General features: G+C 61.5%; 34 protein-coding genes. 21 read left to right on the forward strand and 13 right to left on the reverse strand.

Annotated elements, in window-relative coordinates; genetic code table 11:
• Positions 1-3,138: beta strand repeat-containing protein (locus JQ633_RS34210; RefSeq protein ID WP_249159869.1), on the forward strand; the 3,138-nt coding region annotated here is incomplete at its 5' end.
• A gap of 25 nt (positions 3,139-3,163) precedes the next feature.
• Here JQ633_RS34210 and JQ633_RS34215 read toward each other — a convergent pair.
• The 6 genes from JQ633_RS34215 to JQ633_RS34240 all read right to left on the reverse strand — a co-directional run bounded on the left by JQ633_RS34215 (position 3,164) and on the right by JQ633_RS34240 (position 11,216).
• Positions 3,164-4,174 (reverse strand): transglutaminase-like cysteine peptidase, encoded by a 1,011-nt coding sequence (locus JQ633_RS34215; protein ID WP_211990236.1) that lies wholly within the window; start codon positions 4,172-4,174, stop codon positions 3,164-3,166.
• Positions 4,175-4,392: 218 nt separating this feature from the next.
• Positions 4,393-5,643 (reverse strand): HlyD family type I secretion periplasmic adaptor subunit, encoded by a 1,251-nt coding sequence (locus JQ633_RS34220; protein ID WP_211990237.1) that lies wholly within the window; start codon positions 5,641-5,643, stop codon positions 4,393-4,395.
• Between the two features lie 12 nt (positions 5,644-5,655).
• Positions 5,656-7,785 carry a type I secretion system permease/ATPase gene (locus tag JQ633_RS34225; RefSeq protein ID WP_433995720.1) on the reverse strand — a complete coding sequence of 710 codons (2,130 nt, stop codon included), beginning with the start codon at positions 7,783-7,785 and terminating at the stop codon, positions 5,656-5,658.
• A 308-nt stretch (positions 7,786-8,093) separates the two neighbouring features.
• Positions 8,094-9,791 (reverse strand): TolC family outer membrane protein, encoded by a 1,698-nt coding sequence (locus tag JQ633_RS34230; protein ID WP_211990238.1) that lies wholly within the window; start codon positions 9,789-9,791, stop codon positions 8,094-8,096.
• Between the two features lie 282 nt (positions 9,792-10,073).
• Positions 10,074-10,493 carry a hypothetical protein gene (locus JQ633_RS34235; protein WP_211990239.1) on the reverse strand — a complete coding sequence of 140 codons (420 nt, stop codon included), beginning with the start codon at positions 10,491-10,493 and terminating at the stop codon, positions 10,074-10,076.
• Between the two features lie 186 nt (positions 10,494-10,679).
• Positions 10,680-11,216: an NYN domain-containing protein gene (locus JQ633_RS34240; RefSeq protein ID WP_211990240.1), complete on the reverse strand. Its 537-nt coding sequence runs from the start codon at positions 11,214-11,216 to the stop codon at positions 10,680-10,682.
• A gap of 683 nt (positions 11,217-11,899) precedes the next feature.
• On the opposite strand from JQ633_RS34240, the gene JQ633_RS34245 reads away from it, so the two are divergent.
• From JQ633_RS34245 to JQ633_RS34255, 3 genes are all read left to right on the forward strand, one after another.
• A complete protein-coding gene (locus JQ633_RS34245) occupies positions 11,900-14,917 on the forward strand; it encodes a DUF7507 domain-containing protein (RefSeq protein ID WP_211990241.1) in 3,018 nt (1,005 codons plus the stop codon).
• Between the two features lie 170 nt (positions 14,918-15,087).
• Entirely contained in the window at positions 15,088-15,549 is a 462-nt protein-coding gene (locus tag JQ633_RS34250) for a hypothetical protein (protein ID WP_211990242.1), read from the forward strand.
• Between the two features lie 199 nt (positions 15,550-15,748).
• Positions 15,749-16,198 (forward strand): pilus assembly protein N-terminal domain-containing protein, encoded by a 450-nt coding sequence (locus JQ633_RS34255; protein ID WP_211990243.1) that lies wholly within the window; start codon positions 15,749-15,751, stop codon positions 16,196-16,198.
• A 60-nt stretch (positions 16,199-16,258) separates the two neighbouring features.
• Here JQ633_RS34255 and JQ633_RS34260 read toward each other — a convergent pair whose 3' ends face one another.
• On the reverse strand, positions 16,259-17,482 hold the full coding sequence (locus JQ633_RS34260) for a glycosyltransferase family 87 protein (RefSeq protein ID WP_211990244.1): 1,224 nt from the start codon (positions 17,480-17,482) through the stop codon (positions 16,259-16,261).
• Positions 17,483-17,857: 375 nt separating this feature from the next.
• On the opposite strand from JQ633_RS34260, the gene JQ633_RS34265 reads away from it, so the two are divergent.
• The 9 genes from JQ633_RS34265 to JQ633_RS34305 all read left to right on the forward strand — a co-directional run bounded on the left by JQ633_RS34265 (position 17,858) and on the right by JQ633_RS34305 (position 26,481).
• The gene (locus JQ633_RS34265; protein ID WP_211990245.1) at positions 17,858-19,342 is read left to right on the forward strand and encodes a hypothetical protein; all 1,485 of its coding nucleotides are present in this window, start codon (positions 17,858-17,860) and stop codon (positions 19,340-19,342) included.
• A 437-nt stretch (positions 19,343-19,779) separates the two neighbouring features.
• Positions 19,780-19,992 (forward strand): hypothetical protein, encoded by a 213-nt coding sequence (locus tag JQ633_RS34270; RefSeq protein WP_211990246.1) that lies wholly within the window; start codon positions 19,780-19,782, stop codon positions 19,990-19,992.
• 91 nt (positions 19,993-20,083) lie between these two features.
• Positions 20,084-20,296 carry a hypothetical protein gene (locus tag JQ633_RS34275; RefSeq protein WP_211990247.1) on the forward strand — a complete coding sequence of 71 codons (213 nt, stop codon included), beginning with the start codon at positions 20,084-20,086 and terminating at the stop codon, positions 20,294-20,296.
• Positions 20,297-20,520: 224 nt separating this feature from the next.
• A complete protein-coding gene (locus JQ633_RS34280; protein ID WP_211990248.1) occupies positions 20,521-21,027 on the forward strand; it encodes an A24 family peptidase in 507 nt (168 codons plus the stop codon).
• Position 21,028: 1 nt separating this feature from the next.
• Positions 21,029-21,994 (forward strand): Flp pilus assembly protein CpaB, encoded by a 966-nt coding sequence (cpaB, locus tag JQ633_RS34285; protein WP_211990249.1) that lies wholly within the window; start codon positions 21,029-21,031, stop codon positions 21,992-21,994.
• Positions 21,994-23,187 (forward strand): AAA family ATPase, encoded by a 1,194-nt coding sequence (locus tag JQ633_RS34290; RefSeq protein ID WP_211990250.1) that lies wholly within the window; start codon positions 21,994-21,996, stop codon positions 23,185-23,187. The genes cpaB and JQ633_RS34290 overlap by 1 nt, the downstream gene beginning before the upstream one ends.
• On the forward strand, positions 23,184-24,653 hold the full coding sequence (locus JQ633_RS34295) for a CpaF family protein (RefSeq protein ID WP_433995721.1): 1,470 nt from the start codon (positions 23,184-23,186) through the stop codon (positions 24,651-24,653). The genes JQ633_RS34290 and JQ633_RS34295 overlap by 4 nt, the downstream gene beginning before the upstream one ends.
• Positions 24,650-25,579, forward strand: coding sequence for a type II secretion system F family protein (locus JQ633_RS34300; protein ID WP_211990251.1), 930 nt, complete (start codon positions 24,650-24,652; stop codon positions 25,577-25,579). Before JQ633_RS34295 ends, JQ633_RS34300 begins: the two co-directional genes overlap by 4 nt.
• Positions 25,576-26,481, forward strand: a complete 906-nt coding sequence (locus tag JQ633_RS34305; protein WP_211990252.1) for a type II secretion system F family protein — start codon at positions 25,576-25,578, stop codon at positions 26,479-26,481. Before JQ633_RS34300 ends, JQ633_RS34305 begins: the two co-directional genes overlap by 4 nt.
• A gap of 78 nt (positions 26,482-26,559) precedes the next feature.
• On the opposite strand, the gene JQ633_RS34310 is transcribed toward JQ633_RS34305, so the two are convergent.
• Positions 26,560-26,850, reverse strand: a complete 291-nt coding sequence (locus tag JQ633_RS34310) for a hypothetical protein (RefSeq protein ID WP_211990253.1) — start codon at positions 26,848-26,850, stop codon at positions 26,560-26,562.
• 144 nt (positions 26,851-26,994) lie between these two features.
• On the opposite strand from JQ633_RS34310, the gene JQ633_RS34315 reads away from it, so the two are divergent.
• Both JQ633_RS34315 and JQ633_RS34320 read left to right on the forward strand, forming a co-directional pair.
• Entirely contained in the window at positions 26,995-28,305 is a 1,311-nt protein-coding gene (locus JQ633_RS34315) for a pilus assembly protein TadG-related protein (RefSeq protein WP_211990254.1), read from the forward strand.
• Positions 28,302-28,721 (forward strand): TadE/TadG family type IV pilus assembly protein, encoded by a 420-nt coding sequence (locus tag JQ633_RS34320; protein WP_211990255.1) that lies wholly within the window; start codon positions 28,302-28,304, stop codon positions 28,719-28,721. Before JQ633_RS34315 ends, JQ633_RS34320 begins: the two co-directional genes overlap by 4 nt.
• A 65-nt stretch (positions 28,722-28,786) precedes the next feature.
• Here JQ633_RS34320 and JQ633_RS34325 read toward each other — a convergent pair whose 3' ends face one another.
• Together JQ633_RS34325 and JQ633_RS34330 are read right to left on the reverse strand one after the other, a co-directional pair.
• Positions 28,787-29,956, reverse strand: coding sequence for a glycosyltransferase family 87 protein (locus JQ633_RS34325; protein WP_211990256.1), 1,170 nt, complete (start codon positions 29,954-29,956; stop codon positions 28,787-28,789).
• 410 nt (positions 29,957-30,366) lie between these two features.
• Positions 30,367-30,654, reverse strand: coding sequence for a DUF5658 family protein (locus JQ633_RS34330; RefSeq protein WP_211990257.1), 288 nt, complete (start codon positions 30,652-30,654; stop codon positions 30,367-30,369).
• A gap of 177 nt (positions 30,655-30,831) precedes the next feature.
• Between JQ633_RS34330 and JQ633_RS34335 the strand changes: the two genes are divergently transcribed.
• The 5 genes from JQ633_RS34335 (at position 30,832) to JQ633_RS34355 (ending at position 36,926) form a co-directional block, all read left to right on the forward strand.
• The gene (locus JQ633_RS34335) at positions 30,832-31,872 is read left to right on the forward strand and encodes a hypothetical protein (RefSeq protein ID WP_211990258.1); all 1,041 of its coding nucleotides are present in this window, start codon (positions 30,832-30,834) and stop codon (positions 31,870-31,872) included.
• A 557-nt stretch (positions 31,873-32,429) separates the two neighbouring features.
• Positions 32,430-34,055 carry a type II and III secretion system protein family protein gene (locus JQ633_RS34340; RefSeq protein WP_211990259.1) on the forward strand — a complete coding sequence of 542 codons (1,626 nt, stop codon included), beginning with the start codon at positions 32,430-32,432 and terminating at the stop codon, positions 34,053-34,055.
• Positions 34,056-34,066: 11 nt separating this feature from the next.
• On the forward strand, positions 34,067-34,465 hold the full coding sequence (locus JQ633_RS34345) for a hypothetical protein (protein WP_211990260.1): 399 nt from the start codon (positions 34,067-34,069) through the stop codon (positions 34,463-34,465).
• A gap of 83 nt (positions 34,466-34,548) precedes the next feature.
• Positions 34,549-35,085, forward strand: a complete 537-nt coding sequence (locus JQ633_RS34350) for a tetratricopeptide repeat protein (protein ID WP_211990261.1) — start codon at positions 34,549-34,551, stop codon at positions 35,083-35,085.
• Positions 35,086-35,414: 329 nt separating this feature from the next.
• Positions 35,415-36,926, forward strand: coding sequence for a hypothetical protein (locus JQ633_RS34355; RefSeq protein ID WP_211990262.1), 1,512 nt, complete (start codon positions 35,415-35,417; stop codon positions 36,924-36,926).
• Between the two features lie 95 nt (positions 36,927-37,021).
• Here JQ633_RS34355 and JQ633_RS34360 read toward each other — a convergent pair whose 3' ends face one another.
• The 3 genes from JQ633_RS34360 to JQ633_RS34375 all read right to left on the reverse strand — a co-directional run bounded on the left by JQ633_RS34360 (position 37,022) and on the right by JQ633_RS34375 (position 42,511).
• The gene (locus JQ633_RS34360) at positions 37,022-38,053 is read right to left on the reverse strand and encodes a hypothetical protein (protein WP_211990263.1); all 1,032 of its coding nucleotides are present in this window, start codon (positions 38,051-38,053) and stop codon (positions 37,022-37,024) included.
• Positions 38,054-38,361: 308 nt separating this feature from the next.
• The gene (locus JQ633_RS34365; RefSeq protein ID WP_211990264.1) at positions 38,362-38,799 is read right to left on the reverse strand and encodes a DUF5658 family protein; all 438 of its coding nucleotides are present in this window, start codon (positions 38,797-38,799) and stop codon (positions 38,362-38,364) included.
• A gap of 559 nt (positions 38,800-39,358) precedes the next feature.
• Positions 39,359-42,511 carry a S8 family serine peptidase gene (locus JQ633_RS34375; protein ID WP_211990265.1) on the reverse strand — a complete coding sequence of 1,051 codons (3,153 nt, stop codon included), beginning with the start codon at positions 42,509-42,511 and terminating at the stop codon, positions 39,359-39,361.
• A 962-nt stretch (positions 42,512-43,473) separates the two neighbouring features.
• Here JQ633_RS34375 and JQ633_RS34380 point away from each other — a divergent pair.
• Positions 43,474-49,733 (forward strand): calcium-binding protein (locus tag JQ633_RS34380; RefSeq protein ID WP_211990266.1); only part of this gene is annotated, 6,260 nt, incomplete at its 3' end.

The following is a 49,733-nucleotide window of genomic DNA, read 5'->3' on the forward strand; positions in this document are numbered from 1 at the left end:
TTCGATGGCGGCACGGCCAACGGCAATTTCGTCGGCACCGACCTGCCGGCCGACACCAATGGATCGCCGACGGTGGCCTCGGTGAGCTTCGCCGGTGCATTCACGTTCGGCAACCTGAACGACTACGGCGCCGACGGCGCCGGTGCGTCCACGATCAGCTATGCACTGCAGTTCCATGCCGGGTTCACGGAAGGAAACATCTCCGGCCTGAGCTCCGGTGGCCTCGCGATCCGCCTGTACGAGAGCGGCGGCGTGATCACCGGCTCGACGGCATTGACGGAAGGCACGATCAGCGCCGGCAACACGGTGTTCACGTTGAGCGTCGACAACGCCGGCGTCGTGACGCTGACCCAGACCCATGCGGTCGACCATGCGCAGGCCGACGTCTACAACAACGCCTACATCTCCGATCTGCAGTCGCTCGCCAACAACCTCGTCGACCTGAAGGCCAGCGTCGTCACCACCGACAGCGAGGGTGACTCCTCGCAGACAGCGACGGCGCTGCTGGATCTCGGCGGCAACGTCCAGTTCGGCGACGACGGTCCGGGCAATCCGACCGTGACCACCTCCGGCGTCGAGCCGGTGGCGCTGACCTTCGACGGCGGCACTGCCAACGGCAACTTCGTCGGCACCGACCTGCCTGGCGATACCAACTTGTCCTCGACGGTGGCCTCGGTGAGCTTCGCCGGCGCGTTCACCTTCGGCAACCTGAACGACTACGGCGCCGATGGTGCCGGAGCGAGCACGATCAGCTATGCGCTGCAATTCCACGCGGGGTTCACCGAGGGCAACACCTCCGGTTTGACCTCGGGCGGTGCGGCGATCCGCCTGTACGAGAGCGGCGGCGTGATCACCGGCTCGACGGCGCTGACGGAAGGCACGATCAGTGCGGCCAACACGGTGTTCACGCTGAGCGTGAGCAACACCGGCGTGGTCACGTTGACCCAGACCCATTCGGTCGATCATGCGCAACCCAATGTTTACAACAACGCCTACATCTCTGACTTGCGGGCGCTCGCCGACAGTTTGATCGACCTGAAGGCCAGCGTCGTCACCACTGACCGCGAGGGCGACAGCTCGGCCACTGCGACTGCGCTGCTGGATCTCGGCGGCAATGTGAAGTTCGGCGACGATGGTCCGGGCAACCCGACCGTGACGACCTCCGGCGTCGAGCCGGTAGCCTTGACCTACGACGGCGGGCTGGCGAACGGCAACTTCGTCGGTGCCGAGGGCGCAGGCGACACCAATGCATCATCGACGGTTGCGACGGTAAGCTTCGCCAGTGCGTTCACGTTCGGCAATCTGAACGACTACGGCGCCGACGGCGCCGGAGCGAGCACGATCAGTTATGCGCTGCAGTTCCACACGGGCTTTACGGAAGGCAGCGCGTCTGGCCTGACGTCGGGGGGGACGGCAATCCGCCTGTACGAGAGCGGCGGTGTCATCACCGGCTCGACGGCGCTGACGGAAGGCACGATCAGTGCGGCCAACACCGTGTTCACGCTCAGCGTGAGCAACACCGGCTCGGTGACGCTGACGCAGACCCATGCGGTCGATCACACCCTGCATAGCGCCTACAACAATGCGTACATCACCGACCTGCAGCAACTCGCCAGCGGTCTGGTCGACCTGAAGGCCAGCGCGGTTACCACCGACAGTGATGGCGACTCATCGACGACGGCGACCGCGCTGCTCGACCTTGGCGGCAACGTCAAGTTCGGCGACGATGGCCCGCACTTCACCCTCGTCAATGATGGCAACGGCGACGGCATTGTCAGCCTGTCGGCACTCAACCCGGCAGCGACCACCACCTACACCGGCCAGTTTGCGGACTGGCAGTATGGGGCGGATGGATTTGGGGATCTGACGGCCACGGGAGCGAATGTTCAAGTCGCTTCCCACACGTCGTCCCAGATCGTGCTCAACCTGCTGGATGCAGGCAATGTCGTTGCCACGATGACGCTGAATGCCGATGGCACCGACTCGCTGGAAGTGCACAACCGGCCGGGTACGATCGAGTTTACCACAGTGGCAACGGCGGCGGCGCAGCCCGGAGGGCCGGTGGGTTCCGTGCTCGTGGACTTGCTCGCCGCTACCGACTTTAACGTCCTTATTACGGCGGATGACGGCTCGGCCCCTGCCGGAACGGCTGGCGACGCAGTCAATACCAGCTCGAATGGCTGGGGCGTCAAGGGGCACTCCGGTCAGACGGTCGATGCCAGCGAGTCACTCCTGTTCGGCTTCGTCAATGATAACAACAATACGACCCCCCACGGTATCGACGACTTCAAGTTCACGCCCCAGGGCTTTACAGGCGGTATGGGTTCGGCCGGAATTACGGTCAGAGTCTTCCTCGATGCCGCCATGGCGACGTATGACGACGTGCACCTCAATGTGACGGACGGCCAAGTAGTTCAGATCACCCAACTGAACTGGTCGGCCCCTGCTGGTACAGGTAATTATGTTGTCGGTGATCACATCTACGGTGTGGATGTCATCGCCGACAGCGGCAACAAGGGCGGTTTCCGTATCGATGGAGTTTCGGTGGGCGCCGCATCGAATAATCCGCCGCCGGATCTCGACTTCAACAACATCCAGGTCACGGCCACCGATGGCGACGGCGATACGACGACACAAACCTTCAATGTCCATATCGATGGAACATCGGGCAATGCGTTGACGGTTGAAGCTGTCGCCGGAACTTCGGGGGCCGACAATCTGCTTGGCACCGCCGGCAACGATACTTTGATCGGCGGTCCTGGCAACGATACCCTGACCGGCAACGGTGGAAACGATCTGCTGGTGCTTCAGCCCAATGGCGGCGGGATGGACACGATCACGGACCTAAATACTGCAGGTCTCGACAAGATCATCGTCGACGTTTCCGACCAGAATCTCACCTTTGCAAACGCAGCTCTCATCAATGCTGCGACGCAGTTCAACAGCGGCAACGGAGCGCCGACGAGCGGTGGAGCGGCGTGGTCGGAGAGCGCGAGCGGAGACAAGTTCTATTACGACACGACCAACCAGAACATCTGGTTCTCCGCAAACGGGACTGGATCCGATCAGATCCAGCTCGCGCATCTCTCGACGGGTCTTCCGCCCGCGACCGTCGCTGCCGCCTTACACACGGCGTAAGGGGCAGAACAGAGCAGGTTAGGACTCAGAGCAGCAGCGGCAGTACATTCAACTGGATGCCGCCGCTGTCGCTCAAGGCCTCGGAACCGGTCCATTCGGCGTCGTCGGCGCTTGCCGCGGCGGGAGTCGGATCAAGCTCTCGGCCAAGCGGCAACCTTGCATAGGGCGCAGCGAACAGCTGCACGCCGCGCTGGTCGAGCGCGAACATCGGCGTGAAGTTTGCGACGCCGGAGGCATCCACGATCTCCGAGAGCCGGCTGTCCAAAATCAGCCAGCGTCCTTCGAAGCGGGCTGCCAGCACGGCGTGATCCTGGCGGATCGCGCGGTCGCGGCCCAGCACCAGGCGGAGGTCGTCGCGCGGGAAGCCGGCCTCGCTGAGCGCGATATACTTCGCGATCGCGTAATCCTCGCAATCGCCCTTGCCGGTCGCGAAGGTGGCGAGCGGGGCGGTCCAGCGGTCGGACACGCCGTGCTGCGCATAGTCGTTCATGTAACGGATCGCCTGGTTGACGGCACGGTTGGCCTCATCCAGCCGCTCGCGTCCCGACTTGTGCTTGACCGCGTTGATCAGGCGGAGGAACTGCGCGGCATGGGAAGGGCAGCCGGAAGCGTCCTCGCGGCACTGCGCAAGAACGGCTTGTTCCTTGACGAGATCGGACTCGAGGCCGCGCCATTTGCTCCAGAGGTTGCTCTCGGGCGCGCGGAAGGTGAACAGGCCGAACGGCTCGGGACCGACCGGCGGCTGCGGCTTCGCCGCGGGCAGGGCGTCGGTCGCGGTATTCGACGGCGTGAGGGAGGCCGTGCGCATCGCGTTGGGGCCGCGGCCACGCTGCCGGTCCAGCTTGGCCAGAACGTCGTTGATGGTGAAGAAGGTCGCGGGCGGACGGTTCGCGGCATCCGAGGCGGGCGCGAATTCGCTGCCGGTCTCGCCGAGAACGATCTTGTCCGCGGCGAACGCCGGCGGTGCCGCGCACAATGCAATTGACAGCGCGGCCGCGGCCGCGACCGCCGACGAAGCAAACTTCAGCGACACCATATGACGTCCCCACTGGCGGGGACCGTCAACGTCTGTGCGTCGATCTGCGCCCCCGGTCTGTTATCGGGACGCAGACTGCTGCCTGGGCGACTTAAGTGGAGTTAAGTGGGGCGGAGGCGCGTCGGATTGTCGGAAAGGCGGTCAATCCGGGGTTTGCCCGTTCGTTCAAGTTTGAACGAACCGAGGTCACCATTGGTTAACCAGAGGCGGCACGTCGATCAGCGTTCGCGCAGCGCCTCGTCGCGGAGCAGGCGAGCGGGCTTCACGATGTAGTCGAGCACCGATTTTTCGCCGGTCAGGACCTCGACCGTGGTCACCATTCCCGGAATGATCGGAAGCGGATGCTGCTCGGTACCGAGATGGTTCTTTTCGGTTCGCACCATGACCCGATAGAAGGTCTCCTGCCGCTCGGACTTTTCCGCCTTTTCGTCCACGATCGTGTCGGCACTGATGCGCTCGACCTTGCCCTTCAGCGATCCGTAGACCGAGGAGTCGTAGGCGGTGATCTTCACCACGGCATCCTGGTTGGGGCGAATGAAGGCGATGTCCTGGGGACGAATCCGGCCTTCCACCAGCAGCGTGTCGTCCAGTGGCACGATATCCATGAGGTTGGCGCCGGGCTGCACGACGGCGCCGATGGTGCTGACGTTCAATTTGTTGACGATTCCGTGGACCGGCGACTTCAGGTCGGTGCGGCGCACCCGATCCTGCGCGGACTTGATGTTCTCGTCGAGCACGGCGAGATCGCCGCGCGACTTGGCCAGATCCTCGTCCGCCTGCGAGCGGAACGAAGCGGTGATATTGGCGATCTTCGACTGCGCTTCGGCGAGCTGCCCCTTCATATCGGTCGCCTGCCGGTCGAGCCGCAGCATCTCGATCTCGGGGACGACCTTCTGCTCGAAGAGCCTGCGCGTCAGCGTCTGCTCGCGCTCCAGCAGCTTGAGGGAGCCGGTGAGGCGAGTGACCTGTTGATTGAGGACGTCGATGTCCTGCGCAACCTTCTGGGCGCGCATCTTGAAGACGCTGGTTTCGGTCGCAACTGCGGCAGGAACCACATTGTCGAGATTATCGGGAAACGTGATCTCGCCTCGTCCACGCGCTTCGGCATCGAGGCGGGCGACCCGCGCCGCCATCGCCGCGCGGCGCTCGCGGATTTCGCCGAACTCGGCGGCGAATTTCGTATCGTCGATGCGCATCAGGGACTGGCCCTGCTGAACGATGGCGCCTTCCTGGATCAGGATATCGCCGACGATGCCGCCCTCGAGCGATTGAACCACCTGGATCTGCCGCGACGGCACCACGCGGCCGCTGCCGCGCTTGACTTCATCCAGCACGGCAAAGTGCGCCCAGACCACGAAGGTCGCAAATAGCGCGCACGAGGTCCACAGCAGCATGCGCGAGGTGCGCGGCGTGCGCAGCTTGGCCGCGGCCCGGATGTCGTTTGCAAAGGCAAAATCGGAAGACGCCATAATATTCGCTCGTTATGCAGACTTCGTCTGAATCGTATTCTCGGGGGAGGGCGGCATCGCCGCAGGCTTGCCCTGCAGGATCGCCAGCACCTTGTCGCGCGGGCCGTCGGCAACCAGACGGCCGTTGTCGAACAGCAGCAGCCGGTCGACCATGTTCAGCAATGACAGACGGTGAGTGGAAATGATGATGGTCATGCGATCGTCGCGCAGCCCCTTGAGCCGCTCGAGGAACTCCTGCTCGCTGCGGACGTCGAAGTGCGCCGTCGGCTCGTCGAGGAACAGCACGCGCGGCTTGCGGATCAGGACGCGGGCGAGCCCGATGGCCTGCTTCTGACCGCCGGAGAGGCTGCGGCCGCCTTCCGAGATCGGCATGTCGTAGCCCATCGGATGGCCGGCGATGAAGCTCTCGACGCCGGAGAGACGCGCGGCGAGCAGAATTTCCTCGTCGGTGGCCTCGGGTTTGCCGAGGGCGATGTTGTCCCGCAGCTTGCCGAAGAACAGGTCGGTATCCTGCATCGAGAAGCCGATGCCGGCGCGGAGGTCGGACGGGTCGTATTGGCGCGAGTCGACGCCGTCGACCAGGATGCGGCCTTGCTCCGGCTCGTAGAAGCCGAGCAGCAACCTGCCGACAGTGGTCTTGCCCGACCCGACGCGGCCGATAATGCCGACCCGTTCTCCGCCCTCGATCTTGAAGCTGACCTTTTCGAGCGCCTTGCCGGGCGCGTTCGGATAGGCGAACGAGACGTCCTCGAAGGCAATCCGGCCCTCTTCGATCCGCCTTGCGACATAGGACCGGGTCGGCGACCGCTCGCGATCGAGCGACATGATGCGGTCGATCGCCTTGAGGGACGTGATGGTCTGCGTTCCCTTGGTGATCACGGAGGCGATGCCGGCGATCGGCGCGAGGACGCGGCCCGCGAGCATGTTGGCGGCGACCAGTGCACCGACGCTCAGCTTGCCGTCGAGGATCAGGAAGATGCCGACGATAACGAGCAACAGGCTGGTGACCTGCTGCGCCGTGCTCGCGCTCGTCAGCGACATCGACGACCAGAAGTGTACGTCCTCGCCCGATCGGGCGGTTGCCGCAACCGACCGCTCATACAAGGTCTGCATGCGGGACTCAGCACCGGTCGCCCGGACGGTCTCGAGGCCGGACAGGGATTCGACCAGCACGCCATGCCGGGCGGCGGATTCGGCCTGCAGGCGCTTCATGGCGCGGTCCAGCGGGCGCTGCAGCAGGAAGCCGACCGCCATCACGATCGGCAGCATGATCAGCGGAATCCAGGCCAGCGGTCCGGCGATGACGAACAGCACGCCGACGAACAGGATGGCGAACAGCAGGTCGGTCGCGGAGACCACGCTGCCGGACGTGAAGAATTCACGCACCGAGTCGAAGTCGCGGAGTTGGTTGGCGATGATGCCCACCGAGGTCGGCCGCTGCGCCATCCGCACCGCCATGACGTGCTCGAAGATGTTGGCGGCGAGCACGACGTCGATGGTCTTGCCGGTCACGTCGATCATGCGGCTGCGGACCATGCGGAAGACGAAGTCGAATACGATGGCCAGCCCCATGCCGATCGCGAGCGCGATCAGGGAGGGGATCGCGCCGTTGGGGATGACGCGGTCATAGACGCTCATCGTGAACAGCGGCGTCGCCAGCGCGAGAATGTTGGTGAGAAACGCGGCGAGGGCGATGTGTCCGTAGCTGCGCCAGTGCTCCTTCACGACCGACCAGAACCAGTGGCTCTTCGGCAGGTCTCCGGCGGCAACGGCGCGTGCATCGGCCTGGGGCGCGACCTTCACCAGGAATGCGTAGCCGGTATAGTCGGCGGCCAGCGTGTCGATGTCGACGACACGCGGAATGCCCGGGGTCACGGTCGGATCGACGACCTTGATCGTCTTCCTCGCCGCGTCCACCCCCTGCAGGATCAGTGCCGAGCCATTCTTCAGGATGAGAACGGCGGGCAGCACCAGCGCGGGAATGTCCGTGATGTCGCGCTTGACCGCTTCGGTCTCGAGACCTGCGCGCCTGGCGGCGCGATCATACAGCGAAACGGACAGCCGTCCGTCCGTGATCGGAAGTCCGCCGAGCAGCGCTTCGCGGCTTACGGCGCGGCCGTGATGCGCAGCGAGATAGGTCAACGAAGCGGTGAGGGGATCATCGCCCAGCACGCTCGGCCGAGCTTGCGCGGCAGGCTTGGTGTTCGGCTCATCCGACGACGGTTTGCCGGCATCTACGGCCGGACTTGCTGTTCGAAACAACAACTGGAAACCCTTGGTGGCAAAAGGGACGCTGAAAAAAAATACGTACGATCAGCTCGGCAGATTACGACGAACGGCGAACGAAATCATCGGAACTTGCGTTGACAGTTAATTAAAGAATGGAAAGGGGCCCCGTAACCGTAGCGTTACGGGGCCCCTTGGGAAACTTTAGCCTTAAGTTGCGGCCGCTACTGAGCGGAGGGCGGGAAGGCCGAGAGCAGCCAATGCGGCTTGGTCGAGGCGTAGGAGTTCGCGCCGGCCTGATCCGCATAGATCACGCGCGGACCCTCGTCGGTCTTTTGCTGCATCACCCATTCGGAAGCGCCGGGTACGGCTGCGGTCGCCGTCGAACCCTGCCAGCGATCGGCAAAGCCGGCGCCCTTCGGCTCCGCCGCCGCGTAGGCCGCGGTGGCCCGGCGAGACGCAGCCACCGGCGCCGGAACGGCGACGCGCAGCGGCTCGGAACCGGTCTGCGGCAGGTTCACCCGGAGGGTCGGGAACGAGTACTTGGGCAGGCCGATGTTGAGCATATCCGCCGGGGCGGCATCGACCGGAGGCGGCGCCTTCAAATACTCGATCAGGGTGCCCATTGCCGCCAGCAGTTGATAGTCGGCGAACACGACGACGCCACGCGCGGAGGTGAGCGAGACGGACGCGTTGAAGAACTGGTTCTGCGCATTCAGCAGGTCGATCAGCGAACGCTGGCCGAGCTCGTATTCCTTCTGGAAGGCCGCGATGGTCTTCCGGTCGGCGTCGAGCTGGCGCTGGAGCGCAGCGATGCGGGTTGCCGTGATCGTGCGGGCATTCCACGCCTTGTCGATCGATTCATAGGCGTCGCGCTGCAGCCGGGCGTGGCGCATGGTTGCTTCGGTGAAGCGTTCGCCCTTCTCCGAGCGATTCCAGGCATCCTGGCCGCCGCGGAAGATGTCCCACGACATCACCACCTTGCCGCTGTAGTCCTCATGCGTCACGCTCGGATTGCCGGGAGCCGTGACGTAGGGGAACGAGTTGTCGTAGTGCGTTGCCCGACCTTCGAGATAGAACTTCGGTCCGAACAAGCCGTCGGTCGCCTTGTACGCGTGCTTGGCAGCGTCGGCGTCGGACTGCGCGGCTGCAATCGTCGAGTTGAACCGCAGCGTGGTCGCCAAGGCTTCGTCGCGGCTGTGCGGCAGTCCCGCGAGGGGAGCGGGGAAACGGACATTGATCGGCTCCAGGCCGACGGTCTTGCGGTACTTTGCCCTGGCGTCCTCGAGGCTGCGCTGGAATTCCGCGAGTGCTGCGCGGGCGTTCTCGACACGCTCGCGTGATTGCTCCAGATCGCCTTCGCCGGCCCGGCCACCCGAGAAGCGGGAGTTCACGTTGGCGAAGATCTTCTCGTGGTTGGCGACGTTCTGCTGGGCGAGGCTGACCAGCCGCATGTAGCGCACGACGTCGACATAGGCTTCGGCCGCGTCCAGTGCCAGCAGTTCGGTTCTTTCCTTGACGCGGGAGGCGGCAGCGTTGACGCGCGCCGTCTGGCGCCAGACCTCATTGATCGACGTGAAGCCGTCCCAGAGCAGCTGCCGGACGACCACCGATTCCTGGCTGCCGTTCCGCCACGGTCCAGCACCCACTGTTGGGGTCGTCAGGTTCGGGCTGACCACGCCGGGCGACTGGTCGAATTTCTCTGGCCCGTAGCTCGCATCGATGCGCACCTGGGGCAGCAGCGTGCTTTGGGTCTGCCGCAGCTCGCTTTCAGTGGCTCGCCGGTTGGCCGACGCTTCACCGACGCCCGGGTGGGTCTGCATGGCCTGACGCAGGGCGTCGTTGATTGAGAAGACTTCGGCATGGGACGGGCTAGCCGCCAGGCAGAGGCCTGCTACCACCACGATGTGTGCCGTCTTCATGAATCCCGCCCCTACTCGAAAAAATAAATTTCTGGAATCTGCCCTAAAGGCTAACAAAAGAGGGGTTCCGAACCTATGACATTTCGGTCACACCGCCGCGCTAAGTGAGGCTCGGCGGATCACACTCGCGGTACCGATCGCCGTTTGTATTGCTAATAAATTCAAAGATTTGCGGAGGGTGTTGCAGGTAGCTCGGATGCCGCCCCGATCCGCGGGATGACATCGAAAACGGGAAGGTAGGTTAACTCAGCGCTAACGACGCTGGTCCCGCTGCGTCCGCCGTCACTGCTCGCGGCAGCTTGCAATGTAGGTTGCAACGAATGGAGACGGCAACTTCCCGTCAGGCCCGCTGGTTGCCGCGCGGGTCGTCAGTTTGTAGAGCACCTTGCTGCCAAAATAGAACCGGAAGATCTCGGCAGTCGTCTCGTCCACGCGGGTCGCGACGATCGACGTGGCGTCGCGCCGGGCGGCCGCGAAAACGTAGGTGGTGAGCTTTGCTCCCTTGCTCTCGGGCGTGGCTCCCCAGGTCACCGAGAGGGTCTGGCCATCGATCGCGACCGCGGGGTGGATGGTGTCCAGATCGTCGTCGATCCATTGGGCGTCGGCGGACTTGGCGGAAGGGCCGAGTTCGATGCGCTTGCCGCGCGGCGGATCGCAGGTGAACCGTGTCTCGGCCATCACCGCAGACGTCGTCGCCAGCAACAGCAGCAGACAACCAGCCAGTCTACGCACGGGCCTTCCCCCCTGTCGTCCCATTCGTCGAGGTCATACTGGAGATTCCGTTAGTCCCGCGCAATGCGGCAACTGCGAGATCTGGGCAAATAACCCTTGCGCTGCGAGGCGGGCGAAAAGGGGCTTGCGACCGACGCCGTACGGCGGCCTACGGCGTCACTCCGGCGCGATCGGATGCGGCGGACGTTCGATCGATGTCCTGAGCGTGTCGAGTTCGAGGAAGATGTCGGCCTGCCGCCGGAGCTCGTCGGCGACCATCGGCGGTTTGGTGCGAATGCTGGAAACGACGGTGACGCGAACTCCGAGCCGCCTGACGGCTTCGACGACCGCGCGCAAATCGCCATCGCCCGAGAACAGGAATGCGTGGTCGATGCGTCGCGCGATCTCCAGTGCGTCGACGGCGATCTCGACACCGACGTTGCGCTTTATCCTGCGCCGGCCTTCGCCGTCATTATGCTCCTTCGCCGGCTTCGTCCTGACTGCATATCCATTGTAATCGAGCCAATCGACGAGCGGCCGGATGCTGCTGAACTCGTCGTCGTCGCGCACGATGGTGTAGAAATAAGCACGGACGATCTGTCCGTGCTTGCCGAACTCCACGAGCAGTCGGCGGAAATCGACTTCGAAGCCGAGACTCTTGACGGTGGCGTGCAGATTCGCGCCGTCGATGAACAGTGCAATGCGATCCGTCATCTGAAATCCCCTTGACGCCGGTTCGTTCGCCGCGCGTTCGATTCTCGACACTGCCTGGGCGTATCGTGGGGCGAGCGTTCCGACTGAAAATGGTTGATCCTAGATCAAGGACTTGGGCAGGAAAAAGTGGAAATTTCTAATTACCCCCGGTGGATCGTCGCATAACCCGGTCCGGTAGCCGCTGATGCGACACCGGTCCGCAGCCGGGCGATCCCTAGGCGTGCCCCGGCAAGCCCTTGGCGCACCGCGAAATGATCGTCGCTCCGGGCAGCCCCATCGAAAGAGGGAATGTTTGGCAAGAGCCGGTTTTGGGGCGGGCGCCTATACAGTATTCGGCCCAGCAAGACCTGGCTTGATCTTGTGGGCTCTTCCGCCGCCGCCAAGGTTTCTATTGCGTTAACGACGGCAGAACATCTAAAGTTGATTCAAAGGGTTTCGGCGGTGTTTGCGCCGAAATCCCCGTATTTTCCCGGATGCTGTTTTTGCCGATTTCAGTTTTTCATCAGGAAGGAAGGCAGTTGCGCCTCTGATTGCATAGACAAGGTTTGGCTGCCGGCAGGTGCGACGCCAGCGGTACGTCTATCGCATCAATCCAATAGATCTCCTCACTTCCACTGATAACGAAGCGGTCGTAGCCGGCCGCTGCGGAATATTCTCGTGTTTATACTGGAAGGACTTCTTGCATGTCAGTTTACAGGTACGACGCAAGCTTCAACACTTTCGTCCTCGTCGATGATGCTCTGCTCTTCACCAATCCTTCGTTAGCCGATTTCTCCGTTGCCACCGATCTTGCCGACTACGCGCCGGGTTCGACCGCGAGCATCACGGCAACCGTCGGCGTCGGCGACACCGTGACATTCAACGTCAGCGACGTCGCGGGGACGGCCGTGTCCGGCACCGACCAGCCATGGACAGTCACCGACGGCGGCGCCGGTGATCTCGACGGCATCGCCAACGGCGTGATCCGGACCTCCTGGGCGGTCGGCATGGATGCCGCCGGCGAGGCGTTCTCGTTGAGCGCGATCGATCAAACCGCCGGCGTCATGATGACAACCGGCTTCACCGACAGCCCCCCGCATACGCCAGTGGCGGCCGTCGTTCCGGCAAACCTGACCAATGGCATCGTGTTTCTGACCGGCGATACCAACACCGCGACGGGCACCGGCATCTTCCCGTCATTCGTGACGATCCAGAACAAGGGTGTCGAGCAGGGTTTCAACACCGACGCTCCGCCCGTGCTGAATACTGGTAGCTCGCCGGAGCATAATCACAGCCTGCTGCTCGGCGCGGTGCCGGTCGTTGTGGTGAACGGCGTGGAGTATCGGGAATTCCGCCTCGATCTGAACGAGCAGGACGATCCGATCAGCCTCGACAAGCTGCAGATCTACAAGGCGTCGTCGGGCAATCTGACCTCGCTGGCCGGGCTGACCCAGATCTACGACATGGACGGCGGCGCGGACGGGAAAACCGGTGGTGCGGCCGACGTCGACGTCTCCGTCGGCCTGACGGCGTGGTCGTCGGGCAGCGGACACAGCGACTACAAGGTCCTGATCCCGAACTCCTACTTCGCCGGCACCGATCCGGGGGCCTATATCTACTTTTATTCGCAGTTCTCGAATGCCGACGCGGGATTTGAAGAGTGGTCCGTCGGGCCGGTTACCCCGTCCGGCACCACGCCGAACGCGGCGGTGGGCGTCGACAAGCAAATCTCGGTCGACGGCACCAACTGGCTGGACGTCGGCGCGTACGACATCGCGCCCGGCAGCGACGCCGCACCGACGCTGCTGGCCGGCTCGACGGTCTACTACAAGGTGATCGTCACCAATTTGACGATCCCCAACGCATCCAATGTCGACCCGAAGCTGCTGTTGACGTCGTTGACCGACGATCCGGCGCTCACCTTCCACTACCAGGACGGCGATGCGAACAACAACGGTCTGGTCGACCTCGGCGAGTCCTGGACCTACACCGCATCGGCCAGCGCGGTCGATGGCTTGCAGCCGGGCGGCAACGGCCAGCTGCGGCAGATCGACACGGTAACGGCGGTCGGCACCGTGTCGGATGCGAACGGAACGACCACCGGCACGAGCAGCGACAAGGCCAACTATATCGGCGTGACGCCCAAGATCGCGATCGACAAGGTGACCGTCGACGGCACGCTCGATGCGAACGGCAATCTCGTCCTGGTTGGCGGCAAGGGCGCTGCCGGCGACAACCTGACCATCATCGCCGGCGAGAACATCATCTGGGAGTACAAGGTCTCCAATGCCGGCGATGTCGCGCTGTCCAACGTGACCGTGACCGACGATCATGCAGGTGTGACGCCAGCGAGCCTGCTGAACGGCGACGGTTACAATGTCGGCGATGCCAACGAGGACGGCAAGCTCGATACCAACGAGACCTGGATCTACACGGCGACCGGCACCGCGATCGACGGTGCCTACACCAACAAAGGCACGGCATCCGGCAGTTTCACCGACAGCGCCGGACATACGGCGGCGCCGTCGGCGAGCGACACCTCAGGCTATACCGGCGTCACTCCCGCCATCCATATCGAGAAGGTGACCACGGGCGTCGATTCCGTGAGCATCGTGAACAACGTCGTGACCCCGCATATGGCGACCGGCGACGGCCTCAGCTTCCTGGCCGGCTATGGCGTCAGCTGGACCTATACGGTGACCAACACCGGTGACGTCGCGCTGTCGAGCGTCGCGGTGACGGACAATCAGCCCGGCGTCTCGCCTGCCGCCGTGCTGCAGGCCGACCACGTCCACAATGTCGGCGATGCCAACGGCAACGGCCTGCTCGATGTCGGCGAGAGCTGGAGCTTCACGGCCTCCGGCACGACGATCCTCGGCAACTACAGCAACACGGGAACCGCGAGCGGGTCGTTCACCGATACGGCCCATCACACAGTGATGCCAACCGATGACGATGTTTCGGGCTATACCGGCACCTTCACCGAGCAGGGCGGCACGCTCACCCAGGGATACTGGGGAAGCCATACCGATGCGTGGGACGGCGTGCTGGGCAAGGAAAGCAATCCGACCAAGAGCGGATTCAAGAACGGCGATCTTTCGGCCCTGGACATCAATCCGCGGCACGACGGCAACCTGCTGCTCGGCGATTCCAACGGCGACGGCATCGCCAACGACGCGCACAATCTGCTGATCTCGAATGCGCTGGCGTCATCGCTTCTGTCGTCCAGTACGGGTGGCGATGCCCGCATCATCATGCTGCAGCAGACCATCGCGGCACAGCTGAACATCGACAACGGCAAGGCGCAGCCGAACGATCTGATCGACGAAGCCGTGATGTGGCTGACCGGCAAGGGCGCATGGAGCGGCAACGGCTTCACCCTCGATGCCAACAATGACGGCGTGATCGACACCTCCGGCGGCAAGCTCGCCGGTTCGTCAGTCGCCACCAGCGGCAACGCCTGGCAGAAATATGTCGACGTGACCAACCCGGCATCGATCGCCGATTGGAGCAATGGCAAGGAGGCCGACGGCGAGGGTCTCAAGAACGCGCTGATGTGGTGGAACGACGGTCACCTGGTGACGAGCACGTCGGGGCAGGTCGCCTATGACGTCAACGGCACGTCGGCGGGCGGCATCAATCCGGCAACCGTCCACCTGAACACGATGGACGAGTTCTGGGTGACGCTGCACCAGCAGACATCCCTGACCGGGATCGCCTGATCGCCCGGGCCCGACGAGCGGGAACAGCAGGAGCGGCCTCGCGCGCGCCGCAAGTGTCTGGTCGGCCGATCGGGGAGGGAGCAGGGCGGGCTCGCCAAGGCGAGCCTTCCGCAGGCGGCGAACCTTCGAGGGCGCCGATCCAGGGTCTGGTGCGGTGCCTGGCCGTTCTGTTGCTTTGCGTCCTGCTGGCGGCCTGCGGAGCCGCCCGGCAGGCGATCGAGGAGCAGGCCGAGGTCGAGGCCGAGCAGCCGGCATCGGCCAACTTGAACAATGCGCTGGCGGAGTGCCGCAATGCCTTTCCGGACCAGATCGCCCAGGCCGTGGCGCGCACCGCATGCGTGATCAAGGCGACCGAGCTGGTGCGGCCGCTGTTGCCGTTCCCCGACCTGCTCGACCGGGAGAACGCGCTGCGCAAATCATTGGCCGAGCAGGTGCAGGCCGGGACGATGTCGCTGCTGGAGCGCAACATCCAGATCCAGAAGCTCCATGCGCAGCTGCTCGAGGAGGAGCGAAGCCGGCCGCCGCCCACCCCGGCGGCTTCCGGCAAGCCGCCTTTGGCCGTCATGCAGTGGCGGCAGTCCAACCCGGAGGGCTGCGGCCGGCTCGGAGGCGACTCGGCAAGCTGTTATTGAGGGGGCGGTCTGAGAGATCTCCACCTGCGCTCGCAGGTGGATCATCGTGGGGTGGGCCGTCATGAGCGGCCACGTCGGTGCGAGGTCCCGTCGTGGATAAATGATTGGGGCGGTGCCGCGAGGTGGCAATTTGCGAAATGCAGGATATCATCACGTGATTACGGTTCACGGTGGTCCCTTCTCTCGGGAGGAAATCTTCATGAAGCGAATAGTCCTTATTGCAGCGGCCTTATTGATGTCGGGTGGCGTGTTTGCTCAACCTCGAGAGGTCATTCCAACTGATCAGATTTCGCTGGCCAGAGGTCAGATCAAGGTGCTGATTTTCGATGAGCAGATCGGCCGCATCAATGTCGTCGGCAAAGGCATCATTGAGGCTGAACCACAGACCGACAAACAGCTGTCGATCGAGGGGATCGGGTCCGGTTCGAGTCAGATTTTCGTATTTTCCAACGACGGCAAGCAAATCTACAGCGCGGCAGTCGTCGTGACCGCGGAGTTGGGACGCCTCGTCAAAATCTACGGCAACAGCAAGAATGACGATCCGAGCGCGGGTCACACGCTGGTCTGGTGCAATGAATTTGGCTGCGGACGCCCTGATGGAGACCTGTCGAAGGCGACGGCGCCTGCCGAGCGAGTTAGGATAAGATAGCCGTTCTGCGGTCGCAATTGCGATCCCATCGTGCCTCGCCAGCACGATGGCATGGTCTCGTCACTGAGGCTGGGAGCTCATCTGTATCGGCGCCGGCTCGCGTCGCCACCACGAAGCGGCGCGGGCGAGGATGAGGGTTGACACGATGAGCGTGACGCCAAGCCCCGTTGGTTTGCCTGCGAAGTAGCCGGCGACGAGAACGAGCGCGCAAGCCAGCGCCGGAAGTTCGTAGCCGAGAAATCCGTCCTTCAATCCGATGCGGACCAGGAAGCCGACGGCAACAGCGAGCACCACCATGTCGTAGATGGCGACATAGGGCGTGGCCAGAAGCGTTCCTGCGGCAAGAGCCGCAGCCTTCAGGCTATAGCGCAGGCGGCTTCGCCACATCAGCGCCAGGCCCACCGCAACGAACGCGGCGAGAACGAACTGGAGTGCCCATGCCAATTGCTCGGTGCCCCCGAAATAGCGCACCATCGAGTAGAGGCTCTGCAACTTCCACCATGTCGCCTTGCCCTCGCTCATGATCGCCTGCGACGATATCGGCATCCAGCGAAAGAACGCCAGCCAGCTCTCGGTGCCGAAGGCGAGCCAGGAGACGGCGACTACTGCGATCGTCGTGATGGCGGCGCTGACGAACACACGCCAATGCCCGGCCGCGCCCAGCACGATCGGAAACAGCAATCCATACTGCGGCTTGTAAGCCAGCAATCCAAGGCAGATGCCGGCAAGCACCGGGCGGATGGGGATGAGATACAGGGTGCCGCCGATCAGCGCCGCGGTGAGGAAGCCGTTCTGGCCGACCAGCGCATTGATGAAAACAAATGGAGCTGCGAGCGCGAGCAGGATGCCGAAATTGTGCCCTACGATTGCGCGCATGACGGCGAGATACGGCACGAGACTCGCGAGAATCCAGCCGAGGTAAGCCACCGAGTACGGCAACAGTGCAAGCGCGCATGCGACGAAGAAGAACGGTGGAGGGTAATGCCAGGGAAAATCGCCTTCAAAATCCTGACCGAGCTTGGCGACCTCGACCCGCTTCAGGACGTCCCATTCGAACGCTTGCGCCGGAACACCCTCGAGCGCGAGATGCCCGCCAGCCCAGAAACTGACAAAGTCAGTCGGAATTCCCAAACCGTTTGCATCGTAGATCCAAGCGCGCAAAAGAAACGCCATCACGCAAACCGTCACGTTGATCGCGCAAAGGGCAAAACAAACTTTTCGCAGCCGTGCGGGAATTTCGATCTGGTTCCAGCCAATTCTTGGCGGAGGGCGGGAGACAGCCATGCAATATCCCTGCTCGAAATTACTTCCTGTCGGAAAGCTTCAAGCAATACGGCGCGGAGAGACACGTGTCCAGAATTAGGGTACTTACAAACCAGAACGCGGTTAAAAGCTATCGATTCCGGCTCCACGCGGTTTTATCCCGTTCGGCATCGCCACCTTCTCGAATAGCTCATTCGGGTCAGGCATTGTCGCGACCTGTCCGAGGCTGATCTCGTGGTGAATGCTGCGACCTCGACACGGCTCGGCACCACGATCTATTCAGGGGGGCCGGTGCAGCTGTGGTTGTCAATTCCGGTGTGAAAATTAAGCACCGTGAGAGCTTTTCGTTGCTTCCCGAGCTCGAAGTAGGGGATGGTCGTTTCCGGGACGGAGGCCATGCTTTCAAACGCTGATCCAGTTCAGGCGGACACGGAGACGAGCCCGAAGGTAGCGCCCGCGCGCAACGATCACCTTCGGCCGTGGCTGCCATTGCTGTGCGCGGCGATGGTCTGGCTGACGCTCATCACGAGGATCCCCAGCCTGTTACGGGATGCGGATGTTCACTGGCATATCGTGGTCGGCCAATGGATAGTGGATCACCATGCCGTACCTCACGTTGATCTGTTCTCATTCACGAAGCTGGGGGCGCCCTGGATAACCAGTGCGTGGTTGTCGGAGGTTCTTTACTTCGCTGCGTTCAGATTGGCGGGGTGGGCAGGGCCTGCACTGCTGTGCGCGCTATCCGCATCCCTGGCGTTCTTCCTGCTGGCGTCCCTGCTGCTGAAAAGACTGCCGAACGTACCCGTGATGATTCTGGTGAGCGGCGGGATCGCGATCACCGCGTTCCATACGCTGGCTCGGCCGCATGTCCTTGTCTTTCCGTTGATGGTGCTGTGGGCCAACGCCCTGGTGGAGGCGAGCGAACAACGTCGAGCGCCTTCGCTGATCTATCTTCCGCTCATGACGCTGTGGGCCAACCTCCACGGAAGTTTCACGCTGGGACTGGCGCTGATTGCGCCCTTCGCCCTGGAGGCGCTTTGGACGGCGGACAAATCCGCTCGTGTGACGGTCGCGCTGCAATGGTTTCGATTTGGGGCGCTGGCGCTTGTGGCCGCCTGCATCACCCCGTATGGGCCGGAATCCATTCTGGTTACGTTTCGTCTCTTGAGCTTTGGGACGACCATTGCAACCCTCGGCGAGTGGAAGCCGGCGCTCGACTTCGGCGCACTGAACCCGATTTTGATCTGCTTCATCGCCGGCATCGGCTACGTTCTATACAGCGGATTCAGGCTGCCTCCGATCAGGCTTGCCGTGCTGCTCGCGATCATTTGGCAGACGCTCGCGCACGTGCGTTATGTCGACGTTTGCGCACTGGTGGCGCCGTTTGTCATCGCCGGTCCTTTAAGCCAGCACCTCTCATGGCCGCAGTTGCAGCACCGCAGAAAGGTCGTTGCTCCGACGAGGAGGGCGTTTGTCGCAACCATGGTCGCTCTCATGCTCGCGAGCGGCTTGATCGTGGTGACGAAGGATCGCTTGCCACCACTCGTTCCGCGCGTCCCGGTCGATAAGCTCAAGGAGCTGCAGGCCAATCGCGTATTGAACGACTACTATTTCGGCGGATATCTGATTTCCCAGGGCGTCCCGACATTTATCGATTCACGTGCCGAACTGTATGGGCCGGTTTTCCTCGACCGCTATCTGCGAGCGATCTCGCTCGACGATCTGCCGGACTTCGTGAAGTTGCTCGATGAATACAAAATCGACGCAACGCTGCTGTTCCCGACGACGCAGGCGGTGGGCCTGCTCGATCGAATGCCGGAATGGGAGCGGGCTTATGCCGATAACGTGGCCGTGGTCCACGTTCGGCGTCGAAGCCGGTAAGGATCCTCCGACCCTGCGTACGATGGCTGTTGGCGACCACGCAGCGACGGCACTTCGCCCAGAGCGCCGGCAGCCGGACGGCTCCACAAATGCCTCACAAACTCGGTGATCTTACGGGGAGGGCATGCCGCCGGCTCTTCCCGCAAAGGGTGTCGGACCTCCGCAAGACTCGGTCCGTATTCGCACGGAGATCGTGCCGATGTGCCGAGAACAGCGAAAATTCGACAGCTATCTCAATGGATTCCGCCCGAATCTGATGTGCATCGGACACGTGGGCGATAAGCCGCAGATGGCGCGGTAGGGTTAACAAAGGATTACCCCGTGACAGATTTCGCGCAAGCTATTATAAAATTGAGCTTAGTTGGCACCGTATTTGCCCGCCAACTTTAAGCGCCCATTAAGGCGTCAGTTCATCTTAAACAAAGGGATTTTGTCCTATGCTGAAGTATTACATCAAGACCACCGAAGCTTTGAAGCGTCTCCGCGACAATGAGGACGGCGTTGTGTCGTTCGAATACGTGATCGTCGCTGCCTGCATCGTGGCCGCCGTGGCTGCTGCGTTCGGCGCCGGTGGTACTGGTCCCATCGTCGACGCTCTCAGCAGCGCGATCTCGAGCGTCGCTAGCAAGGTCTCTTCTGCCGTTTCCTAACACGGCCGTCAGGCAAGGGCAGGGGGCTCGAACTGTGCCCCCGCCCCATTTTGCGGAACAAGATAGTTTTAGCGCGAAAAGGATTCGTCCGATGTTGAAGTATTACATCCGGGCCACGGACGCCATGAAGCGTCTGCTTGCCAACGAGAGCGGCGTTGTGTCGTTCGAGTACGTCATTGTCGCCGCTTGTATCGTTGCCGCAGTGGCCGCTGCATTCGGTGCTGGTGGTACTGGTCCTATCGTCGACGCTCTCAGCAGTGCGATTTCGAGCATCTCCAGCAAGGTCCAGGCTGCCGTAACCTAACACGACTGCCTTCACCCGGAGTGGGACACTGAGCGGTGCCCCCTCCGGCGTGCTGACTAGGCCTTGTGGCCAGGCGAGAGTGTATTGGTGCCGCGTTCAATTTCGGGCCCACCGTGTACGCTCGAATGCTGATGATGATCGTTACGTACGAGACGACGAAAGGCGCTGCGCACCGATCAAGGGGACATTGAATTGCTGCCGTCATTTTTTTAGGCATTCATTTTATGAGTTGGATTGTTCCCATAACCTCGCTTCTGACAATCCTGTTGTTGTTGTACGTCGCAACGACCGATATCGCGACACGATTGATTCAGAATGAGATCTGTTTCGCGGTGGCACTCCTCGGGATCGCCGGCCAATTGGCGGATCCAATGCAAGTTGCCCAATCGCTGATCGTTGCCGCGATCCTGCTGCTGCTGCTGTTCGTAATCTACCAGTTTGGAAAGATCGGCGGCGGCGACGTCAAGCTGCTGGTTGCTCTTGCGGTCGGTCTCCCGCTGGCCGGGGTGGTGCAGTTATTGACGGTGACCGCGCTTGCCGGCGGCGTTCTCGCCCTGGTGCATCTGATGATGCGCGCCCTGCCGTATCCCAGGCTTGCGCCTGCCGGATCGTCGGTCGTGCGTCGCGTCTATGCAGTCGAGCGCTGGCGGCACTTACGACAGGCACCGCTACCGTACGGGGTTGCGATTGCGAGTGGTGGTATTTGGACGATTTTGAGCAAAGGATTTTAAGATGTCATCCGCCTTGCGCCTTTCGATCATTGCGGTTCTGCTCCTGGCAACCACCGCGCTCGGGCTTATCGCCTATAACATGAACCAGCCGAAAGAGGCGCCGGTGCAGATTGCGGACAAGCCGGTCGCGCCGACGCCTGTCACGGTCGGGTACTTTGTCGCCGCGCGTCCGCTCACCCGGGGAGCCTTGGCTCGCGAAGAGGACTTCACGGTACGCACGGTGGCGCCGGGAAGCGTTCCGGCAGGTGCGATCCTTGAGACGCCCGACTCCAAGGCCGGACTTCCGGGCTCCCTGGTTCGCAAGTTTGTCGACGCCGGTTCTCCCATCACGTTGCAGGACATCCTGCGTCCGAAGGACCGCGGTTTCCTCGCGAGCGTCCTGGCGCCGGACAGCCGCGCCATCAGCATCAAGGTTGACGAGGAGTCCGGCGTCTCCGGCCTGATCCGCCCAGGAGATCATGTCGACGTCGTATTGACCCAGGTGTTCGAGAAGGCGGATCCGGCGCGTCGCGCCCTGGCCGAGACCGTGCTGCGCAACGTTCGCATCATTGCGATCGACCAGGAAATTGCGCAAGGCGGGCGACCTGTCGCCACTGCGGTCGGCAAGGTGGCGCAGACCGTCTCACTGGAGCTTACGCCGGAGCAGGTCAAGAAAGTCACGGTCGCAAAGCAGCTCGGAACGCTCTCTCTCGCCGTGCGGTCGGCAGTCGATCAGTGGGAGAAGGCGGACAATGGCGCGATGTCCAGCTGCGACGTGTCGCCCGAACTTGCCCGCCAGAATGCAATTGCCGGCCAGACGGCTGCCGTGGTGGTTCATACGGGAGGCGAGATCAAGCAGTACTCCGTCAGGAAGCAGGACGCCGACGACAGCGTTGCGATCACCAGCTGTGACGGGGCGGCGCTCGACCCTGGTCGCCAGACCGCCGCGGCGACGACGATCACGAGTAAGGCTTCGGAGAAACGTTGATGAACATCGCCATGATCAACCCGCCTGAAGCTGCACCGATCATCACTCGCGACAAGGTCGTCTGCATTGTCAACGACGAGCTCAGCGCTGCAGCACTTCGCAAGGGACTGGATGGCAGCAACCTGTCGATCAAGCGTGGCACCATCCACAATGCCATCAAGATGCTGGAGACCGACACCGATTTGTCTGCGCTGGTGACGGATATCAGCGGAATCGACGACCCGTTTACCGAATTGGAAAGATTGGCCAGCGTCTGCCCGCCCGACGTGCGGGTGGCCCTCATCGGCGATAACAGGGAGATCACCTTCTATCGAGAGCTGATGGACATCGGCCTGACCGAGTATCTGCCGAGGCCGATTACGCGGGACGTGGTGCTGGACCAGTTGCGTCCCAAACTGATCGGCGAGGCGGCGCCGAGCCAGCCCGATCGCGGCGGCCACGTGATCTCGATCTGCGGTGCGCAAGGCGGGGCCGGGGCAACAAGCATTGCCATCAATCTCGCGCTGCAACTGGCCGAGACCACGAAGGCCAAGGTCGCGCTGCTCGATCTCCATCTGCAAAACGGCGAAACCGCCGTGATGCTGGGTGTCCAACCTGGGCCCGGTCTGCGCATCGCTCTGGAAAATCCGATGCGGGCGGATACTCTGTTCATCGAACGCGCGGCAATTGCAGTCAACGAGCGCGTATGCCTGGTTTCCGCCGACGAGGAGCTCGATGCGCAGCTCGACATCACGGAAGCGGGCGTTCGGCACGTTCTGGGTCTGCTTCGGCAACGCTTCAATTACATCGTGGTCGATGTGCCAGTCCCGTTCCCGCCATCCATCCATCCGGTACTCACCGTTTCCCGTCACGTGCTGGTGCTGTTGGAGGCCGAGGTTACCGGACTTCGCAACGCCCATGCGCTCCGCAACGCGGTCACCAACATTGCCGGCAAGGACCGGGTCTTTACGTTGCTCAACCGTGCCAATCGGCCCGGGGGCCTTCCCAGAGCCACGATCGTGAAGGCGCTGGGCGGAGAGCCCGACATGGTCATCCCGGATCTCGGGAAGGGGATGACCCAGGCGGTCAATCTCGGAGTTCCGGCTCTGAAGCATGTTTCCGGACTGCGGCGCCACCTCGCTCCCATTGTGCGGGAGATCAGCGGTGTCGGTGCCCAGCAGAAGGGACGATGGAAGAGGCTGCTCGGGCTATGAAAAAATTCGGTCGGCGCGAAGACGACGCAACTCATTTGCCTGCATTGTTGGCAGCCCTGCCTGCGTCTCCCCCTGGTTCGCCTAAAGCGCCACCAAGCTTGCCCGCTGCGCCAAGCCTGGTCTCCGTCGTGCCATCCGTTGCCCCGGCCGCGCCAGCCCCGGCCGCGCCCCCGCCCGCGGCGCCGAAGCGGGCCGAGCCCTCGCATCCGCATTCCGTGATAACGGCTTCCTTGCGCGAGAAGGTTATCGAGAAAATTGACCCGGCTGCCGCTTTGTCGGTCTCGCGCGATGTTCTTCGGCGGCAGATCGAGGAAATCATCCATGGAATCGCCAACCAGGAACGGCTCGAATTGTCGGGACGCGAGCAGCTTCAGCTGGCGGAGGAAATTGCGGACGACATGACCGGTTACGGGCCGCTCCGTCCGCTTTTGCTCGATGAAACGATCAACGACATCATGGTCAACGGACCGAACAACATTTACGTCGAGCGGCGCGGCAAGCTGGAGCGCATCGCGGTTCGTTTCCGCGACAATGAGCACATTGCGTCCGTGGCGCAGAAGATTGCCGCGCAGGTCGGCCGGCGCGTCGACGAATCCAGCCCGATGGTGGATTGCCGCTTGCCCGACGGCAGCCGCGTCAACATCATCTTCCCGCCTCTCGCGATTCACAGCCCCTGCATCTCCATCCGCAAATTCCCTAGTCACCGTCTGAACATCGCCGGAATGGTCGCAAACGGCTCGATGACCGCGGCGATGGGACAGTTGCTGGAAATTGCAGCTCGGTCCCGGCTCAATATTCTGGTCTCGGGCGGTACCGGCTCGGGCAAGACGACGATGCTCAATGCGATGAGCCAATTCATCGATCACAGCGAGCGCATCGTTACAATCGAGGATGCGGCCGAACTGCAGCTTCAGCAGCCGCACGTGATCAGCCTGGAGACGCGGCCTCCCAGCATCGAGGGGACCGGGCAGGTGACGCAACGCGATCTGCTGTGGAACGCCCTGCGCATGCGTCCTGACCGGATCATCGTGGGCGAGGTGCGCAGCGTCGAGGCGTTTGACATGCTGCAGGCGATGAACACCGGCCATGACGGCTCGATCTCCACGGTGCACGCCAACAGCACCCGAGATGCCCTGACCCGCGTCGAAAACATGGTGCAGATGGGACAGGTCAACCTTCCGCCGCGGGCGATCCGAGCCCAGATCGTCGCTGCGCTTGACATCATCGTGCAGGTTGAGCGCATGCGGGATGGACAGCGTCGCATCGTTCAGATCAGCGAGGTGATCGGTCTGGAAGGCGATGTGATCACCACCAATGACATCGCCTCGTTCCAGTATCAGGAGGAGGATGTTCACGGCCGCATCGTGGGCACCTACAGATCCACCCATGCAATCCCGAAATTCAAGAGCCGCCTTGTCTATTATGGGCTTGATAGTGCCTGGGCCGAGGCCATGAGGCAGATATGACGTATCTCATCGTTATTGTCCTGATACTGCTACTCGGTGCAGCGAGCATCTCGTTGACGCTCGACGCCCGAGAACGACGCATGGCTCGTCAGTTGATGTTGGTGCTGCCGGCCTCGCGTGCGGCCGGCCTGACGTCGATTCGACGTTCGGAGACCGGTTCCCGCTCGCAATTGCTTCACAGCCTGTCCAATTACAGGCCTGAGGTCGCTTACGCCTGGCACCCGGCCTACACACTGCTTGCCGGTGCCTTCGCTGCCGCAGCGATCTTTTATGTCAATGCTCGGCTGGTGCAGTTGTCGACCCTCAACGTGTCCATCGCGGCTGCATTCGTGGCCTTCCTGACGGTGCGAGGTCTGTTTGGATGGCAGCAACGTCGGTTCGCCAATCAACTTTTCCGGCAATTGCCTGACACGATCCAGCTGGTGACGAGCACGGTCCGCTCGGGGTTGCCGGTCAACGAGGCTTTTCGCACCATCGCGCGCGAGATGCCGCAACCGACCGCCGGGCAGTTTGCGATGGTATGTAGCGAATTGAGCCTCGGGAGACCTCCCGAAGAGGCCGTGGAAGCCATCTATCGGCGAACCCAGGTCGCCGAGTATGCGATGTTTGCGGTGACGCTGGCAGTCCAGTTGAAGTCCGGCGGCAGCCTGGCCGAAACCCTGCAGACGCTCGGAGAAACCGTTACCCAGCGTGTCGCGATGGCCGCGCGCGCGAAGGCTCTGGCAGGAGAGGTGATCTTCTCCTCGCGCGCGCTTTCGCTCTCGCCTCTCATCATCGGCGGGTTGCTGTACTGGATCAATCCGAAGACGCTCGATCTGCTGTTCAGTGATCCGACCGGAAACATCCTGCTGGCTTACGCAGGGGGATCCGTGCTCGTCGGGCATCTGGTGATACGCTGGATGATCAGAAGGGAAACCGCGCTATGACGACCGGCCTCGGTCTGGTGACCCTCGCGATCGCGGCCGCGACCGTGACCTTCCTGTTGATCATCCGTGAGATACACCTTCGTGCATTGGACGCGCGGGTGTCGAAGGCCGTGCTGGGTCTTCCCGGCGAGGCACCATCGTCGAAGGACATGATCGGCTGGTTTTCGTCGATCGGCGCGCGTTATCGGCGCTTCTACGCCGAGGAGAACCTGGACCAGCTTCGGACCATTCTCCTGTCATCGGGCTTCATCAACTATCATCGCGTCTTGCCGATCTGGATCGGTGTCAAGACCGTCAGCATGTTCGCGTTTCCGATCGCTGCCATACTTCTCGCGCTGCTCTCGGGAATGAAGCCGATGGACGTGCTGTTCTACGGGCTGTTCGGCGTGGTGTTCGGGATCATGGGGCCGCGGTTCATTCTGTGGATGCTGAAGCGACGGTTTGACGCGGCGGTGCGGCTCGGCACGCCGGATACCATCGATTTGCTGGTCGTTTGCAGTGAAGCCGGAATGGGGCTCGAAAGCGCACTGGAGCGCGTGGCGGAAGAGATGGGCATGTCCAATCCTGCAATGGCCCGCGTCTTGCGAGGCCTGCTTGATGATCTCCGGATATCGCCCAACCGTGCAGAGGCATTCGAGAGATTGGCATCCATGTCCGACGGTCTTCGCCGTTTCGGCACCATGGTCAGCCAGAGCCTGCAATATGGTACACCACTGGCCCAGGCGCTTCGCAGCATCGCCGTGGACCTCCGGCAAGAGCGAATTACCAAGCTGGAAGAGAGGGCGCACAAGCTCGGCGCCAAGCTGACCATTCCGATGGTGCTGTTCCTGCTTCCGGCGATGTTCGTGATTTTGGGAGGAAGTCCGTTTCTGCATCTCATTCGTTCATTCAAGGGCATCTAGGGACGTAACAGGAGCCATGAGCACGGTTCGCGCCCGTCGAATTCGGCAAATCAGCCGCAAAGCGTCGCTCCTCAGGGATCAGCGCGGCGCAGTCGCGTTCGAGATGCCGATTGTTTTCGTTGTCCTGATCTTGGCCCTGCTCCTGCCGCTGGCCGACATTGCGATCGCCGGCTTCCAGTTCATATCGGCCTGGCAGGCATTGCGCGGTTTCGGGCAACTGATCCAGTATTCACCGCCCTCTGACGTGACGAACACGTCGTCTTGGGCGTCGACAGCGAGCGGTAAAGCTGATTCCAGGTACCCCGTTCCTACTGCCAGCATAAAGGTGCTTTGCGGCAGCAGCACCGCGGCCGTTTGTTCGTCCGGCAATATGACGCCACCCAGATTCTATTCTTACACTACGAGCGTCACCTTGGCGCCCATGATGTTGAGGTCGGTATTGTGCACGAGTGGCAATGCCGATCCCTGTACATATACGCTATCCTACTCAGAACGGTTTCTATAGGTGGGTTCATGCGCAACGTTCTCCGCTGCCGTCGAGGTTCTGTCGCGTTTGCGACCGTCATTGCGCTGGTGCCGCTGGTCGGAGCGCTCGCGCTCGGGGCCGAGGCGGGATCATGGTATGTTACCAGGCAAAGCGCGCAAAATGCCGCTGATGCAGGAGCCTATTCGGGCGCGCTGACGCTGGCTTGCACGCTCTCCAGCGCAACTACGGCTTGTGACAACGCGCAAGCCTACGACTATCGCGGTAGGGAATACGCGGCGCGAAACGGGTTCTGCAACTCCGGCGCCTCGTTCACGGGCGTCACCTGTCCGACCGGTGTGACCCAAACCGTAACGGTCGAGCGAGGCACCTACGCCGCGGGTACCTTCACCAGCTCGGCATCGGGCAATTTCGTTCGTGCCGCAGTTGGCCAGACCCAGCCGGCCTACCTTGCATCGGTACTTGGCTTTTCCAGCGTGGACATAGGAGCGACGGCCGTCGCGGAAGTCCAGAACCCCAAAAATCTGTGCGCGTTGGGACTATCCACTAACAGCATCGCGCTTACATTGGGCGGCGGCGCCGCCCTTACCGGCGACGGTTGCGCCTTGATGTCGAACAACACCGTCAAATACGCAAGCAGTCCGACTTTCAGCGGCTCCGGTTGGGCCGTCGATGCCGTCAACGGCTGCACCAACTCGGGCAACTGCGACCCTGGCGTGCCGTACAACTACAGCATGTTGCCTGCAACGAATCCGCTCAAGCCACTGGATACTGCATTCAGTACGAGGGCGACGACCCCGTCAACAAAACCGTGCGGCGGCAATGTCACCAATGGTACAACCTGCAACCTGAATCCGAACAGCGCCAGCGGGGTGTATAGCGACCTGAAGGTCAACTCCGGAGGCACGCTGATTCTGGCGGCAGGCACGTACTTTTTCTATAACGCAACGCTCACTTTTGGCGGAACGGTCACCGGCACAAACGTGACGCTGGTGTTGCTTGGGGATTCGAGCATTTCCATCACCGGTACTGTTACTCTGTCGGCCCCGGCGACCAACTCTTATTCCTCGCTTCTGAACGGCGTTTTGATTGACGATCAGGCCCCGAACAAGAGCAAGAATGCCGTCACCATCAACGGCAGCAGTTCGGTCTCCTTGTTCGGCGCGATGTATTTCCCCAATGTTGATGTCACGTGGAACGGAACATCCAACAACGTAAATACGGGTTGTACCGAAGTCATTGCCAACACTCTCACCATAAGCGGTAATGCTAACCTGAGCACGGGGAGCTGTGCTCCGGGCACCGTTGCCAAAACCCAAGTTGTGGCTTTGGTCAGATGATGAGAAAGCTCGACCAGCGAGGTGCTGCGGCGATGGAGTTCGGCCTCGTTGCCGCGCCCCTGTTCATATTGATGTTCGCGATCTTCGATTTCGGGCGGTATGCCATCACGATGCAGTCCCTGCGCAACCTTGCCAGTGTGGCCGCCCGACAGAACATGATCCAGTGCTACACGCCTGCCGTGGTCGCCGGCACATCGCCGTCGGCCTGCACGGCTGACTACCTGACCACTACGCAGAAGCAGGACGCAGCGCCTTTCCTGTATGGCGCGGGGCTCACGCCGACGATGGGCACCACGGCCGGGGCCACGGCCCTCACTGTCACGGCCTCCCTCCCGGCCGGGTCGTTCTCCATGATCATGCCGATCTGGGGCTCGACGTTGAATACGCCGAGCGCGTCCACCCAGATTCCCTTCTAGCCGACAACTCCTGCTCGCGCCGCCGACAGCACGCGATAGCGTGAAACCGCCTTTGCGGTATAGCTTCAACAATATCGGGATGTGGCTGCTGTCGAAGTGCCCTGAGACTGATTCGACAACACAGGAACTGCGTCGCCCGGTGGCTTAACGGCGTTCGCCCCTTCTTGCGTTGCGCGCCGCCAAATCAATACGAGCAGGCACGCGACCATTTCCGGACTTAGCGGGATATGCGCGAATCCGGCCGGTCTTGCCATCAGGGGCAGAAGCCATGCGCAGGCCAGGGCGGTCCTCTCGTATGGCCTGAAGCCTTTCTCGAGACCTTCGGCTGCCAATGCAGCGATCGGCAGGGACAACAATACCAAATCGTAGTCGAGCAAAAACGGTGTTCCCAGCAGGATCGCCGCCCCCGTCGCGCCTGCGCGAAGGCGCAGGGATATAGAACTGCGCCAAATCATGAAGAGCAAGACCGCAGCCGAAATCGTAACGACGGCTTGGATCGAGTAGGCCAAACCGATCCCGCCGCCCAGGAGCCGAACGGCTGCGAATGCGCTCTGCATCTTCGCAAAGCCCATCACTCCGTATTCCAGCCACAGGCGCGACACCGGAACGATTGACGCAAACTGCTGCCATACCTCGAGCCCGAAAATCAGCGTGGCTGAGATGAGCAGAGAGCTGACCGAGAGCGCCGCACCGAGTGCCATTCTCCAATTCGTCCGCGCGAGGACAACGACGGCCAGCATCGGTGCAAGCTGCGGCTTGAAGCACAGCGTTCCAAGGATCAACCCGGCCGCAAAGGGACGTCGATCCGACATGAGCAGGCCGGTGCCGATGATCGCCGTCGATAGAAAAGCGTTCTGCCCGTGAATGGTGGTGATCAGGACCGCCGGAAAGCACAGTATCGGGATAATCGCATCGGATCGTCGGATGAATCTATAGACCGTCGCAACGTATGCGGCTCCTGTTGCTGCGAGCCAGATGATCAGCGAGGGCAGGTAGGGCAAAATGCCAAGCGGAGCCACGAGCAATAGCGCCGGTGGCGGATAAAACCATGCGTAGTATTGAACGCCTTCTCCGAAGTGGGCCTGCTGCGCTGCATAATGCTTGATCTGGTCGTAGGCGTCCCCGGCGTGCCCGGTTAGCACCAAACGGGAGGCCGCCCAAAAGCTCGAGAAATCCGTTCCGATCGGATGGCCGCGAAAGTCGAGGCCGCCATGCCCGGTCAGGACGTAGGCCACCCATAGAGCCAGGCTGATCGTGAAGAATATCTTTGGGTACCGATATACACGCCTGGGCGTCAGCCATAGCCCTGAGCTGATCGTTGACAATACAGCACCCCTTCCGCCTGGAAAGCAGGGCTAACGCAAATGGCAATCGGATACGTCCGCCCCTTCATGCCCGGGCTTTGGGTGAGGGCGTCCGCGCAAATTCGGAATAATGGAAGATACCGTTGAGTTGCCCGACGTGTCAAGTCGTCGTGTCGAACGCCGGCAGCCGCCGGCTACTTTGCATGGGGTTGTTTTTCGAGATTTTGGCAGGCACGCCTCGGAGCAATTTGGACGCGGCCGATCTCGTAACGCGCAGGACGTTCGCTGCGAACGCGAGGCTGTGGATCAAGCGAAATAGCCCGGCACGGCGGGCCAATAACTCAGTTTGCGCCAGCGATGAGCAGCAGGTTGTTGATGACGGGTGTGCAGAGGAAAGCCGTCACGAGGGCAATATTGTAGACATTCTTGCTATGCCAAAGCAGCGCGCTGACGATAAGCGTGGCCCCAAGTTTTGGGATGATCCACCATTCGCCGAATGTGGCCTGTGCCGCTTCCATAACGGGATTGGCCTCGCGAAACCCGAGCTCCAAAAACTTGTTGGTCGTCGCGATGTCGGCGCAACCGAGCGCCAGTACGGAAAGCACCAGAAATACCTTAACCAAATTCATTCCGACGCCTCGTCGCCCATAATAAGGCGACGATAAAACCGATAAATTAATAGTTGGTTCTCCCAGCCTGATTCTCGTTCGAGGGTCTAAATGATGGAACGCCGCCCACCGGTCCTTCACGTGGTTTGGTTATTCCTGGTTGTATATGCTCCGCCCCATCTTCGGGGAGGGCGGTAGATGACTCGACTAGCGGGCCTGCAGCGACGCACGGCACTGGCCGTCATATCGGCAGCACTTGTCTCGGCGCTGTGCCTCGTTCTGTTTTTCGCATCTGAGCCTCCCGCGAGCTCGTTCGTCCCTCCATTCACCGATGCTGATGCCTATCTCAGCATCTTGGCGCTCATGCGTGGCGGGTCCGGATACTATTCCTCTGTTCAAGAGGTTCTATTGGCGCACGGCTACTTTACGCAGTCCGTGTTCAATTGGCGCACACCCGTGTGGCTCGTGTCGCTTTCGCTTCTTCCATCAATCGCGTGGGCTCGATATTTGTTGGGCGCTCTCACGGTCGTGGTGCTGCTGTCCTCCTACCGTATGATCCGCGCAACAAAGGGTGGCGTTCTTCTTGCCGTTTCCTCGACCCTCGGAGTATCCGCCAGCATTTTCGTGCTGCTTGCCAGTCCCGGCGTCATCGTTATGTCGGAAGTGGTGACTGGCACGCTGATCCTGCTGTCGATCGTGAGCTATGGCAACGGTCAGCGGCTCATCGGGATTTCGGCTGGACTAGTGGCGCTGTTCATACGCGAATTGGCTGCGCCCTATGTGCTGATTTGCCTTGCTTTCGCTATCTACGAGAAGAACACGCGAGAGATCGCGGCGTGGATTGCGGGCTTGCTAGCTTACGCCGCATATTTCACCTATCACTGGACGGCGGTCATGCATCAGTTGAGCCCGGCAGACCGCGTCGATCCCGATGGCTGGATAAGATTCGGCGGCATCAGATTCGCGCTCGAGACGTCCCACTTCAACGGGCTTTTGATTATCGCGCCGTTATGGGTGACGGCGGCACTCTTGCCTGCGGCGCTGCTCGGTCTTTTTGCGTGGCGCGCCGGGCTCAGAGCTGCCGTCACTGTGACGACCTATCTCTGTGCTTTCACCGTAATCGGAAAGCCCGCCAATGAATATTGGGGCGCTCTGTATTCCCCTCTATTGATGCTTGGGCTGCCGTGGTCGATTCCGGCGCTCTTTGAAGCTGTCATTCCGCGGCGGTCGCGCTCGTAGCCCCCGGTCTTGACCTCGATCTCAGCAGTATGCGCCTCCTGCGCCGCGCAATGCCTATCTGGTCGCAAGTGTCGCGGTCGTGGCGGATAGCACCAAACTGGATGCCACCCAAAAGCTGAAGAAATTCATTCGGTCGGATGACCGCGGAAGTGGAGGGTCGTCTTGCCCGGCCAGGACTGGGCCAATATGCGCAGCTAGGACGCTCGCGCTCGGGTGGCATGCCTGGGAGGGCCGCCAAAAGTGGTGCTCACTGGCAACATTGGGCAGTTTTCTAAGGGCTTGCGACCTCGCGGCAGCCCTCTCGCCTTGCCAACGGAGCGCGCACCGGATGATGATCTCAGCGCCGCGTTGGCGGCCGGCGGGAGAGGTGTCCCCAGCGGAGACTGATCTCCTTAGGTGCGCTCGATCAGCGCACGCCGAGACTAGGAATTCATTGGTAACTATTTGTAGTCGGACACATTGTAAGCTCCGTTGCGTAGTGTGCGAAGGAGTGGGTTCATAAAGCCGAGGCCGTAAATTTACGGGTTAGCCGCGAATCAGCGGTGGAGGGGATTGAAATGAGTAGCGGTCGCGTTTGGGGTAGCGCGGAACGTGGTCTTTTCGCCTTGAGCCTGGTGGCTCTTGGGGCCGGGCTTGCCTTTTTCCCATCCGCTGACCGCGCAAGGGCGGCAGACCGGCGGGCTTCCGGCGGCGGCGTGTTCGTCAGCGACATGAGCGACGTCCAGCGCGTCAAGTTGACCGTCAACAAGTCGCGCACCTTCCGGGTCGATACCGCTTTTTCGACGATCGTGGCGGGCTCGCCCGAGATCGTCGACGTGAAGTCGCTGAGCGACCACCTGATCTACATCCAGGGCAAGCAGACCGGCACCACCAACGTCATCCTGTTCGACAGCTCGATGAAGCAGATCGGCATTCTCGACGTCGAGGTCGGGATCGACACCGGCAATCTGCAGCAGAATATCCGCAACAGCACCGGCGGCCAGGGCATTCGTGTTTCGTCCTCCGAAGGCCAGGTGGTGCTGAGCGGGACGGCTGCCGACGCCGTCACCGCCGAGCGCGCGATGGCGATCGCCAGCAGCACCGTTTCGAAAGGGGCGGTCGTCGTCAATGCGATGAGCGTCGCGGCGCCCCAACAGGTGATGCTCGAAGTGCGCTTCCTCGAGGTCAACCGGCAGGCCGGACGCAACCTAGGTGTTAACCTCTATGCCGCGAACGCCAATGGCACCAATGTCGGGAACACGGGCTTCGGCGCGGCCACGGCAATCCGAGAGCCAATTGGTGGCATCAATAGTAATGGACCCGTCGGCGCTCCACCGACGGGGAGCCTCCCAATACTCGGTACGATAGGAACGCTCGTTGGCGCCTCCGGTGTATCTCCGACCCCGTTCGGAAGTCTGTTGACCAGTATCGTCAGAACCAGCAACGGGGGGTCGGTCGATCTGCTGATTACGGCGTTGGAGCAAAAGGGACTGGCTCGCCGGCTGGCCGAGCCAAATTTGACGACGCTGTCGGGAGATGCAGCCCGCTTCCTGGCCGGCGGTGAATTTCCGGTGCCAGTCCCGTCTACGACATCGGGCAACTTTCCCACCATATCGATCGAATACAAGAAGTTCGGCGTCGAGCTCGCCTTTGTCCCTACCGTGCTCTCGCGCGGCGTGATCAATCTTCGGGTCGAGCCGTCGGTGAGCGAGCTTGATTTTGCAAACGCAGTGTCGATTCAGGGAACACAGGTTCCTGCGCTGACCCGCCGTGACGCACGCACCACGGTCGAGCTGCGCGACGGCCAGAGCTTCGCGATCGCCGGCCTGCTGCAGACTCGCAACCGGCAGGACGTTTCGCAGCTGCCCTGGATCGGCTCGGTGCCGGTGATCGGCACCTTGTTCAGCAGCAAGTCCTACCAGCAGGAAGAAACCGACCTCGTCATCATCGTGACGCCGCGCCTGGTGGCGCCGGCGGCGCCCGGCCAGCAGTTGGCTTCGCCGCTCGACTCCCGCCTGCCGGCCAACGACGTCGACTTCTTCCTCAACGGCCAGATGGAAGTCCGCAAGCGTTACGACGACTACGTCAACTCCGGCGGCGACGTGAAGGGGCCCTATGGCCACATCATCGCGCCGAATGCGATCGTGCCTGCTCCGCCACCGGCCGTTGGTGCGAACCAGCCGGTCGTGAAAACCCTGAACTGAGGAGGCGAGCGATGACCATCAGGTATCTGGCTCTGCTCGCACCGCTCCTGCTCGGGGGATGCTACGGCGTCTTCGGTCATGACGAGATGGACCGTTATGTCCAGCGTTCCGAGACCATCACGATGAGCGCGGGCAACGCCAAGGAAGTCAACGCCGCCACCCACACGATCAATCCGTGGCCGCGGTACGTCGGTGACCGCCGGATCGCCTATGATGCACGGCGTGTCGGCCCTGCCGTGACACGCTATGGCACTCAGCAACGTCCGCTGGACCAGCTTCCGAACATGGGCAATCCGACGGAAGCGATGGGCCAGCCGCCTCCGCTTACTTCGACCGTCAACGTGAATGGCTTGCCGCAGGGAACAGCTTCGGGTGTATCGGTGCCGGTCGGCGGAGCGGGGAGCAGGTAGCGTTCTTTGGTTAAATTAGATTAGTGATGTTATTTTATGTTTCGGTGCAGTGAGTCCGCTGGGCCGCGCGAGGGACAAAGACGATGCGGCGTATATTTCTGATGCTGGCCTGCTGCTGGTTGGGGACCGGCCTGGCGGCATGTGACTATACGACGAGGGAGGCTGCGATCGTCGCCCCGGTGGATCCGCCGGGCGGGGACCCCGTGCAAGAGCCGACCGACGTCAAGTATTATCCGTCGGACGAGCCGGTGCGGCTTGGTCTCGAGCATTTCAACCGCGGCAACTACGGAATGGCGCAGCGCTATTTCAAGGACGCGGTCGAGAAATCGCCGAAGGACGTGACGGCGTGGGTCGGGCTCGCCGCCAGCTATGACCGGATCCGCCGCTTCGATCTGGCGGACCAAGCCTATGCGCAAGCGATCCGGATTGGCGGCAAGACCGTCCAGGTGCTGAACGACCAGGGATATTCGTACATGCTACGCGGCAATCTGAACGGGGCGCGGCGCAAGTTCGAGGAGGCTTACTCGCTCGATCCGGGCAATCCGGTGATCGCCAATAACCTCGAGCTGCTCAACGGCAGCCGGAAGTTCATCGAGCGGCCGCCGAACAATCAGCCGTAACGCGCCGTCGACGCTGCGCGGCCAGGCAGGAGCATCAAGACGAGCTAAATGGTTTAGACCTAAGACGAGCCATTCGTTTCATGACGCATGGCTCGTTTCTTGAGTCGCCTTTTCAAGCTGCAATTCCAGACCGTGTGTGCTGTTTGCGGCCGCGCGTGGCACCGAGCTCGCTGTGTAGGCCCTGCAATACGCGCCGAACTCCGAGCTGCTTTGGCTCATCAATCTCAAGATCTTCGGCATCTTCCAGCGGAGCCATGTGTTGCTCAGCGAGTTCGTGGCGATCGTCCAGGGTAGGCATCGGATCTGCACAACTCGATAGGTAAGCGGAGATGAACGCGAAGCGATCGGCGGAATGGACAGCAGTATTCGACCTGCGTGCGGGCTATTTCGCGCTACTCGCGCTGATGACGCTGCCAGTGCTATTCCCGATCCCTCGCACGGCCGACCTCGTCAATCACTGGGCTCGGCTGACCGTTCTTGCTATGCCGGCGTCCGATCCGCTCAACACCTTTTACCGTGTCGAATGGGGCGTGATTCCAAATCTTGGGATCGATCTCATCTATATGGCATTGGCGCCGGCTTTGAGTGTCGAGACCATCGTACGGCTCACATTCACACTGTCGTTCTGGCTCCCGGCAGTCGGCGTTTGGTTTTTGCATGGCACATGGGCGCAGAAGCCGTCGCCAACGATCCTCATCGCACCAGTGCTCAGCTACAACCTCGTTACAACGGTGGGGCTCGTAAACTATGGGATCGGCATCGGCGTTGCTCTGATTGCACTCGCTTGGTGGGCAGCAAACGAGCGCCGACGGATTGTGCGCGATCTCTTGATCCTCAACGCGGCCGCTGTCGCGATGTTCTTCTGCCATTTACTGGCGCTCGCGGGTTTTTGTGTCATTTTCGGGCTTTTAGAGGCGACGCCGCACCGCGGAGAGTTGTTCAGGACGACATTCGTGCGCGCTCTGCTGTCACCGCTTTACGTCGCTGTTGCGCTGGTGCTGATCTGGTTCATGCCGCCAATGCAGAGCGGTTATCAACTAGAGGGGCAAAAATCCTGGATGCTCGTAGCGCCTTTCTTTAGCGGCCTCTCGTACGATATCCCATGGGGTGCCGGAATGGCGGCGATGATCCTGGCACTGTTTGCCACGCGCCTTGTTGTTGTCGCCAAACCGGCACGGTACGCCGTCTTCGGCTTCGTCATCTTGGCCGTTTTCGCGCCTTCGTCGATCGGCACGGCTAACTTTGTAGATGCTCGTCTGGTCGAGCTTTGGGTCTGCCTAGCGCTCAGCGCGACCGTCGTGCGTGTCCCTGAGCCCAGGCATCTGACCGCCGTCATCTCAGCTGCGGCCGTCGCGTTCGCCTGTATACGGCTCGCGGTGATAATTCCGGCATGGAGGTCATATAACGAGGATGTCGCCGAAATGAGGACGGCGTTCTCCGCCGTTCCACTCGGTTCGAGTGTCCTCGCCGTGACGCCACCCAATTGTCGTGATCCGGACATCGACTTCGAATACAATCTGTCGACCTTCGTGGTCATCGATCGTCGTGCGCAAGTTAACACCTTGTTCGCTGGACAGGGCCTGCAGCCGTTGCGCGCGCGGGACCCAGCGATCGCGGCCGCACCCCAGACGATTGCGAAGTCCGAATGGCTGATGGAAACCGCACAGTCGAAAGCTGATTTGCTGGCGTTGGGGGCCGGCGTCATCGCTCATTGGCGCGATCATTTCAACGTCGTCGTCGATATTCACGGTACTTGCCAAAGCGCTGTTACCGCGCCGGGCCTCGAACGTGTCGCGAGTTCCAGGATTGCAGACGTCTACATCGCGAGCCGACCGCGCTGACCTTCCCTTGACGGTGAAGTCAGGAACAGCGTCCTGTTGCTGGGCGGTATTTCTCCCAGGCCAGGACGGGGACGAATGCTTGGGAAGATCTTGTGCTAGCTGACCGGCTTCCTTGGTGCTAGCGCCTCATACACCGCCGGGACGGCCCATGGCAGCCCGAGCATGAGTAATGGCGTATACAGTGCTCCCCAATAGAAATTGAAGGGCTTTCCGGCCACGGCAAAGATGCAGAGATACGCCGCTACCGTAGTCGCCGCCCTTAGACCTTGGCGCCACGCGAAGAGACCCATCAGCGCGGCCGGCAGAAGTATCGCCGTTATCAATAGCGGCGTCAGATCCAGAAGGCCGTTAAAGTGAGCCGTCTCAAGGACGAATCTCATCCCGCCAAACCTCATCCAACCGTCGGGATAGGATATCTCGTGTGGCCCTAATTGTTGCATGATCTTGAACCGGTGCCACTCGAAGTACACGCAATAGGCCAAGAGACCGATTGTCCAGCCGGCAAGTTCTCGACGGTTCTTACGGTAGACGGCGAAAGCGATGCAGATCAGGATATAGGGGGCGGTGAGTTCGCGAACGAAGAGCGCCGCCAATGCTGCCAGCAGACCGGCAACCCATCGATCGTTTCCATAGCTGACTATCGAAAATAAAATCAGTAATCCAGCCACAACTTCAGTCAACACGACGCCGTGGGGGCCGGCAATGAGCGCAATACTGGGAAGGATGCCGAGTACCGCAGCTAGCGCAAGAAAAGAGTTTCCGCTTTTGCGGACCATTCCATATGCGAGAAATAGCGACACTAATGCCACCCCCATTAGCAGAGCTTGTGCCCACGCGATGGATGGGAAAAGTGCCAGCAATTCGAGCCACGCCGGCGTCCGCCAGTTGAATACCGACGTCGTGCCATAGCTATGGGCAAGAAGCGTGTCATGGACAGCTCTATAATATCCGGAGCCGCCACGCATGAGCGTTAAGATATCAAGGTAGGCGTTTACGTCACTATACCGACCACCGATGCGTTCTGGTGGTGCGGTCTCGGCAAGAATGAAGAAAGCGAAAGCCGAGACCGCGAAGGCCGAAATTATAGCCGCACCGAGCCACCGCGGCATTACCGCAAAACGCGTCAACCGTTCCCCCCTGGTAGCCGCAAGTGAGATTACCTTCGATCTATCCCGTCTTCTAGCCTGTCGGAAGAGCCGAGTTAATGCGGCGAGATCCTGCACACCGAGAATTTGCTTGAGGGCCTATCGCACGACAAAACAAGTCTACGGGGTAGGGCCAGACGACCATCTCAAGATGGTCCACCCGGCTACGAACGCCAATGGGACATCTCCGCTCATTCTTGCGGCACCGTGCCGAAGTCCTCGTGAGGAACAACGGGCCGCCGTGCATAAAGGATGAAAACGAGACTAATCGCTCCATCGAGCGTGGCGGGTCAGCTCTTTCCAGCGATAATGAGCAAGTTGTTGAGGACAGGCGTACAGCAGAACGCTACTACCAGAGCGATGTTGTAAGGATTGTTACTGCGCCAAAGCAACCACATCATGAGATAAGTCAAGCCGAGCTTTGGAATGAGCCACCAAGGACCAAGCCATGTTTGTGCAATGTGCATAAACGGGTTCAGTTCACCGAGGCCGAGATTGAGGATTGTGTTAGTGGTGAAGAGATCGGCGAGGCCCAAAAGCAAAACGGAAAGAACCAGGAGTGTCTTGGCCAGGTAACCCGGACCCAAGATAATCTCGTAAGCGAATGCTGCGCCCTCGGGGTCATTCTGCTTAAGCCACGGCTGCGCGGCCGCGCTGGTTGCAAAGACCTTCAGGTGCTGAGGGTCGCCAACGTTCTTCCTTGTGTCTGTGTAGATCCAGATTTTCATATTACCATCTCAAATATGTACTGACTTGATAATGGCGATCGCTTCGGAAACTCAACCAAAGGATCATAACTTACGTGGCGGTCAACGCAAATCGCAAGCTCTACAACGAAGGCAGGCGCCGCATTTTGGCCAGGCGAAAGGGCCTCTCTTTCCGAACTGGGCTGGCTACGACGCTTTCCGATCACCAAAGCCTACTTGCAGCGGATCGCCGAAGTTGCCTCATGAGCGCAACAGAACGCATCGCGCCGGTTCGGAATTAGCCGTTCATTGCGTAGAAGCATCCGATCCAGGTCCGGAGGGAGTGGATCTTCTACCGACGGTAGCAAGCCGCTTATGAATGGGACTTGCCGCCCATAGTTCTTGCGCCATTCGCAATGGCTCGATCTGCAGGTTCGCCCATCAAGACCGTTCATTACCCTGCCGATGCAGCTCCTGGTGATGGGCGCGGCACAGCGGGACCGTGTACTCGTCACTGACCTTGCGGCCGCGTGCCATGGGCTCGGCGAATTTCAAATGATGAGCATCGCACGGGCTCTGCCCAGCTCTTTTCCCAGCCCGCTTACACGATATGCAGCCCGCTGACGGACGCGGCAATGATGTGAGCGTGCGCGAGGCTGCCGTTATCCCAGATCGACACCGCGCCGGTGTTGCTGTTCTGCCAAAGAATATCGGCACGGCCGTTGCCGTCGAAGTCGCCGGTACCGGCGGAATGCCAGCCGCCCGAGAGGGTGCCGACAGGCGCGATGAGATTGGCGCCGGCGATATCACCGTTGCTCCAGATCGACGCCCGGCCGGTGTTGCTGTTGACCCACAGAATGTCGCTCCGGCCGTTGTCGTCGAAGTCGCCGGTTCCGGCGAAGTGCCAGCCTTCGGAGATCGCACCGACGGGCGCGGTAAGGTGAGCGCCGGAGATTTCGCCGTTGCTCCAGATCGATACCCGGCCGGTGTTGTCGTTGACCCAAAGGATGTCGCTCTTGTTGTTGCCGTCGAAGTCGCCGGTGCCGGCGAAGTGCCAGCCGTCGGAGATGGCGCCGACGGGAGCGACGAGGTGGGCGGCGGCCAAATTGCCATTGTCCCAGATCGACACCCGGCCGGTGGTGTCGTTGACCCAGAGAATGTCGCTCTTGCCGTTGCCGTCGAAATCTCCGGTGCCGGCAAAATGCCAGCCGCCCGAGATGGTGCCGACAGGAGCGATCAGGTGTGCTCCGGCGATATCGCCATTATCCCAGATCGACACCCGGCCGGTGGTGTCGTTGACCCAGAGAATGTCGCTCTTGCCGTTGCCGTCGAAATCGCCGGTACCTGCGAGATGCCAGCCGCTGGAGGCGACGCTGGAAGACGCGATCTGTTGCGCGCCGGCGGGTGCGCCGTCATCCCAGCGCGTCGCCGTGCCATTGTCACCCAGCAGGACAATGTCGCTCTTGCCGTCGCCGTTGAAATCGTGCTGGGTCGCGCCCGCGATGTCGGCGGCCTGTGCCGGCGTGGGTTGAGACAAATCAATCTGCTGGGACACCGTATGTCCGGCCAGATCGTGGATCGACACATAGACGATCCCGGTCGCCGACGCGTCGCTCGAAAAGATCTCTGCCGTTGTCGCGCTGGTCTGCGTGATCGAGAAAGCGCCTGAATAGGGCGATCCGTCGGCATTGACCAGGCTGAATGTCAGCTGATCGCCAACCACCAGATTGGGATCCGTCGCCGTGATCGTCGCGACCGGCGAGAAGCTCTGCGCGGCGACCCCAATACCATGCTGGGCAGTCGAGGCCACGACGGACGCGATGCTCGGAGCCGATCCGGTCAAGAGCTCGCTCTGGGAAAGCCGCACGTCGACTTGCGATCCGGATCCGAGAAACTTGAACAGTTCGACCCCGGTCACGGTGTCGACGTCGGACGATCCGTGGTGCGAGATGCGGTACGACCCGCTCGCGGAATCGAAGCTGATGTCGTAATCGGACCAGGCGTCCGCATAGACGGCCGTGTCGACGCCGTCACCGCCGTCGATGGTGTTCGAGCCGGTGCCGCCGTTCAGCGTGTCATTGCCGGCCCCGCCAAGCAGGATGTCGTCGCCCGCGCCACCCGAGATAACATCATCGCCGAAATCGCCGACCAGCTTGTTGGCTGCCGAGGAACCGGTCAGAACGTCGTTGTACATGGTACCGATGACGTTCTCGAAATCGCCGTCGAGTACAATCGCGGTGTTCTGGAAGGAGCTCGCGGTCGCTCCCGACAGGTCGAGAACGACGGCCTGATCGCCCGCGGCGAAATTGAGCGTGTCGTTGCCGCCGTCGGTATCGACCGCGTGCATGCGGGACGCATCGGCGAGGGCCAGCGAGGCGTAGCTCGATGTGTAGTAGTACGTGTCGTCGGCGGTGCGAGCGTCGCCATAGACGTGGACGTCCGCCTGATCGATGGTGAAGGTATCGGTCGGCGTCGCATGGGAGAACTGCAGCGTCCAGGTCCCGTAGGGATTTTCACCCATGAACTGGACGGAGCCGAAGGTGAAGCTCAGATAGGTCTTGCTGCCGACCTGGGTCAGGTTCTCGACCAGTTCGGAAACGGTGCCGTCGGGCGAGATCAGATCGATCTGCAGATCCTTCAGATCGATGTCGCTGATCGCAAGGTCGATATCGACGTAGCCGATCGAGAACTTTGCGAGTGAGGCGTCGGCCGGCGTCAGCGTGAAGGAGAGGGATGAGTGGTTCGGGTCGAGGTCGCCGGTCGGGGCAAAGGAGAAGTCCAGTTGCTTCTCGTTGGCGAAGGTCGAGGTGTATGACCAGTTGCGCGCGAGCGCCACGGCGGCGCTGGCGTTGAGCATGCCGAAGCCGCCGTTGCGGTCGAACATCAGCCCGCCACCATTAAATCCGTCGAAACCATTCGCTGCCGAATGACCGTCGAGCCGGGAGGTCGCGCTGATCGCCAGGATTTCCTGCACGTCGCGGTAGCCGAGCTCGGGATTGGCGGCGAGCATCAGGGCGACCGCGCTGGAGACCAGCGGAGCTGCGCCCGACGTGCCCGAGAAGTAGGCGGTGTTGGTGCTGCCGGGCGCGGTGCCGTCGTCAACCACAAGACCAAGGCCGGGTGCCGTCAGCAAAACCGTGGTGCCGGGATTGGAAAATACCGCAGGCGTACCGTTCTGATCGTGCGCACCGACGGTGATCGTGAACCTTGAATTGGTGAAGTTGTGGAAGTTGGCGTCGTCGCCGACATTGCCGCTGGCGGTCTGGATTTTGCCGTTCCCGGCCGCGAACACCATGACGGTACCGAGACCGTCACGGCCGTTGGCGACATCGGCCTGCAGGGCAGCTGCGGTGGAAGCAAACTGGCTGGAATGGAAATCATCCGCAAAGGACGCGGTAAAGGCCCAGCTGTTGTTGCTGACGTCGTAATTCTGCTGATGCGCAATCAGTTCATCCAGCTCGCTGGGATCGTAAAGCACGCCGAAGCGCATGTAGCTGCCGGTAATGGTGGCGCCTTGCGCCGCGCCGACCGCTCCGAGACTGTTGTTGATATTGCCGGCGATAAGGCTGGCGACTTCGGTGCCGTGATGCTGGGCAGCCGTGTCCGGCATCGCGTCGTCAGCGCCGAGGTCGCGCGGATCATAATCGATCGCGGTGTCGTAGCTGCCGACGAGATCGGCATGAAGATAGTTCACGCCCTCGTCGACGATGCTGATGACGATGCCGCTGGCGTCGTTCTGAGCCCAGGCACCCAAAAAGTTGGCGCCGCCAGCAACGCTGGCGCCGAGATGCCAGAGAAGCGGAGCCGATGCTGTAGCGAGAGCTGTAGAGCTCAAGCTCATCGACTGTATTGCCAAGTTTAGCCTGTCGAACTCGGATACATAGCTTGTATCCGGCTCGGAATTACTTCCCGCCGCCATCCGCCGTCCCCGTTTTTTTGTTGGGGCAGATGTACGCGGGGGGCAGTTAATTCAGCCTAATTTGCGTGGTTAAGTAATGCGCACCGTAAAAGGCTGCTGAACGGGGACTTAAAATAATTCCGCAATTTGCGATCGATTAAGATTGACGATTACTGCGTCAACTCTCGATCAATTTATGCGATTTCTAGCAAGATACGCTCGTGCGGCAGTCCAGCCTTGGCCATCGCACAGAGGCTTCTGTTTAGCCGAGATGAGGGCCGCTTCGGTCAACCATGGTTGCGCTCAACGAGCGAGACATGGGCCGCCCCGGCAGCGATTGGAGAAGCACTACCATTGTATGGGTGAGCAATCTCAAGTTGTTGTAACCTTAACGGTAGTGTGACGCCGCCGCCGCCTAAGGTCGAACTTGCTCGATTGCAATTTCCGGTTTAATGGGTTTCGTTAAGTTCGAGTTAATTTGTAACTCTGTGCTTTTTTGAGTGCGCCGATGTTCCGCAAGAGGACCGGCGAACAGGTGTCGTTGTGGAAGGAGTTTTTCTATGAGCCGTCGGGCGACAATGACGTAATCCCCAACATCTCCGGACGACGGTGCTTCAGCTCTTCGAAGCGCTGATGCTGGCGAGCAGGGTAGAGCGCGCATCGAAGCGCGCTGCCCGCCGGAGATGGTGGACCAATCGAGCCAGCAGATCTTCACAAGAATCAAACCACGCGGATGAGCCCCCGTCGGGCCGTCTCGTCCGCGATCGCATTCTTATGCCCGCGTCCGCGAGGCCGAATTTTCATTGAGGAGACGATAGATGGCGACCATCACTGTTCACGCAGGCGGCTCGATCCAGGCGGCAATTGACAGCGCAAACAATGGCGACACGATCTTCATCGAAAACGGCGTCTACAACGAGCAGGTCAGCATCGCGGGCAGGGTTGGCCTTACGTTGCAGGGCGAGAGCGAGGCTGGCGTCGTCATCACCTCGCCGGCTTCAATCGTGCAGAATGCGGTCGACGCCACCACGGGACGGCTGCAAGATGCGCTGATCGCGGTATCGAACTCGAGCAACATCACCATCGAGAACGTCAAGATCGATGGCGCGGACCGCGGCAACACGATCGGCGGCGGCGGTAGCGGCAACGACTTCGTCGGCATCGCGGTCGCCAACTCAACCGGCCAGATCGACCATGTCGATGTCACCGGCATCCGCGATCCGCTGTCGCCGGATGGTGAGCTCAGCGGCGTTCAGCACGGCAACGCCATCGTGATCACCAACGCCGTTGGGTCACCGCTCGCCTTTACCGTCAGCAACTCCTCGATCGAGAACTACCAGAAGACCGCGATCATCGCCCGCAACACGATCGCCACCCTCACCAACAACGACATCGACGGCGGCGGGCCTCACAACGTCATCGCGCAGAACGGCATTCAGCTTTCCTCAGGCTCGACCGGCACCGTGACCGGAAACCACATCTCCGGCATCGGCTTCACGCCGGACAGCAACGACGTTGTCGGCGTTCTCGTGTTCGACAGCCACGGCAGCCTCAATATCTCCGGAAACACCTTCGACGGCACGACCGCCAATGACGTCTTTGCCTATCTGGTGAACACGTCTGGCGCGACCGTGACGGCCAATACGATCAATCATACCGAAACCGGCGTCGTCGATTCCGGCACCGTCAACACACCCAACAGCGTCGGCGGCAACACCTTCAGCGACGTCGACACGGCCTATTCGTTCGATCCGGACCCGACCTCGACCCCTTACAACGTGACCGGTACGGAAGGGAACGACATCCTGCACGGCGGCGCGGGCAACGATCATATCGACGGTCTCGGCGGTATCGACACCATCGACATGACCGCAGCCGGCGCTGCGGGCTCGATCGTCAACTTGACCTCCGGCCTTGCAGTTTCGACGGCCACGGGAATAGACACGCTGGCCAACGTCGAAAACGTGCTGGGCAGCGCGGGCAACGACACCCTGATCGGCGACGCCAACGACAACACTTTCTTTGCCACCGCCGGTACTGACAACATCGACGGCCGCGGCGGCAACGATACCTACGACGCTTCGAGCGCCAGCGCGTCCGTGCTGATCGACCTCGACGGCGGCTACGCGGCGGGCGGTCTCAACGGCAATCTGACCTCGATCGAGAATGCGATCGGCGGATCCGGCGACGACTTCATCGCCGGTGGTGTCGGCGCGAACATCCTGTCCGGCAACGCCGGCAGCGATACGTTCTTCAACCTGCACAACGGCGACGTCGTGCACGGCGGCAGCGGGGTTGATACTGCGGTGTTCACCGCCAATGTCTCGGCCGCGACCTTCGCGACGGGGGCGAACCACGTCCTCAATGTCACGGTGGGCGGCGAGACCGTCGCGCTCGACAGCGTTGAAAAGCTGCAATTCAACGACCACAATGTCCTGGTCGTCGGCGCCGGCGGGCAGTATGCGACCATCCAGGCCGCAATCAACGCCTCGCATTCCGGCGACACCATCATCGTCACCGCCGGCGTCTACCAAGAGAACCTCAACGTCAACGTCAGTGGCCTGACCATCGAGGCTGCCGGCGCGGTGACCGTTCAGGGAACGCTCAAGACCGACAACGGCATCCCGGACGGAGGACTCAGCGCGTTCCTCAGCAACAGCAGCCCGACCGTTAACGTGTCCGGAAATGACGGCGTCATCATCTCGGCCGACAACGTCACGCTGAGGGGCATTAACGTCGACGGCTTCTACCATGCCGTCAAGTTCGGCGATGGCCGTACCACGGCGGGTGCGACCTTCGATGGCGTCACAATCTCGGATTCGGTCTTCGGATACGAAAAGTCGATCAGTGCGGGTATCAACGGCCTGAACATCATCGGCGGTTCGATCAGCGGCGGCTACGTCGGCATTGACTTCAATCAGGATGTTGCGAGTGCGCCGAACACCAATGGGGCCACCGACGTCACGATCGACGGCACCCTGTTCAGCGACCTGAACCGCAAGGGCATCTACGCCGAGACGCTTTCCGACGCCCACATCACCAACATCACGATGAGCAACGTTGGTCAGTACGGGTCGGGCCCGTTGGACGGGTCGCTGGGTACCGGCGGCAATGGTATCGATCTCAATCTGAAGAACGGCGTCTACAGCGACGTCGAGATCGACCATTTCCACCTCACCAACACCGGCGCATCCGACCAGGCCGATCAGGCAGGCCATCCGGTCGGCGACAAGAACGGTGGTGCGATCGTCGTGGAGGCGAGGGACCAGGGCTCCTACGCGTCGACGCCCGGCACCTTCACCGGATCAGTCAACATTCACGACGGCACGATTGACGGTCAGACCTCGACCGGAATCCAGGCCGGCGAACCCGGCCAGAACAACGCCGGTCCGATGGTCATCGTCAACAACGTGGACATCTCCGGGGCCGAGCAGAATGCCCTCCATGGCAGCATTGCCAACGTCACCCAGTCCACGATGACGGTGACGGGAACTGCGGGGGCCGACGACATCGAGACCAGTGTGACCTCCACCGGTGCGATTGAATTTCATGGCGGCGCCGGGGCCGATACCTTCGTTGGCCACAACGAGCTCGATACCGCGACCTACGGGGTCGCGCTCACCAGCGCGAACATCACATACAACACGGTCAACCATCAGTGGGTCGTCGATGCCGGGGCCGAAGGCGTCGATCATCTCAGCGGTGTCGAGAAGATCACTGACAGTGCCGGCCACACCTTTATCCTCGCCGGCAACGGCTACGGCACCATTCAGGCTGCTATCAACGCCGCACATACCGGCGACACCATCCTCGTCGCGGCTGGCGACTACAACGGGAACATCGACGTCAATGTCGCCGGCGTCACGATCAAGGCGATGGGCGATGTAACGATCCACGGAACGTTCAAGAGCGACAACGGCATTGCCGATGGCGACGTGGCGTCGTTCCTCCAGACGGCAGCTGCCTATACCGGCGCGGCAGGATCCGGCGTCACGATTTCCGCCAACAACGTCACTATCGAGGGTCTTCACCTCGATGGCTTCCTGAATGGCGTCCAGTTCGCCGACAACATGAACGTCTCGGGCGCAACGTTTAACGACGTCGCGATCAGCGATTCCGTGTTCGGCTATTGGAAGGGATCGGCCGCCGGAGTGAGCGGGCTGACCCTCAACGATGGCGCTATTTCCGATAGCTATATCGGCGTCTATTTCCAGAAGAATACGACTGTCGGACAATCGGCCGTCGGCAATGCCGACCACGTCGTCATCGATGGGACCTCGTTCACCGACATAACCCAGAAGGGCATCTACGCCGAGACACTCTCCGACGCGCATATCACCAACATTGCGATGGACAATGTCGGTCAGTACGGCGGCGGACCGGCTTTCGGTGCGGACGGCAATGCCGGCAACGGCATCAACCTCAATCTCAAGAACGGCTCGTATTCCAACATCGAGATCGACCATTTCACGCTGCATGATGTCGGCGCGTCCGATGGTGTGGTTTCCGGTGGACAGGCGAATGGCGGCGCCATCGTCGTGGAAGCTCGCGACCAGGGATCCTATGCTGGTACGCCGGGCACCTTCAGTGGTGCCGTCAACATCCATGACGGATCGATCACCGGCCACACCTCGACCGGCATCCAGGCGGGCGAACCGACTCAAACCAATGCCGGTCCGATCGTGACCGTGACCAACGTCACCGTCGACGGCGCATCGCAGAATGCGATCCACGGCGACATCACCAACGAGACGCAGTCGGTCATGACGCTCAACGGCACCGCTGGTGCCGACGAGGTTGCGTCCAGCGCCAGCTCCACAGGGGCGATCGTGTTCCACGGCGGCGGCGGCGCGGATACTTTCACCGGCCACGGCGAACTTGATACCGCAACCTACAATGTGACGCTGACCAGCGCTGACATTACTTACGACCAGGACGCTGGCCAGTGGGTGGTCAACGCCGGCGCTGACGGCGTGGATCGCCTGAGCGGCGTTGAAAAAATCACCGATGGAACCCACACCTTCATCCTCGCCGGTAATGGCTATGCCAGCATCCAGGCGGCGGTCGACGCAGCTGGTGATGGCGACACCATCCTGATCGCGGCTGGGACCTGGGCTGGCGATATTTCCGTCAACGACAAGCAGCTGACGTTCCTCGGCATCAACCATGGGATCGACGGCGCGGGCGACGGTCGTGCAGCGGCGGAGTCGGCCATCTTGGGCAAGGTGCAGGTCTTCGGTGACAAGAACGTCACGTTTGACGGCATCGAGTTCCTGGCCGATGACAACACCGGAACCACGGGCTCGTCGAGCCCGGCGCTCGGTTTCCATGGCACAGGCGATTACCGGGTTACAAACTCGGTGTTCTATAACGAGACCACCGGCGGCGCGACCGACGCGCGTGCAATCAGCCTCGACACCTCGGTGTCGGGAGCGGTGACGATCGACCACAATGCGTTCACCGGTGATGCGCACGGCAATTTCGGCGACGCCTCATGGGGACGTGGTATCTGGTCCGACGGCACCAGCTCGCATCTCGATATCAACAACAACTCGTTCGAGTACGTTCGTAGCGGCATCAACCTCGACGGCTACAGCGATGCGACCCACAGCGTGACCGACAACGTCTTCGTTTCGGCGGGCACCGGTATCTCGGTCGGAGCTCCGAACGGAACGACCTTTACCGGCATCCACGACAACGACTTCCAGGCGGTCGGCGACGACTTCAACTTCCAGAACGTGACAACGCCAGTCACCATCGACCTCACCGCGAACCCCGAGACGTCCTCGGGTGGCGATGTCGGGCTCGGCGGCGGCGTGCTGCAGATCCTGGGAGGCAAGGCCGACGACCACATCACCGGCTCCGCCGGCGCCGACAACATCTTCGGCAACAACGGCAATGACGTCCTCAAGGGGGGCGGCGGAGCAGACCTGATCGTCGGCGGCGCAGGCACCGATACCGCGGTCTATTCGACCAACATCACGGTCGACAAGCTCACGGCGGTTGCGGACCTTGGTGCGACGTTGGGCAATCAGTCCGGCTGGATTGTCAATGCCGGCGCAAACGAAGGCACCGATACCCTCGTGGGGGTCGAGGTCGTCAGCAGCGGGACGGGTCACATCCTGCTGGTCGGCAGCGGCGGCTTTGCAACCATCCAGGACGCGGTCAACGCAGCTGGTGATGGCGACATCATCCTGATCGCGGCTGGGACCTGGGCCGGCGATGTTTCCGTCAACGACAAGCAGCTGACGTTCCTCGGCGTCAACCATGGGATCGACGGCGCGGGCGACGGTCGTGGAGCGACGGAGTCGGCCATCTTGGGCAAGGTGCAGGTCTTCGGTGACAAGAACGTCACGTTTGACGGCATCGAGTTCCTGGCCGATGACAACACCGGAACCACGGGCTCGTCGAGCCCGGCGCTCGGTTTCCATGGCACAGGCGATTACCGGGTTACAAACTCGGTGTTCTATAACGAGACCACCGGCGGCGCGACCGACGCGCGTGCAATCAGCCTCGACACCTCGGTGTCGGGAGCGGTGACGATCGACCACAATGCGTTCACCGGTGATGCGCACGGCAATTTCGGTGACGCCTCATGGGGACGTGGTATCTGGTCCGACGGCACCAGCTCGCATCTCGATATCAACAACAACTCGTTCGAGTACGTTCGTAGCGGCATCAACCTCGACAGCTACGACGATGCGTCCCACAGCGTGACCGACAACGTCTTCGTTTCGGCGGGCACCGGTATCTCGGTCGGAGCTCCGAACGGAACGACCTTTACCGGCATCCACGACAACGACTTCCAGGCGGTCGGCGACGACTTCAACTTCCAGAACGTGACAACGCCAGTCACCATCGACCTCACCACGAACCCCGAGACGTCCTCGGGTGGCGATGTCGGGCTCGGCGGCGGCGTGCTGCAGATCCTGGGAGGCAAGGCCGACGACCACATCACCGGCTCCGCCGGCGCCGACAACATCTTCGGCAACAACGGCAATGACGTCCTCAAGGGCGGCGGCGGAGCAGACCTGATCGTCGGCGGCGCAGGCACCGATACCGCGGTCTATTCGACCAA

The organism is Bradyrhizobium tropiciagri (assembly GCF_018130505.1).
GTDB lineage: Bacteria > Pseudomonadota > Alphaproteobacteria > Rhizobiales > Xanthobacteraceae > Bradyrhizobium > Bradyrhizobium tropiciagri_B.

Coding starts and splice junctions, on each gene's coding strand:
- JQ633_RS34215 (WP_211990236.1), bottom strand. CDS start 4,174: ATGGTGTCGCTGAAGTTTGCTTCGTCGGCGGTCGCGGCCGCGGCCGCG.
- JQ633_RS34345 (WP_211990260.1), top strand. CDS start 34,067: ATGACCATCAGGTATCTGGCTCTGCTCGCACCGCTCCTGCTCGGGGGA.
- JQ633_RS34330 (WP_211990257.1), bottom strand. CDS start 30,654: ATGAATTTGGTTAAGGTATTTCTGGTGCTTTCCGTACTGGCGCTCGGT.
- JQ633_RS34300 (WP_211990251.1), top strand. CDS start 24,650: ATGACGTATCTCATCGTTATTGTCCTGATACTGCTACTCGGTGCAGCG.
- JQ633_RS34260 (WP_211990244.1), bottom strand. CDS start 17,482: ATGGCTGTCTCCCGCCCTCCGCCAAGAATTGGCTGGAACCAGATCGAA.
- JQ633_RS34295 (WP_433995721.1), top strand. CDS start 23,184: ATGAAAAAATTCGGTCGGCGCGAAGACGACGCAACTCATTTGCCTGCA.
- JQ633_RS34340 (WP_211990259.1), top strand. CDS start 32,430: ATGAGTAGCGGTCGCGTTTGGGGTAGCGCGGAACGTGGTCTTTTCGCC.
- JQ633_RS34265 (WP_211990245.1), top strand. CDS start 17,858: ATGCTTTCAAACGCTGATCCAGTTCAGGCGGACACGGAGACGAGCCCG.
- JQ633_RS34245 (WP_211990241.1), top strand. CDS start 11,900: ATGTCAGTTTACAGGTACGACGCAAGCTTCAACACTTTCGTCCTCGTC.
- JQ633_RS34365 (WP_211990264.1), bottom strand. CDS start 38,799: ATGAAAATCTGGATCTACACAGACACAAGGAAGAACGTTGGCGACCCT.
- JQ633_RS34240 (WP_211990240.1), bottom strand. CDS start 11,216: ATGACGGATCGCATTGCACTGTTCATCGACGGCGCGAATCTGCACGCC.
- JQ633_RS34290 (WP_211990250.1), top strand. CDS start 21,994: ATGAACATCGCCATGATCAACCCGCCTGAAGCTGCACCGATCATCACT.
- JQ633_RS34280 (WP_211990248.1), top strand. CDS start 20,521: ATGAGTTGGATTGTTCCCATAACCTCGCTTCTGACAATCCTGTTGTTG.
- JQ633_RS34255 (WP_211990243.1), top strand. CDS start 15,749: ATGAAGCGAATAGTCCTTATTGCAGCGGCCTTATTGATGTCGGGTGGC.
- JQ633_RS34315 (WP_211990254.1), top strand. CDS start 26,995: ATGCGCAACGTTCTCCGCTGCCGTCGAGGTTCTGTCGCGTTTGCGACC.
- JQ633_RS34350 (WP_211990261.1), top strand. CDS start 34,549: ATGCGGCGTATATTTCTGATGCTGGCCTGCTGCTGGTTGGGGACCGGC.
- JQ633_RS34275 (WP_211990247.1), top strand. CDS start 20,084: ATGTTGAAGTATTACATCCGGGCCACGGACGCCATGAAGCGTCTGCTT.
- JQ633_RS34220 (WP_211990237.1), bottom strand. CDS start 5,643: ATGGCGTCTTCCGATTTTGCCTTTGCAAACGACATCCGGGCCGCGGCC.
- JQ633_RS34230 (WP_211990238.1), bottom strand. CDS start 9,791: ATGAAGACGGCACACATCGTGGTGGTAGCAGGCCTCTGCCTGGCGGCT.
- cpaB (WP_211990249.1), top strand. CDS start 21,029: ATGTCATCCGCCTTGCGCCTTTCGATCATTGCGGTTCTGCTCCTGGCA.
- JQ633_RS34320 (WP_211990255.1), top strand. CDS start 28,302: ATGATGAGAAAGCTCGACCAGCGAGGTGCTGCGGCGATGGAGTTCGGC.
- JQ633_RS34335 (WP_211990258.1), top strand. CDS start 30,832: ATGACTCGACTAGCGGGCCTGCAGCGACGCACGGCACTGGCCGTCATA.
- JQ633_RS34355 (WP_211990262.1), top strand. CDS start 35,415: ATGAACGCGAAGCGATCGGCGGAATGGACAGCAGTATTCGACCTGCGT.
- JQ633_RS34305 (WP_211990252.1), top strand. CDS start 25,576: ATGACGACCGGCCTCGGTCTGGTGACCCTCGCGATCGCGGCCGCGACC.
- JQ633_RS34270 (WP_211990246.1), top strand. CDS start 19,780: ATGCTGAAGTATTACATCAAGACCACCGAAGCTTTGAAGCGTCTCCGC.